The sequence below is a fragment of the Prevotella sp. P5-92 genome, assembly GCF_002251245.1.
Taxonomy (GTDB): domain Bacteria; phylum Bacteroidota; class Bacteroidia; order Bacteroidales; family Bacteroidaceae; genus Prevotella.
On the sequence record NZ_NPJG01000098.1, the window covers coordinates 57,672 to 115,342 of the forward strand.

General features: G+C 46.5%; 41 protein-coding genes and 3 tRNA genes (2 of these 44 cut by a window edge). 20 read left to right on the top strand and 24 right to left on the bottom strand.

Annotated features, from left to right (window positions below; all coding sequences use genetic code 11):
* The 4 genes in view from CIK99_RS09980 to CIK99_RS09995 are tightly spaced (at most 46 nt apart) and all read right to left on the bottom strand, a layout consistent with a single transcriptional unit that may run on beyond the window.
* Nucleotides 1–1,509, bottom strand: the 5' portion of a protein-coding gene (locus CIK99_RS09980) for a hypothetical protein (RefSeq protein ID WP_094381371.1). Its footprint begins 666 nt before the window's first position; 1,509 of the gene's 2,175 nt are visible here — the first part of the coding sequence; it begins with the start codon at nucleotides 1,507–1,509; its stop codon lies off the left edge, out of view.
* Nucleotides 1,510–1,547: 38 nt separating this feature from the next.
* Nucleotides 1,548–2,537, bottom strand: a complete 990-nt coding sequence (locus CIK99_RS09985) for a TolC family protein (protein WP_158215963.1) — start codon at nucleotides 2,535–2,537, stop codon at nucleotides 1,548–1,550.
* Between the two features lie 46 nt (nucleotides 2,538–2,583).
* Nucleotides 2,584–3,789 carry a sugar transferase gene (locus CIK99_RS09990; RefSeq protein ID WP_094381373.1) on the bottom strand — a complete coding sequence of 402 codons (1,206 nt, stop codon included), beginning with the start codon at nucleotides 3,787–3,789 and terminating at the stop codon, nucleotides 2,584–2,586.
* A gap of 11 nt (nucleotides 3,790–3,800) precedes the next feature.
* On the bottom strand, nucleotides 3,801–4,169 hold the full coding sequence (locus tag CIK99_RS09995) for a response regulator transcription factor (RefSeq protein WP_094381374.1): 369 nt from the start codon (nucleotides 4,167–4,169) through the stop codon (nucleotides 3,801–3,803).
* A 236-nt stretch (nucleotides 4,170–4,405) separates the two neighbouring features.
* Here CIK99_RS09995 and CIK99_RS10000 point away from each other — a divergent pair, with 236 nt between their 5' ends.
* Nucleotides 4,406–5,899: a xylulokinase gene (locus CIK99_RS10000; RefSeq protein WP_094381375.1), complete on the top strand. Its 1,494-nt coding sequence runs from the start codon at nucleotides 4,406–4,408 to the stop codon at nucleotides 5,897–5,899.
* 81 nt (nucleotides 5,900–5,980) lie between these two features.
* Here CIK99_RS10000 and CIK99_RS10005 read toward each other — a convergent pair whose 3' ends face one another.
* The 12 genes from CIK99_RS10005 to CIK99_RS10060 form a co-directional block, all read right to left on the bottom strand.
* Nucleotides 5,981–7,216, bottom strand: coding sequence for a M64 family metallopeptidase (locus tag CIK99_RS10005; RefSeq protein WP_094381376.1), 1,236 nt, complete (start codon nucleotides 7,214–7,216; stop codon nucleotides 5,981–5,983).
* Nucleotides 7,213–7,581, bottom strand: coding sequence for a 2-amino-4-hydroxy-6-hydroxymethyldihydropteridine diphosphokinase (gene folK / locus CIK99_RS10010; protein ID WP_094381377.1), 369 nt, complete (start codon nucleotides 7,579–7,581; stop codon nucleotides 7,213–7,215). The genes CIK99_RS10005 and folK overlap by 4 nt, the downstream gene beginning before the upstream one ends.
* Nucleotides 7,581–9,653 carry a transcription termination factor Rho gene (gene rho, locus CIK99_RS10015; RefSeq protein ID WP_094381378.1) on the bottom strand — a complete coding sequence of 691 codons (2,073 nt, stop codon included), beginning with the start codon at nucleotides 9,651–9,653 and terminating at the stop codon, nucleotides 7,581–7,583. Before rho ends, folK begins: the two co-directional genes overlap by 1 nt.
* Nucleotides 9,654–9,778: 125 nt before the next feature.
* On the bottom strand, nucleotides 9,779–11,098 hold the full coding sequence (locus CIK99_RS10020; protein ID WP_094381379.1) for a DEAD/DEAH box helicase: 1,320 nt from the start codon (nucleotides 11,096–11,098) through the stop codon (nucleotides 9,779–9,781).
* Entirely contained in the window at nucleotides 11,098–12,360 is a 1,263-nt protein-coding gene (locus tag CIK99_RS10025) for an LptF/LptG family permease (RefSeq protein WP_094381380.1), read from the bottom strand. Before CIK99_RS10025 ends, CIK99_RS10020 begins: the two co-directional genes overlap by 1 nt.
* Nucleotides 12,361–12,385: 25 nt before the next feature.
* Nucleotides 12,386–13,513: a tRNA guanosine(34) transglycosylase Tgt gene (gene tgt / locus CIK99_RS10030; protein WP_094381381.1), complete on the bottom strand. Its 1,128-nt coding sequence runs from the start codon at nucleotides 13,511–13,513 to the stop codon at nucleotides 12,386–12,388.
* A complete protein-coding gene (gene lon, locus CIK99_RS10035; RefSeq protein WP_094381382.1) occupies nucleotides 13,513–15,969 on the bottom strand; it encodes an endopeptidase La in 2,457 nt (818 codons plus the stop codon). The genes tgt and lon overlap by 1 nt, the downstream gene beginning before the upstream one ends.
* Nucleotides 15,970–16,032: 63 nt before the next feature.
* Nucleotides 16,033–16,105 (bottom strand) — tRNA-Lys (locus CIK99_RS10040).
* A gap of 21 nt (nucleotides 16,106–16,126) precedes the next feature.
* Nucleotides 16,127–16,199 (bottom strand) — tRNA-Lys (locus CIK99_RS10045).
* 38 nt (nucleotides 16,200–16,237) lie between these two features.
* Nucleotides 16,238–16,310: transfer RNA gene (locus CIK99_RS10050), tRNA-Lys, on the bottom strand.
* Between the two features lie 314 nt (nucleotides 16,311–16,624).
* The gene (locus tag CIK99_RS10055) at nucleotides 16,625–17,782 is read right to left on the bottom strand and encodes a zinc ribbon domain-containing protein (protein ID WP_094381383.1); all 1,158 of its coding nucleotides are present in this window, start codon (nucleotides 17,780–17,782) and stop codon (nucleotides 16,625–16,627) included.
* Between the two features lie 81 nt (nucleotides 17,783–17,863).
* Entirely contained in the window at nucleotides 17,864–18,556 is a 693-nt protein-coding gene (locus CIK99_RS10060; RefSeq protein ID WP_094381384.1) for a glycoside hydrolase family 25 protein, read from the bottom strand.
* A gap of 77 nt (nucleotides 18,557–18,633) precedes the next feature.
* Between CIK99_RS10060 and CIK99_RS10065 the strand changes: the two genes are divergently transcribed.
* The 6 genes from CIK99_RS10065 (at nucleotide 18,634) to pyk (ending at nucleotide 26,321) form a co-directional block, all read left to right on the top strand.
* A complete protein-coding gene (locus CIK99_RS10065) occupies nucleotides 18,634–19,827 on the top strand; it encodes a clostripain-related cysteine peptidase (protein WP_094381385.1) in 1,194 nt (397 codons plus the stop codon).
* Between the two features lie 34 nt (nucleotides 19,828–19,861).
* Entirely contained in the window at nucleotides 19,862–21,577 is a 1,716-nt protein-coding gene (locus CIK99_RS10070) for a glutamine--tRNA ligase/YqeY domain fusion protein (protein ID WP_094381386.1), read from the top strand.
* Entirely contained in the window at nucleotides 21,578–23,002 is a 1,425-nt protein-coding gene (locus CIK99_RS10075; RefSeq protein ID WP_094381387.1) for a lipopolysaccharide assembly protein LapB, read from the top strand. It begins immediately after the preceding gene.
* Between the two features lie 7 nt (nucleotides 23,003–23,009).
* Entirely contained in the window at nucleotides 23,010–23,642 is a 633-nt protein-coding gene (locus CIK99_RS10080; RefSeq protein WP_094381388.1) for a DedA family protein, read from the top strand.
* Nucleotides 23,643–23,666: 24 nt separating this feature from the next.
* A complete protein-coding gene (locus CIK99_RS10085; protein ID WP_094381389.1) occupies nucleotides 23,667–24,734 on the top strand; it encodes a mannose-1-phosphate guanylyltransferase in 1,068 nt (355 codons plus the stop codon).
* 150 nt (nucleotides 24,735–24,884) lie between these two features.
* Nucleotides 24,885–26,321 carry a pyruvate kinase gene (pyk, locus tag CIK99_RS10090; RefSeq protein ID WP_094381390.1) on the top strand — a complete coding sequence of 479 codons (1,437 nt, stop codon included), beginning with the start codon at nucleotides 24,885–24,887 and terminating at the stop codon, nucleotides 26,319–26,321.
* A gap of 355 nt (nucleotides 26,322–26,676) precedes the next feature.
* Here pyk and hisC read toward each other — a convergent pair whose 3' ends face one another.
* Genes hisC through hisG form a run of 3 tightly spaced genes read right to left on the bottom strand, consistent with a single transcriptional unit; the run spans nucleotide 26,677 to nucleotide 29,939 of the window.
* A complete protein-coding gene (hisC, locus tag CIK99_RS10095) occupies nucleotides 26,677–27,714 on the bottom strand; it encodes a histidinol-phosphate transaminase (RefSeq protein WP_094381391.1) in 1,038 nt (345 codons plus the stop codon).
* A 31-nt stretch (nucleotides 27,715–27,745) separates the two neighbouring features.
* Nucleotides 27,746–29,038, bottom strand: a complete 1,293-nt coding sequence (gene hisD, locus CIK99_RS10100) for a histidinol dehydrogenase (RefSeq protein WP_094381392.1) — start codon at nucleotides 29,036–29,038, stop codon at nucleotides 27,746–27,748.
* Between the two features lie 49 nt (nucleotides 29,039–29,087).
* Entirely contained in the window at nucleotides 29,088–29,939 is an 852-nt protein-coding gene (gene hisG / locus CIK99_RS10105) for an ATP phosphoribosyltransferase (protein WP_094381393.1), read from the bottom strand.
* Nucleotides 29,940–30,061: 122 nt separating this feature from the next.
* On the opposite strand from hisG, the gene CIK99_RS10110 reads away from it, so the two are divergent.
* Both CIK99_RS10110 and CIK99_RS10115 read left to right on the top strand, forming a co-directional pair.
* On the top strand, nucleotides 30,062–31,270 hold the full coding sequence (locus tag CIK99_RS10110; RefSeq protein WP_094381394.1) for a transglycosylase SLT domain-containing protein: 1,209 nt from the start codon (nucleotides 30,062–30,064) through the stop codon (nucleotides 31,268–31,270).
* 36 nt (nucleotides 31,271–31,306) lie between these two features.
* The gene (locus tag CIK99_RS10115; protein WP_094381395.1) at nucleotides 31,307–32,404 is read left to right on the top strand and encodes a UDP-N-acetyl glucosamine 2-epimerase; all 1,098 of its coding nucleotides are present in this window, start codon (nucleotides 31,307–31,309) and stop codon (nucleotides 32,402–32,404) included.
* Between the two features lie 78 nt (nucleotides 32,405–32,482).
* Here CIK99_RS10115 and CIK99_RS10120 read toward each other — a convergent pair whose 3' ends face one another.
* The 5 genes from CIK99_RS10120 to CIK99_RS10140 all read right to left on the bottom strand — a co-directional run bounded on the left by CIK99_RS10120 (nucleotide 32,483) and on the right by CIK99_RS10140 (nucleotide 37,538).
* Nucleotides 32,483–33,073 (bottom strand): LuxR C-terminal-related transcriptional regulator, encoded by a 591-nt coding sequence (locus CIK99_RS10120; RefSeq protein WP_094381396.1) that lies wholly within the window; start codon nucleotides 33,071–33,073, stop codon nucleotides 32,483–32,485.
* Nucleotides 33,074–33,138: 65 nt separating this feature from the next.
* Nucleotides 33,139–34,296: a sodium ion-translocating decarboxylase subunit beta gene (locus CIK99_RS10125; protein WP_094381397.1), complete on the bottom strand. Its 1,158-nt coding sequence runs from the start codon at nucleotides 34,294–34,296 to the stop codon at nucleotides 33,139–33,141.
* A gap of 15 nt (nucleotides 34,297–34,311) precedes the next feature.
* Entirely contained in the window at nucleotides 34,312–34,755 is a 444-nt protein-coding gene (locus tag CIK99_RS10130) for a biotin/lipoyl-containing protein (RefSeq protein ID WP_094381398.1), read from the bottom strand.
* A gap of 86 nt (nucleotides 34,756–34,841) precedes the next feature.
* The gene (locus CIK99_RS10135) at nucleotides 34,842–35,807 is read right to left on the bottom strand and encodes an OadG family protein (RefSeq protein WP_094381399.1); all 966 of its coding nucleotides are present in this window, start codon (nucleotides 35,805–35,807) and stop codon (nucleotides 34,842–34,844) included.
* A 45-nt stretch (nucleotides 35,808–35,852) separates the two neighbouring features.
* A complete protein-coding gene (locus CIK99_RS10140) occupies nucleotides 35,853–37,538 on the bottom strand; it encodes a putative transporter (protein WP_094381400.1) in 1,686 nt (561 codons plus the stop codon).
* A gap of 261 nt (nucleotides 37,539–37,799) precedes the next feature.
* Here CIK99_RS10140 and mutA point away from each other — a divergent pair, with 261 nt between their 5' ends.
* The 11 genes from mutA to CIK99_RS10195 form a co-directional block, all read left to right on the top strand.
* The gene (gene mutA / locus CIK99_RS10145) at nucleotides 37,800–39,653 is read left to right on the top strand and encodes a methylmalonyl-CoA mutase small subunit (RefSeq protein ID WP_094381401.1); all 1,854 of its coding nucleotides are present in this window, start codon (nucleotides 37,800–37,802) and stop codon (nucleotides 39,651–39,653) included.
* A 15-nt stretch (nucleotides 39,654–39,668) separates the two neighbouring features.
* A complete protein-coding gene (scpA, locus tag CIK99_RS10150) occupies nucleotides 39,669–41,813 on the top strand; it encodes a methylmalonyl-CoA mutase (protein ID WP_094381402.1) in 2,145 nt (714 codons plus the stop codon).
* 187 nt (nucleotides 41,814–42,000) lie between these two features.
* Nucleotides 42,001–43,230 (top strand): aminoacetone oxidase family FAD-binding enzyme, encoded by a 1,230-nt coding sequence (locus tag CIK99_RS10155; RefSeq protein ID WP_094381403.1) that lies wholly within the window; start codon nucleotides 42,001–42,003, stop codon nucleotides 43,228–43,230.
* 119 nt (nucleotides 43,231–43,349) lie between these two features.
* Nucleotides 43,350–45,914: a glycoside hydrolase family 88 protein gene (locus CIK99_RS10160; RefSeq protein WP_094381404.1), complete on the top strand. Its 2,565-nt coding sequence runs from the start codon at nucleotides 43,350–43,352 to the stop codon at nucleotides 45,912–45,914.
* Between the two features lie 22 nt (nucleotides 45,915–45,936).
* Entirely contained in the window at nucleotides 45,937–49,083 is a 3,147-nt protein-coding gene (locus CIK99_RS10165; protein WP_254047775.1) for a pectinesterase family protein, read from the top strand.
* A gap of 79 nt (nucleotides 49,084–49,162) precedes the next feature.
* The gene (locus CIK99_RS10170) at nucleotides 49,163–50,959 is read left to right on the top strand and encodes a pectate lyase (RefSeq protein ID WP_094381405.1); all 1,797 of its coding nucleotides are present in this window, start codon (nucleotides 49,163–49,165) and stop codon (nucleotides 50,957–50,959) included.
* Between the two features lie 113 nt (nucleotides 50,960–51,072).
* Nucleotides 51,073–53,643, top strand: coding sequence for an SLBB domain-containing protein (locus CIK99_RS10175; protein WP_371591018.1), 2,571 nt, complete (start codon nucleotides 51,073–51,075; stop codon nucleotides 53,641–53,643).
* Nucleotides 53,644–53,648: 5 nt separating this feature from the next.
* Nucleotides 53,649–54,707, top strand: coding sequence for a chain-length determining protein (locus CIK99_RS10180; RefSeq protein ID WP_094381407.1), 1,059 nt, complete (start codon nucleotides 53,649–53,651; stop codon nucleotides 54,705–54,707).
* Between the two features lie 133 nt (nucleotides 54,708–54,840).
* Entirely contained in the window at nucleotides 54,841–56,292 is a 1,452-nt protein-coding gene (locus CIK99_RS10185) for a hypothetical protein (protein WP_094381408.1), read from the top strand.
* A 71-nt stretch (nucleotides 56,293–56,363) separates the two neighbouring features.
* Nucleotides 56,364–57,218 (top strand): ATP-grasp fold amidoligase family protein, encoded by an 855-nt coding sequence (locus tag CIK99_RS10190; protein WP_094381439.1) that lies wholly within the window; start codon nucleotides 56,364–56,366, stop codon nucleotides 57,216–57,218.
* A gap of 14 nt (nucleotides 57,219–57,232) precedes the next feature.
* Nucleotides 57,233–57,671, top strand: the start of a protein-coding gene (locus CIK99_RS10195; protein WP_094381409.1) for an O-antigen ligase. The gene runs 737 nt beyond the window's last position; only the first 439 of its 1,176 coding nucleotides appear in the window; its start codon is at nucleotides 57,233–57,235; its stop codon lies off the right edge, out of view.

Sequence of the window (57,671 nt, forward strand, 5' to 3'; positions counted from 1 at the left end):
TAGAGTGCGGTCGAGAAGCTCGATAAGGAAGAAATAAACCGCAACCAAAACAAAAGTAAGGATGAAGGCTCCAAGCAAGATCATCATACGATTTGTGGGCAGGGCGTTGAGCGGGAACAATGGCGGATTGAGAACACGGAGCGTGGCAGTGGTCATCTGAAGGTTGCGCTGGCGCAGACGAGCCTGGTTCAATGCACCGAGCATGCTCATGTAGTTCGACTCAACAAAGCTAATATGACGGTCTTTTCTGCCCAAGGTGGCGCCAATAGGCGAGAAGAACAAGAACTGACGGTCGATGTTCTTACGCATAATGTCTTGTGCAGACATTCTCGCCTTTGTCTCCTCCAACAAGAGAACCTGGTCAAGCCACTTGTCGATAAGATCATTTGACTTCACTCCCATATCGGTTGAAGTGCTGTTCGCCTGGAAATCCTTTGTAAGGCTTCTTACCTGAGCTGTGGTATTCTCCAACTCCCTTTGTGCGTTTGCCAACTCGAGTTGAGCTTCTTCTGAATTTCCTCCTTCGCTCGACATCAGGCGCAGGTTGGAAATACGCGATTGTAGCTTTGAAATGTCCTTAACGCGATCAGTAAAGTCTTGATTTGTGCGTATATTTTTGACACGATTGCCCAACTTACTTTCAAGATAGTCAATCATAGACTTTGTAATGGTATAGTTCATGAGCAAATCATTGTCGGATACCTGCTGAGATCCTTCAAGACCAGAAAGAACTTTTGTCTGCTCACCGTAGTTGATGATGCGATTCTCGACGTTATAAGCTATGAGGTCGTCCTCGGCATCACAAAGCATGCGGTAGAGACGGCCTACCTCACGCTCGAAGAACTTGATGACATTGTTGGTCTCGCCATAACGTATCTGCTGATACTGATTGGCAAAAACGGAGTTGAGAATGTCGAGAGTGTTGTATGCTATACCAGCATCGTTGGCCGAATAACCTATGTTGATAATATCACTCTTTGAAAATTGTGTTACTTTCAGCCGGGAGGTAATGCTATTGAGTCCGAAATATGGATGATAGTTGGTGAGACTGAAAATGAAATTGTCGCGGGTAGGTTTCTCGTACGCCTTGAGGCTGGTATATGTAGCGTCCTCGCTATTACGATTGATGAGTGCCTTTACCTCTGCAGGTACACTGGCGTTCAAAGCACGGAAGTGCTCTGCTGAGATATAGTTGTTGTCCTTACGCTCATTACCATACATCATACAACGCGCAAAAAGGCGCAACGACACTTCGTGGATGGTGTTGTCGGTGGTGATTATAAGCATCAAGTTGTTGATGTTGACCTGCGAATTACCACCTGCAGTACCTGTGCCACCCTCAATGTTGTAACCTGTGATCATACCTGTGTAAATGGTGGTATTGGTATCGTACTGACGCTCCATATTGCGAGTCATGAACCATGCCACTACAAGGGATATCATAGGAAGAATGGCAAGATACCAACGGATGCGGTATAAAAACCGAACTATATATCTGAATATGTCCATAATATTTGACGTTTATGGGGTTATACTTGTTTGTTTGATTATTTTGACGACTTCTTTTGTGACTTTTGTTCGGCTTTCTTTGCCTTTTCGCGAGCGTCTGCTTCTTTCTTCACTGCCTTCTTTTCAGCCTTTTCAATGTCGTCGAGTTTCTTCTTGTCCTCCTTCATCTCTTCTTTAAGGCGTTTCTCGAACTCTTTATGTTCTTTCTCCAAATCCTTAAGAGACTTATCAACTGCCTCGTCGAGGGTGATGTCGGTGGTGGTATTAGTGATGATAGGAGTATGGGTGAGAATCTCTAAAGTTATGATGTCGGTGGTAATCTGAGTCTGGAGTGACTGATAATTGCTTACAGCGCCATTCTCTCTCTCCTTTGTCAAAGCGAAATCCTCGATAGACATCTCGCCATTTTGGAACTGCTCCTGATTGATAGAGCCTGCACCCTGATAAATGGCGGCGTTCTCGCTGGCAGATTTCAAAGCTACGAGATTGTTGGTAATCTTAACCCATAGCGTGGCAATCTGAAGCTTTAGCTGATCGAAAGCGGCATCTTTCGCAATCTGGGCAGCATCGACCTCAAGACGCTTACGCTTGACAGCAGCCTTAAGGTCGAGAATATCCTCTACAGGTATGGCAAGGTTGACACCGATGTTCCAGTAGCTCTGCTCAGAACCTTGGAACTGGTATAGGGTAGGGCTATAGGTTGATGAGTTGTTTCCCCACATATCTGCCTTTCCATAGCTGTAGCTGGCATGTCCGGTGACATAAGAGAAAATGTGACGCTTCTGCTTAGCCACTTCAGCCTGAGCTATCTGTTGCTGTTTTGCAAGAGCCAAAATGTTGGGATTGGATTTTGCATTCTCAAACAGGACGGCCAAAGGAGGCAGATGAAAATTAGTAAAGTTCAGCTGGCTTCCTTCACTTGAATCGAAGAAGCCTGCATTGATGCCACTCTTGTTATACTGAGCTGAAGCGGGTATGACCGCCGCCGAGAGGCTTAGAGCAACTATAAGATGTTTTACTCTTATCATTTTTTCAGATTTACTTATAATAATAAAATGGTATTCGGTTGATGTCTCAGACATTGTCTTTTTGAACGAATGCCGTGAGTGTACGGAAGATGATCTTCATGTCGAGAGAGAAACAATAGGTCTGACCATATCTGATGTCGAGCTGCTTACGCTCTTCAGCAGACATGTCACCACCCTTGCCACGTTCTTCTACCTGCCAAAGACCTGTCAGTCCGGCAGGAGCCATAAAGCGGTCGATGCAGTTGTCAGCGGTCAGACGCTCAGCTTCGTATAAAGGCAACGGACGATTGCCTACTATTGACATATCGCCACGAAGGATATTGAACAGCTGAGGTAACTCGTCAATGCTATACTTGCGGATGAAAGCTCCCACCTTGGTGATGCGCGGGTCGTTTTCAATCTTTACGAACGCATTCTGTATTTCTTCATTCTTCTTCTTGTTGAAATCGTCTTCAGCAACGACAAAGTCGTCGCCGACAAGCATCACCTCGTCGTCGCTGATAAGCATATCGGCACCTCCAATACCATCAAGAAGACCTTGGTCCATGACGTCGCTTGAGTCGTCAACCAAAGGCAAAGTGGGTTGTGGCTCGTCGGTGTGCTGTGCATACTGGTTCTGGGTCTTGCTTAATTCGGTCAACTGTTTGTCAGCGTCAACATACATGCTTCTGAACTTGAGGAAATCGAAGATGGTGTAATTGGTACCAACACGTTTTGACTTAAACAACACCGGACCCTTACTCTCCAGTCTTATCGCAATAGCCGTGATGATGAATACTGGTGACAAAATGATGATGCCCAACAAAGAGAACACGATATCAAACAATCGCTTCCAAAGAGGTATCTTGAAACGAAGGATCTTGAATTTCGGTGCAACATTGTCGAACAAGATGCTCTCACGATCAGAAATAAACTGTATCTTCTTGTTTATCTCCGTGACAGAGGCCTTACGGTCGAGAGTGTCGTTAATGCCACATTGCTGATAACACTTTCTCTCTTCTGAGTTAAGGCTATCGGTAAGAAGAACGATATAGATGTTTGGACACTTCTTCTTTAGATAGGTGATAGAGGTAATGTCTATGTTCTTGTCGTTACGTTCATAGAAAATGATGAAATGCTCGTTGTGTACCTTTGGCACACATAACTTCGCTGCATCCTTGTATGCAGAAGTCATACGAACCAACTGTCCAGGAACATATTTCAAACGTTCTCGGGTGTCATGATTATCACCAAGGTAAACTACACCTATCATAATAATTGAAGTTAATTAGGAAGTATCTTTTTAACACGAATCTTCAACTCCATGGGGTTGAATGGCTTAACGATGTAATCGACCGCTCCAATCTCCAACAGGCGGATGCGCTCATTAGTACTGTCCTCACTACTGAGCATGATAACCGGAATGTGGCGGAACAACTCGTTCTGTTTTATCCATTCCAAGAAGTCGTCACCGCGCATGCCAGGCATCCGGATATCAGAAATGATGAGGTCTGGAGTGTTCCCAGACTGCAACCACTTGACACCCTGCAAACCATCAGGGAGCCATTGTACATCGTAGTCACTCATAAGGTAGATCGACAACACCTTTGCTATCGTCTCCTTGTCGTCCAATATAAGAATTTTCTTTTTCATAAAAAAGCTTTTATATGTCTTAAGGTAAAAAAGGTTTATCGCTCGATTGAAGACCTGCCATACATGACAAAATCGACTCTCTACGCTTTCACAACTGCAAAGGTAAAAAAATATTTGAAATATCGCACAATATTTTCAAAAAAAAATGCGAAAACACAAAAAAAATTTTTTTTTTGCCCTTTTATGGGGGGATTTTCTTTAATAAAACGTATTATTATCGTTAAAAATATAAATGTATGGCAAATAGATATTTATTAGGATTTGACGTGGGAAGTAGCTCTGTAAAGGCTTCGCTCGTCAATGCAGACTCTGGAAAATGTGCTGCTACAGCCTTCTTTCCAGAACGTGAAGCTCCGATTACAGCAGTAAAAACAGGTTGGGCAGAGCAGGATCCTGAAATGTGGTGGGAGAACGCTAAGTTGAGCCTTAACAAGATCATGGCGGATGCCGGAGTAAAGGCTGAAGAAATCAAGGCTATCGGCATTTCTTATCAGATGCACGGCTTGGTATGTGTGGACAAAGATTTGAAGCCTCTGAGACCAGCCATCATCTGGTGTGACTCGCGCGCCGTGCCTTATGGTGATAAAGCTTTTCACAATATAGGTGCAGAAACGTGCTTACAGCACCTGCTGAACTCTCCTGGAAACTTTACTGCCGCCAAGTTGGCTTGGGTGAAGGAAAACGAACCAGAACTATATAATAAAATATATAAGGTGATGTTGCCTGGAGACTATATCGCCATGAAGTTGAGCGGTGTAGCAAATACCACTATAAGCGGACTTAGCGAAGGCATGTTCTGGGACTTCAAGGAAAACAAGGTGGCTGACTTCCTTATGGACTATTATGGATTTGACAAGTCTATACTTGCTGATATCGTTCCTACTTTCAGCATCCAAAGCGAAGTTTCTGCAGAAGCTGCCGCTGAGACAGGACTGCTGAAAGGCACTCCTATCACATATCGTGCTGGCGACCAACCCAACAATGCCGTTAGTCTGAACGTGTTTAATCCTGGTGAAATTGCTTCTACTGCCGGTACTTCTGGAGTGGTATATGGTGTCCTAGGAGATATCAATTACGACAAGAAGAGCAGGGTGAACACATTTGCCCATGTGAACCACGAAGCCGACATGACACGTCTCGGAGTATTGCTTTGCATCAATGGCACAGGTATTCTCAATGCATGGGTAAGAAGAAATATTCTTTCTTCAAGCATAGGATATGCAGAAATGAACGACTTGGCAGCCGGTGTACCTATCGGTAGTGAAGGTGTGAGCGTCATTCCTTTCGGTAATGGAGCAGAGCGTGTGCTCGAGAACAAGGAGATTGGATGCGCCATTACGGGACTGAGTTTTAACAAGCATACAAATGCCCACATCGTCAGAGCAGCTCAGGAAGGAATAGTGTTCAGCTTCTGCTATGGAATGGAAATCATGCAGCAGATGGGAATGGACATAAGAAAGATTCATGCTGGTAAGGCGAACATGTTCCTTAGTGATATATTTAGACAGACTTTGGCTGGTGTTAGCGGTGCCACAATAGAACTGTACGACACGGACGGTAGCGTAGGTGCTGCAAAGGGCGCTGGCATTGGTGCTGGCATTTACAAGGACAACAATGAAGCATTTGCTACTCTTGACAAGCTTATGGTGATTGAACCGAATGAAAGCAAACGTGCAGAGTATCTTCACGCTTACTCTGAATGGAAGAGCAGACTTAACGGACTTGTATAAACATTGATATTAGTTAAATAAAGAAGCCGCCAGAAACAAGAATGTTTTTGACGGCTTCTAATTTTTTACGGCTTATTATTTTTATTTTACGTAGAAATCTATGAGACGTTGGAGCGCCTGTTGACATACGGGACAAAAATCCTTGTGTTCATTGGTACGCATGCGGCAATCAGGTAGTCCACGCCAAACGCCTTTGGTCTGATAACCTCCACCTTCGACAAGTCCTGCTTTACCTTCGTCAATAAGGTTTTGCCATTTCAGACCGAAATTGTGCTTTGTCGTGATGTTGGGTTCCCATGGCTCTGTATCTGAGAAATACATTGGATCAGAATCCGTATATTCATACTCATCGGCAAGACCTCCAAAACTATGTCCGAATTCATGGACAACAACAGGACGGAAATGCTTGTGCTTTGTTGAGCTGAGATTATAGGAATTATATATGCCTCCTCCTCCGTATTGTGAAGTATTGACCAAAACAATAATATGTTCGTAAGGAATACCAGAGAGAGCATCATGAAGGCGTTTCAGATGAAGAGTGGTTAGATAACGTTGGCTATAAAACGTGTCGAAATGAGATCCAAGTACGGTATCTTTCCATTTGTTGTCATGGGGAATACTTGTCCCTTCCTCTTTAGATTCTGATTCCACGCATACAATATTAAAAACACCACGCATTGTCTTGAATGGCTCATGCTCGAAAAGAGCCTCTGTAGCAATTTTCGCGTCTTCGAGAAAAGAGTTCATTTGGTTTTTTGTATATCCTTCGGCCACGTATGCAATCTTAATGCAATTTGTGGTGTCGCTAGCTTGCTGGAGAGTAACGCACTTGTTGGAAGTGAGAGGAAGACAACGGATTAGGATGTCAGAAGGATCTACGACATGTGTAAGCGACGATGATACGTTCTGATGATAGTCGAAGAGGTCAACACGGACGATGGCCGTGCGTTGGGGAAATGGTACGAGGAAGACATTTTCGAATGACTTTGGCGTATTTTTTGATTCTTCTGTGGATATCCATTCTTGAAATAGAGTGGAAAAAGAGTGACGGTAGATCACTTTCCCCGTCAGCGAATCGGTGACGGTGATTTGTCCATTACCTTCTAATGGCAATTGGTTAAGACGTTTGCGTCGTCCGAACCATCCTTTGGTTTTTGACAACTGATCTACGTAGATGTTTTGCTGATTACGGTCGCCCGCGAAGATATAATCTATGCGCAGGGTGTTGTCAGTGAAATAATCATCGAAAACTTGAGCATGCAAATACGTAGAGCACATTAATGCCAAGAATGAAATAAGTAGTTGTCTTGTTCTCATAATTGTGATATTAATATGGTTATATAATCTCTTTTCCAATCAGAAACGTGAAGTAGGGTATCGTCATATTTCATTATGTCGATATCAATCTCTACGACTCTTTTGTCTGAGGACTTCTCTCTCCCCAATACCTTTTCAACTGCTTTTAGGTTTAATGACAATTGGGACAGGCTTAGTGTGGTGGTTGCAGAAACCATCATGTTCAGGAAGTTTGGAGATATTATTCCCACGGGTGACGTCTCGATGACAGGGGTGACTTTTATTACAGAAACAGACTCTTTACACAATGTAAGAGCCTGTTCCAGTTTATTTGCTGCATCAGGGACATTTGATCCCAGAGCCAATATTATGGGGTGTATTGTCATCAGTCGTTCATTGACAAAAGAAACTCCTCGTTACTGCGTGTCTTAACAAGACGGTCACGAACGGTATTCATAGCCTCGACAGGGTTCATAGAACTTAGGAAATTTCTCATTACCCACATGCGTTTAAGTGTTGTCTCGTCATGAAGAAGATCGTCGCGACGCGTGCTTGACTGAATAAGATTGACGGCAGGGAAGATTCGCTTGTTGCTGAGGGTACGGTCAAGCTGAAGTTCCATATTTCCTGTACCTTTGAATTCCTCGAAGATGACCTCGTCCATCTTAGAACCTGTATCTATAAGGGCTGTAGCAATGATCGTCAGCGAACCGCCTCTCTCTATGTTTCTGGCGGCACCGAAGAAACGCTTTGGTTTCTGAAGAGCGTTGGCGTCAACACCACCAGTGAGTACCTTACCACTTGCAGGACTGACAGTATTATAGGCTCGTGCCAAACGAGTGATAGAGTCGAGGAAAATCACAACATCGTGTCCACACTCCACCAGACGCTTTGCCTTCTCCAGCACGATACCAGCAATCTTTACATGGCGGTCAGCTGGTTCGTCAAATGTAGAAGCTATTACTTCCGCGTTTACGGTACGGCTCATGTCGGTAACTTCCTCTGGACGCTCGTCGATGAGGAGCATCATGAGATATGCTTCTGGATGGTTGGCTGCGATGGCATTGGCAATGTCTTTCATGAGAATTGTCTTACCAGTCTTTGGCTGAGCGACGATAAGTGCACGCTGTCCCTTACCGATTGGCGAGAAAAGATCCACAATACGCGTACTTGGGTTTGTGGTCATAGGATCGCCACAAATATTGAATTTCTCATCAGGGAATAACGGTGTGAGATGCTCGAACGAGACACGGTCACGTACATCCGCCGGATTACGGCCATTAATAAAGCGTACGGTACTCAATGCAAAATATTTCTCGTTTTCGTGAGGAGGACGTACATAACAGTCAACCACATCACCAGTTTTCAAGCCATATTTCTTTATCTGTTGAGGCGATACATATATATCGTCGGGAGAGGACAGATAGTTATAGTCGCTCGAACGAAGGAAACCATAACCATCGGAAATTATCTCAAGTACACCGTTGCCCTCGACGATGTCTGAAAAATCATATTCCTGAATTGAAGGTAATCCGGGAACTTGTATTGTTGTTTCCTCTTCGTTAATGTTTGAAGGTGAAATATTGGAAGGTACTGCCATCGGGCGATCGAACATGTCAAGCTGTGGAATAGCTTCATTGTCCTCGATAGGAATGTCAACAACGACAAAGAAATCGGTGCCGTCGCATGGATCACCAGTCCACATTCCGCTCTCATCTACACCCTGGGTCAATTCATACGAAGGAGTATCGTCAGTTGGGGTAGGAAATTGCATTTTCAGTCTTTCAACTTCAGCATCATCCACAAAATCTTCACTATCTTCATTATCGTAATACCCTTCAGGAACTACGAAATCGTTGTTTGTCTCTTCGGTTTTTCCTTCTTCCGGCTCATTATTCTCATTTTCAAAAGAAGGCACCTCTGCTGTTTGTTCTTCGGGATATTCTACAGTCTCTTGTTCTTCAACTATAGGTGACGGAATGTCTTGGTTTTCAACTGGTAGTGATGCATTCTCCTGCTCTTCAGCTTTTCTCATAGCCTCTATCGCCGCAAGTTCAGCCTTTGACCGGCGACCGCGATGTTTGGGAAACATCTTTTCTATCTTTTCTTCGGTCTTGCTCTTTTTCTCGCTTTTGGCATCCTTGGGCGATTCTTCAACGTTGTCGTTGTCAAACAATTGAAGTTGTGTAGCTTCAGAAGTGGTGCCACGAGTGACATCATAGTTTTCTCCGTCTTTTCCTTTTACGGTATATACCTTGTCTTTCTCTTTCTTTTGTATTCTTGTCCTTTTTCGTTTTGGAGATTCTTCCACAGCCGCAGTATTCTCGGCAGCTTTGTCGAGGATTGCGTAGATGACAGACTCTTTTTCTTGTTCTTGGGTCACTTTTATACCCAAGCTGTCAGCGATGCCCACGAGTTGGGCATTATCCATTGATTCTAATTCTTCTTTTGTGTACATATATATTAAATGTGTATATGTTTTGCTATGTAAATATGCAATTTTGGGGAATTGTTTCTATGAAAAAAGAAACTATTGTTGATTTTTCATCTGCAAAGGTAGATAAAAAAAATGAGACTCGCAAATTATTCCTTGATTTTTTCACGACTTGCATTATCTTTTTTCTTGTCAGACGTTTTGGCGCTTCTTGATTTGCCTCTTTTCCCTGCAGATGTTTTCCCTTTTGCAGGGGAACGTCTTCTGCCATGACCTTTCCCGCGTTTCCCATGACGGGGAGAGTTTGGTCTTTGTTTTGAATATTTAGGAGCGTCGCCAAGATCGCCTGGCAATGGGATTTTTTCAATGTCCTTTTCCAAAAAGTCTTCGATCTGTCCAAAGGCATACATATCCTTATCTGACACTAACGTGACAGCTTCTCCCTCACGGTCGGCACGAGCGGTTCTTCCGATACGATGGACATAGTCTTCACAGTCATGGGGCACATCATAGTTGATGACCATTTGTATGTCGTCAATATCTATTCCACGGGCGACAATATCGGTTGCTACTAGCACGTCACACTGACAAGCTTTGAACTTTAACATTACTTCATCACGTTCTTGTTGTGACAAATCACTATGCATGGCACAGCAATTTACGCCGATCTGTTTTAGCTGACGTGTAATTTCCTTGACTTTGTCTTTTTTTCCGGAAAAACAGATTACCCTTTTCAGTTTGTTCCCCTTGAAGAGATGACGTATGATGCCAAGCTTTTGAGGCTCATAGCAAATGTATGCCATCTGGTGTATCTTTTCTGCAGGCTTGCTTACAGCAATCTTTACTTCCACAGGGTCTTTCAGTATCGACTTTGCTAATGATTGAATCTTCTCGGGCATTGTCGCCGAGAAAAGAATGGTCTGCCTGTCTGAGGGTAAGAGCTTGACAATCTGCATAATATCGTCACTAAATCCCATGTCCAGCATACGGTCGGCCTCGTCCAGAACGAAGAAACTGACACGGCTAAGGTCAACATTCCCCATTCTTATGTGGCTGAGCAGTCTTCCAGGTGTAGCTATCACCACGTCTGCTCCCATGCGAAGGCTTTTCATTTCCTGGTCATAACGGGGGCCGTCATTACCTCCATAGACCGCCACACTGCTTATACCGTCAAGATAGTATCCGAATCCCTGCATGGCCTGGTCTATCTGTTGGGCTAACTCGCGTGTCGGAGACATGATGATGCAATTGATGGCATCTTTCGGGTATCCGCCATCATCAAGCATGCTTAATATGGGCAATAAATAAGCAGCAGTCTTTCCTGTTCCTGTCTGCGCTATTCCGATGACATCATGATAATCGAGTATCTGTGGAATACAGCCCTCCTGTATCGGAGTACAATCATCAAAATGCATGTCATAGAGTGCATCGAGGATATTATCGTTCAGGTATGTTTCTTCAAATTTCATTAGTTTGGAGCTTTTTTATAACAATAATATGCAATAAAGAAATACAAAATATTTGGTATCCAAGCCGCCAATATTGCCGGTGTATTGGCATTAATAGCGAAGGTGGAACTGATTGTCTGCAAAAGGATATACGAGAAACTTAACAGAAGACCGATTCCCAAGTACATTCCCATGCCTCCCTTACGTTTTCTGGCAGAAAGGCTTGCGCCGATAATGGTGAGGATAAACGATGCGAAACAAGATGCTATTCGTTTGTGATACTCTACCTCATATTGAATGACATTGCTCGAACCTCGGTCCTTTTGTTTTGAAATATATCGAAGCAACTCAGGACTTGTGAATGTCTCCTGCTGTCCCTTGCTGAACACCAAATCCATAGGTTCCATCATTATCAGCGTGTCGATTTCCTGACCCGATTTTATCTGCTCACGCATTCCCTTCAGTGTTCTAATCTTGTAATTGATAGCCCTCCATTGGTATCTGCTGTCAGAGATGGTGTCGTACTTTATGACATTGGCAGTCATGTGGCTAACCAGTTTCTTGTTCTCGAACTTATCTAAGAAAAAGCCGTAGCCAGTCTTTGAAATGTCATCATATTGCTGAATATATGCAATCACACCTTTTCCTACCTGCAGCTGGACGTTGGTAGCAGAGGTGTTTTTCTTGTTGTTTTTGTATTTTGATTCAAAATCGTGACGTACTACATTGCCTTTGGGAATGACATAAGAGCCTAATGTGAAGTTAAGGACTGAAATCAGTGCGGCCGAGACCATATAAGGTCTGAGCAATCGCTTAAAACTCATACCACTGGCCAACATCGCGATAACCTCTGAGTTTCCTGCCAGTTTTGAGGTGAAGAAGATGACGGCAATAAATACGAACAACGGACTGAACAGATTCGCGAAGTAGGGTATGAAATTCGCATAGTAATCAAACACTATTGCATTCCATGGTGCATGGTTTGTCGTGAACTTAGCAAGATTCTCCTGAAAATCGAAAACAATAGATATTGAAATGACAAGGATTATCGAATAAATATAAGTGCCGATAAACTTCGAGATAATATATCTGTCTATCCTTTTTATATACCTGAAAGGATTTAGGAAAACCAACGGATGCAGAATCTTTGAAAGAAGCCACAACAAGGGATGGAGGCATTTGCCGACAAAGCTATGCCTGCCGAAACACTTGTTTAGTCCCTTGCGCGTTTTTTGGACAAACCGGCACCAACGTCTATGTTTTTTTATTTTTCTATATTTCATGATGTTCTACAGTAATAGAATAATGTTAAACACGTCTGCCCAAATCGTCTATTATGCCTCTTTTCCACTCTGCGAAATCGCCAGCAACGATGTGATTTCGCGCGTCGCGGACCAGTCTGAGATAAAAAGTCAGGTTATGTATGCTTGCGATCTGCAGAGCTAACAGCTCTTGTGCCTTGAACAGATGGTGTAGATAAGCCTTTGTATAAATCCGGTCAACATCGCATCCGTCAGGGTCGATTGGCGAGAAATCATCCTCCCATTTCTTGTTGCGGATATTTATCGTGCCTTGATATGTGAACAACATCGCATTTCGTCCATTTCGGGTAGGCATAACGCAGTCAAACATATCCACTCCACGCTCAATGGCTTCCAAGATGTTTTGTGGCGTACCCACCCCCATCAGGTATCGTGGTTTGTCCTTGGGCAGAATCTCGTTGACCACCTCAATCATTTCATACATGACCCCTGTGGGTTCACCGACAGCAAGGCCTCCGATAGCGTTTCCATCGGCCCCCTTGTCGGTTACGTATTTTGCGGCGTCACGTCTCAGATCTTTATACGTACATCCCTGAACGATAGGGAATAGAGTCTGGTCGTATCCATAAAGGGGTGAGGTTTCGGAAAAACGCTCGATGCAGCGATCAAGCCAACGTTGCGTGAGTTGAAGACTCTTTTTTGCATACGAGTAGTCACTTTGTCCGGGTGGGCACTCGTCAAAAGCCATTATGATATCGGCACCGATGACACGCTGTATCTCCATTACATTCTCTGGAGTGAAGAAGTGCTTTGACCCGTCGATATGCGACCTGAATTCACAACCCTCCTCGCGAAGCTTTCTGATGCCTGTGAGAGAAAAGACCTGGAATCCTCCAGAGTCTGTCAGGATTGGACGTTCCCATCCATTGAAGCCGTGCAATCCTCCTGCTCGACGCAAAATGTCAAGTCCTGGGCGCAAATACAGGTGATAGGTATTCCCTAAGATTATCTGAGCTTTTACTTGCTCGCGTAATTCAGAGAAATGAACACCTTTCACGCTTCCGCATGTTCCCACGGGCATGAAAATAGGCGTTTCTATCTGTCCGTGATCCGTTGTGATCAATCCTGCTCTTGCATCCGAACAGAGATCTGTATATTGAAGTTCAAATTTCATTATTTTTCTTTATTCTCTTCGGTGTTATCTATCTCAAATACTTGGTGATTCTCAACCAGTTCATCTGTCAAGACCAGATCCCACACTTCTTTTACATTGTCAACATAGTGGAAAGTGACTCCCTTCAGATACATCTCCGGTATTTCGTCAATGTCCTTTTGATTATCTTTGCAGAGTATAATGTCTTTTATCCCGGCCCTCTTTGCCGCAAGGATTTTCTCCTTTATGCCTCCTACTGGCAATACTTTTCCACGGAGGGTTATCTCGCCAGTCATCGCTACCTTGTCACGCACCTTCCGTTGGGTAAGTGCAGAGGCTATCGAAGTGGATATGGTTATTCCTGCTGACGGACCGTCCTTGGGAGTCGCTCCTTCCGGCACGTGGATATGGATATTGTAATTGTCGAAGATACGATAGTCAATGCCAAGCATATCGACATGTGACTTTACGTACTCAAGGGCAAGAATGGCCGACTCTTTCATTACATCACCGAGGTTGCCGGTAAGTGTGAGCTTCGAGCCTTTTCCCTTGCTAAGGCTTGTCTCTATGAACAGAATGTCGCCACCCACGCTGGTCCATGCCAAGCCAGTAACCACGCCAGCATAGTCGTTACCTTGATAAATATCACGATAATATGGCGGCTTGCCTAACAATTCCTCTATCTCAAGAGGCGTAATCTTGGCAAAAGGCAAATGCCCCTCTGAAGCGTATCTGAACGCCACTTTTCTCAGTGTCTTGTCTATCTGTTTTTCAAGTTGGCGCACACCGCTCTCACGGGTATATTGCTCGATGATTTTCTCAATGGCAGATTTCGAAAACGAGATCTTTCCTTTGTTTTTCAAGCCCGTAGCTTCCATCTGCCGTGGTATGAGGTGTCGTTTGGCAATCTCGATTTTCTCCTCTGTAATATAGCCTGACACTTCGATTATTTCCATTCGGTCGAGTAGGGGACGAGGAATTGTGTTTAGGTCGTTTGCCGTGGCTATAAAGAGTACTTTCGAGAGGTCGTAATCAACATCAAGATAGTTGTCGTGGAAGGCGTTGTTTTGCTCAGGGTCGAGCACTTCAAGCAGTGCGGAAGCGGGATCTCCGTTCACCACACTTTGAGTTACCTTGTCAATCTCGTCAAGAATGAACACAGGATTTGATGTCTCTGCTTTCTGTATTCCCTTGATGATTCGTCCCGGCATGGCTCCGATATACGTCCGTCTATGGCCACGTATCTCAGCTTCGTCGTGAAGACCACCTAACGACACTCGCACATATTTCCTGCGTAAAGAGTCGGCTATACTTTTCCCCAAACTGGTCTTTCCTACACCTGGAGGTCCATAGAGGCAAATAATAGGAGATTTCAGGTCTCCCCGCAAACTCAAAACGGCAATATATTCCAATATTCTTTCCTTCACCTTCTCCATTCCATAATGAGCGCAATCCATAACTCGTTGGGCTCGTGTGAGATTATGGTCGTCTTTACTATATACTCCCCAGGGAAGTGAAGCAAAAGTCTGAAGATAAGTTAACTGTACGTTGTAATCAGGGCTTTGAGGATTAAGCTGCTCCAGTTTGTCAAGTTCTTTATGCAAGGTTGGAAGAAGAATGGTTGGAACAGTCTTGTCTCGCATCTTTTCAAGGATAGCTTCGCGTTCGGAATCTTGCTTTCCGTCAGTTATCTCCGCCTGCAGGTTCTTTATCTGCTGCTGGATGAAGTAGTTGCGTTGTTGTTCATCCAGGTCGTCGCGTGTTTTCTCGCGGATATTCTGTTTCAGTTCCTGAAGTTTCAACTCGCGATCCGTCACCTTCATCAGTCCGAAGAGACGTTCTTTGATGTCAGACTCTCTCAGCAGGTTCAGCCTGTCGATGAAATCGAAAGGCATGTTGGTGCAGAGGTAGTTGATAGTCATCACGTCGTTTTTAACGTTGTTTATTGCATATACGGCCTCGTCTGGAATGTCTTCGTTTATGTGAATGTACCTGTTGGTACGTTTACGAAGGTCTTCCATTGCCGCCATAAACTCCTTGTCGCCTACATGGTCGAGTATCTCTGGTGCAGGAGCGACATTTGCCATAAAGTAGGGAGAAGTAGAGTATATGTCGCCTACAGACAGACGGCCGAAGGCTTGGAGTATTGCACTGACGTTTCCTCCCGGCAACTCAAGAATCTTTATCACCCTTGCATATACTCCCAAGTCGAACATTTCGTTTCGGGAAGGGATTTCGATTTCCGGATTAAGCTGAGGTACGATAGCAATAAAGCCTTTGTTCTTTTCGTATTCGCGAACAAGGGTTAGGCTTGAATGACGTGCTACAAATATTGTTGTCACAATGCCGGGATAAGGCACGATATTTCGCGTGACCAATAGTGGGACTTGCGTAGGCATGTCTTCTCTTGACATCTCCACGAAATCGCCATCAACATCGGCTATCATTGAGAAAGCATTATTGTGATTGTTGTCCATTGCTGTATCTTAAAAAAAATGATGGCAAACATCTAAAGGATGCTGCCATCACACTGTTGTTTGTACGCCTGCAGGGGCTCGAACCCTGGACACCCTGATTAAGAGTCAGGTGCTCTACCAACTGAGCTACAAGCGCTCCTGATCTTATTGTTTTTCGTACGCCTGCAGGGGCTCGAACCCTGGACACCCTGATTAAGAGTCAGGTGCTCTACCAACTGAGCTACAAGCGCTAAATAGAGACGATTTGGATATTTCCATTCAAAAGATGTACGCCTGCAGGGGCTCGAACCCTGGACACCCTGATTAAGAGTCAGGTGCTCTACCAACTGAGCTACAAGCGCATCACTTTCGTGTTTTGCGGGTGCAAAGGTACTGCTTTTTTTTATAACAACCAAATTTTTTCCATTTTTTTTTGTTTTTTCTCTACTTTTTCTTTCCTTAATATATATAATAAGGTGAATAATATTATTAAATGTATGAATCTTGCCTTCTTTTGTCAAAGAATCTATGATTTAGACTTCAGAAATTGTTAAATTATGCTTGGTCGTAATCAACGTTATGATAAATATAGTTTTTATTTTTCTAACCAAGGATATATCTCCCTTGGTTAGAAATAACTCGGTAACTTGTCAACTATCAATAATCTTGTCAACTATCATTGAACTATTCTTTGCATATTCAGTTCAGTGATTTTGTCGTCTGAAGAGATTTTTGCAGAAATCTTATACGTGTTGAATGAGTTGTCAGATGGATCTGTACATTCTGTAGTTTGGTCAACGGAGAAATTGACGCTGTATGAGAACGAGCCATTGCCATCGTCTTTTTTCTCAATCTTCCAGTCGTTGTTCATTCTGTATTCAATCCTTGACACTTCAGGGTTCTGGTGCAGTTTATTCATATAGCCGATGACATCTGTCTTCGACGCGTTTGCCTTATGTAGGAAACTTGTCATGATATTGTCAACACAAGAAGTCAGTGTTGGTTCGTCTCCATTTCCTAGGGCATTGAAGAACGTAGAGAACAGATTGCTGACACGAGCCTTGTCGTCGTTGTTCACTTTTTTTGCATCCAGTTGCGTGTAAGCGTCGTTAGCCTGGTCAATATACATTCCGTCAGCGTGTTCATCAATGTATTTCTGATATGCTTCAATGGTGTTTTTCTGTGAAGCTTCAATCCAGTCGAGAGAGTCAATCATGATTTTTGCCTCAGCTACATAGATACTGTTAGGATGCAGCTGTAGGTATCTCAACAAAGCTGATTTAGAGCCACTTGCCACGGCATTAGTCCAGTCGCCATCCACCTTTTTCAGCTGTTCCAGATGGCTTATTATCGAGTCTCTGTGTTCTGATGGAGCATCGACATACATGTCGAGGTAGTTTTGTACTACAGCCGGTTCAGAACTTGTCATTGCGTTTTGATAGGCCTCTATTTCGTTCTTTATCTGCGTCGATTTATAGAAATAGAGTCCTACGAAGACAATAGCCAAGGCTATTATGAACGAAACGCCCCAGGGAGTATAAGACTTTTTACTTTTTCCCGTGCTTGCAGACTGTGGTGCTTTTGTCTTTGAATCAGAATCGCCTGTCACGTCGTCTTTTTCCGTTCCATTCCTGCTATTGCCAGAGACTGTTGTCGAGCTGTCTTGGATTAACGGACAGTGGCAGTTGGGACAAAGAGTAAGATCCTTGAAGACTATCTCTCCACATTCCGGGCACGTTGTGATGTTCCCAGCAATGCCTACTCCACAACTTGGACATGTAGCGGCCTTGTCGCTTACCTGATGGCCGCACTCAGGACATTTTATTATTGCCATATTTATTCTTTTATTTATTATTCTTTTCCTTTAGAGTCACTTGTTTCGAAGTCTGAACTTACTTATGTCGAAGTCTGAACTTTACTTATGTCTATACCTTATTTCTTTCAGCCCATGTTGTCCGACAAACCTGCTTTTATCGATGTAACCATTCACTCCGACGATACGCCCTTTGCACGTATATTGCCACATCAGGTATTCACGGTCGTCTGCGAGGACGGGCTCTTTGTCGTTGTATTGGGCAATCATCAGCGGATAGCCGTCGATTTTGCCCACGAGCCATTTGTTATAGAAATTTGTAAAAGTATATAAAAGAGGTTTCTGCTTGTAAGTTTGCTCAACTAAATCGAGAAACTTCAACAGAGAATCGCAAAACTCCTCGGTAGGGAGTCCGCTTTTTGTCTCTATGTCTATCATGGGGATGAGATCCTGCTCCCCAGGGCGACATTGCGTCATGAAGTTTTCGAGTTGCTTTTGCTGCTCGGTTTTCGGCCTATAGAAATGGTAGCTGCCCACCTTCAGTCCATATTTATGAGCCAGCGTAATGTTGTTCTCATACCTTTCGTCAATTCTGTCGCCACCTTCAGTTGCCTTGAGATAAACGTATGCCATTTTTGTGTTTTCGCCTACCGTTTCCCAAAACACCTCACCCTGGTAGTGACTAAGGTCTATTCCGTGTACATGTGTACACGTATCTTCACACTGTTCATACAAATTTTGCCCTTTTGCGGCAATTGACAGGCCTAAAAAGGCCAATAATATCAGTTTTTTCATGTTATATTTCAAATTTAGGTGCAAAGATACAAACTAATAACAAAAAAATTGTATCTTTGCACAAAAAAGTTGATTATATGAAATATTTATTAACCGTATTATGCGGATTTATGCTGTTTGCCAGCTGTAATGAAGACAATGAAGCGACTAATGACACTGAGTCGAAAGAAAACACCGTGATTGTTTATGTCACCGGTGACAACTCCTTAAATGATTTCGTTGACGAGAATGTGAACGATGCCATTTCAGCCACTGAGCATTTGGACGACAGCTGCCGCCTTGTTATGATTGTTGACAAGCGATATGCGAAACCATATATTCTCGAGGTGAAAAAGGGCGTTGTGGAAAAGAGGACGGATTACGATAAAGATTTCACTATGACGGATCCTGCGGAGATGAAAGAGGTGTTGACTTCTGTCATGAATGAACATAAGTCAAATAATTTTGGACTTCTCCTGTGGGGACATTCCACTGGTTGGTTTATCGAATCAGACAGTGTCAAGACCCGCGGCTATGGTCCTGACAGTGAAAGTGGGACTGGGCAGACCTCATCGAAATGGATCAACTTCCCTACCCTCGCCTCCGTGTTGGAATCTCTTCCCCTAAAGTTTGAATACATCATTGGCGACTGTTGCCTCCTTCAGTGCGCCGAGGTGGCGTACGAGCTCCGCAACTCAACACACTACCTGATAGGAAGTCCTGCAGAGACGACGAGTGTCGGTTTCCCTTATAAGCAGATTGTCCCTTACTTGTTTGATTTTTCAGAATCATCATACTTCAAGATAGCCGACATCGGAAACCACTATTATTATGATACTGAAGAAATAACGTTGCCCTTGTCGGTAGTCAAAACCTCAGCCATGCAGGACCTGGCTTCCGCCACCAAGGGCGTGATAGAGGCAGGGGCTCTCCCCTACCCTGTAAGCACATCTGATGCTGTTTATTATTTCAAATGGTATGATAAGAAAAACGTCAAGACCCCGATAATGTATGACATAAGAAGCATCATGAAGCGCAATGTGGCTACAAACCATTATACCCAATGGGAGAAGGCGCTTGACGCGGCCGTGATTTACAAGAAGCGCTGCAACAAGTGGATCACCTCATACCAATGGACCGACGACTTTGCGGTCACCGACGACAATTACGGCGGCATGAGTATGTATTTTCCGATGGAGAAGATGGACGGAATGCCCTATTACGACTGCAATGAAAACATAAAGAAGATGCAGTGGTATGAGGCGGCTGGAATAGACAAATATACGAAATAACGACAATAAAACAGAGACACATAACATTAAAGAAATGGAAACAAAGAAGACAACAGAAAACGAAGAGAAGAAAAATCTTAGTTTCGTAGAACAGATTGTAGAAGGCGAACTGGAAAAAGGCAAGAACGGAGGACGCATTCAGACACGTTTTCCGCCAGAGCCCAATGGATACATCCATATAGGACACGCGAAGGCGATATGCATGGATTTCGGTGTGGCTGACAGGAATAACGGCGTCTGCAACTTGAGATTTGACGACACCAATCCTTCTAAGGAGGATACAGAATACGTTGATTCAATACTTCACGACATAGAATGGCTTGGATTCAAGTGGGGAAATGTCTATTATGCTTCCGACTACTTCGAGAAGCTGTGGGACTTTGCCGTATGGCTGATAAAGAAAGGCCTGGCTTACATTGACGAGCAGACCTCGGAGCAGATAGCACAGCAGAAAGGCACGCCCACCACACCGGGCATTGCCAGCCCATACCGTGACCGTCCCGTGGAGGAGAGTCTGCGACTGTTCGAACTGATGAACACTCCCGATGCTGTTGAAGGCTCGATGGTGTTGAGGGCGAAGTTGGATATGGCAAATCCCAACATGCACTTCCGCGACCCAGTAATCTATCGTATCATCCACATACCGCATCATCGCACTGGCACGAAATGGCACGCTTATCCGATGTATGACTTCGCTCACGGACAGAGCGACTACTTCGAGGGTGTGACTCACTCCATCTGCACCCTTGAGTTTGTGCCTCACCGTCCGTTATACGACAAGTTTATCGACCTCCTCAAGGAGATGAACGGCGAGACGGATAACATAGCCGACAACCGTCCACGACAGATAGAGTTCAATCGCCTGAACCTTACATACACGGTGATGAGCAAGCGCAAGCTGCATACGCTTGTAGATGAGAAGCTCGTGAGCGGATGGGATGACCCTCGCATGCCTACCATATGCGGAATGCGTCGCCGCGGCTATTCGGCACAGAGCATCCGTAACTTCATCGACTCTATCGGATACACAAAGTTTGACGCTCTTAACGACTACGCCCTCCTTGAGGCAGCCGTGCGCGACGACCTCAACAAGAAGGCTTGCCGTGTGTCAGCCGTGCTGAATCCCGTGAAGCTCATTATCACCAACTATCCAGAAGGCAAGACAGAAGAGCTTGAGGCCATAAACAACCCCGAAAACGAGGCCGACGGCACACACACCATCACGTTCAGCCGTGAACTTTGGATAGAGCGTGAGGACTTCATGGAGGACGCTCCGAAGAAGTTCTTCCGCCTGTCGCCCGACAAGGAAGTAAGACTAAAGAATGCGTATATAATAAAATGTAAGGGATGCAAGAAGGACGAGGAAGGCAATGTCGTCGAGATCTATGCTGAGTACGACCCGACGAGCAAGAGCGGCATGGAAGGAGCCAACCGTAAGGTGAAGGGCACCCTCCACTGGTTGAGCGTAGGCCACTGCAAGAAAGCTGAGGTAAGGCTTTACGACCGCCTGTTTGAGGTAGAGAACCCTTCTGCCGACGACAGAGACTTCCGTGAGCTGCTCAATCCAAACTCTCTGACTGTTCTGGACAACTGCTACGTGGAAGGCTACCTTGCCGAGAAGAAAGTCGGCGACTTCCTACAGTTCCAGAGAATAGGATATTTTACGATCGACCCCGATTCTACCCCAGAGCATCTCGTGTTCAACCGCACGGTCGGATTAAAAGACACGTGGGCAAAGATGAATAAATAAATGCAGATAGACGAAGAATACTTTAACAACGAAGAATTCAAACAGAAACTGAGATTATTCGAGGATTCTGTCAAGTCGGGTCATCCAATATACCTAGATGACGACGACTTGACGGACATCATCGACTATTACAATCTCATGAACGAGGGAGGCAAGGCCATGCAGACAGCTGACTTTGCCCTCTCCCTCTATCCCAGTGCCCCAGGCCCTATAACATACAAAATAAGGAGATGTATTGACGCCAACGACATAAGTAGAGCAGAGGAGTTGCTTGAAAAAGTCACCGACAAGGAGATTGACTACAAATTTCTCAAGGCAGAAATACTCCTTTCCCAGGAACAGCCTGGCCTCGCATGCCATCTGTTGGACGAGGCCATTGAAGCCGCGGAAGAAGACGACAGAGACAATTGCGTCATCGACGCCATCTACCTTTTTATGGATTATGCCTACTATGAACTAGCGAGCAAATGGCTGAAAAGAATTAACAATACGAGAACTGAAGAATATGCAGACCTCGAAATCAAGGTGCTTGGACTGTTAGGCGAGATTGACAAGGTGATCGAGATTCTCAACCGTCTCTTAGACAAGAATCCGTTCCAGCACAAATACTGGAACATGATTTCCTTTGCTCAGCTGACTAACGGCAACTACAACGAAGCACTCGACAGCAGCGACTATTCATTGGCCATCACCCCCGGCAACCCGGGAGGCCTGATGTGCAAAGCCCAGGCGTTGATGAAGAGATTCTATTTCGACAAAGCGGTAAAGTATCTTTACGAATATCTGAAGACGTATGAGAACGACGTCAACTGCTTAATGCAAATCGGCTATTGCCTCATGAACATGTCGAAAAACGACAAAGCCCTTGACATTTATCTAAAGGCAGAGACAAAGTCAAGCTGCGATTCGGAATTCATCGGTTCTATATACGAGAATGTTGCATTGGCGTACAGCCATACGGGTAATTTTGAAAAGGCAATGGAGTATATCGACAAGATCGAGGCAAATTGCGAAGACGCTGAGAGCAAGCACATAAAACTTCTCAGAGGCTATGCTATGCTTGAGGCTGGCAGATACAAGGAGGGGCTGTTCTTGTTGGCCGACTTGCTTGTCAAGGCCGACTACGACCCAGCCGACACGCTGAAGGTGAGCGTGGTGCTATTTGAGAATCACTGCGAGAAAGCAGCCTATACGCTCATGCGCGACAACTTCCCGTTAGATGACGACACCATGGTCTTTGGTTTTGCCTACTATGCTTTGTACTGTTTAGAGGTGGGTGAGGAAGAAGAATATCTGAAATATCTGAAGATAGCCGTCGAACGCAATTCCGACGAGGCCTTTATGACCCTACACCACCTCTTCCCCGAGGGAATGACCCCGGAGGAGTATTATGATTATGCTATAAAAAAGACAAACAACAATTAAATCCCACATGAATTTATCATCGTTATTAGGAAATCTAAACTACGGCACGATATTGCTTCTTATGCTTATCGAAAGCACTGTCATCCCGTTCCCATCGGAAGTCGTCGTCGCACCGGCAGCCTACCACGCAGCCGCAGGCTACCAGAACGTCTTCCTCGTCGTGCTCTTCGCCACCATAGGAGCCGACCTTGGAGCTGCCATAAACTATGCGGCAGCCTACTATCTCGGCAGGCCCATCATCTATAGTTTCGTAAGAAGCAAATGGGGAAAACTATGTCTAATCAACGAGGAGAAAGTGCAGAAGAGCGAGAAATATTTTGACGACCATGGCGTTGTGGCCACACTCACCGGTCGGCTCCTGCCAGTCATTAGGCAGCTCATATCTGTTCCCGCCGGATTAGCAAAGATGAACTTCTGGAAGTTTCTCCTTTACACCACCATCGGCGCGGGAATATGGAACGCAGTGCTTGCCGTCTTGGGATGGTATCTACATTCCATCGTACCCGAAAGCCAGCTTGAAGACAAAATAAACGAGTATTCGGAATACATCAAGATCGTCATCCTCGTCGTCTTCGTGATAATCGTGGGATATTTCGCGATAAGGGCTGTATTGAAAAAAGAAAGAAAGCAAACATCATGAACCATTAAAACAAATAATGTGAGTATGGCAAAGAATAAGAACCATTTAGTTATTATGGCCGGTGGCATAGGAAGCCGATTCTGGCCCATGAGTACCAACGAGATGCCCAAGCAGTTTATCGATGTCTTAGGTACCGGAAAGTCGTTGCTGCAGATGACCGTCGAACGCTTCGCGGGCATTTGCGACATTGAAAACACATGGATTGTCACCAACAAAAATTATACCGACATCGTAAGGGAGCAGCTCCCCGAACTGCCTTCCAATCATATCCTATGTGAACCCTGCAGACGTAATACAGCTCCTTGCATCGCTTACGTCAGCTGGAGAATAAAGTCTGTCGATCCGAAAGCCAACATTGTGGTCTCGCCAAGCGACCATATAGTGACAAATAACGTGGAGTTCCAACGCGTCATCAAGTCGTGTCTGAATTTCACCGCCGAGACCGACTCTATAGTCACCCTCGGCATGAAACCCACACGCCCCGAGACGGGATACGGATACATACAGGCCGACCTCAGCGTCAGCTCGATGCGCAACAAGGAGATATTCAGAGTGGACTCCTTCCGTGAGAAACCCGATCTCGAGACGGCGAAGATGTACATTACCAAAAACAACTATTTCTGGAACTCTGGCATCTTCCTCTGGAACGTCAGCACCATCGTCAATGCCTTTAGGGTCTATCAGCCCGTCATGTCCAGAGTGTTTGAGTCTCTGCTCAACGTTTACGGAACCGACAGGGAACAAGAGGAAATCGACCGCCTGTTTCCCACCTGCCAAAGCATCTCTGTAGATTATGCCATTATGGAAAAGGCGGAAGAGATCTTCGTTTGCCCAGCAGACTTCGGCTGGAGCGACCTCGGCACATGGGGCTCGCTGCTCACCCTGACCAAGAAAGACTTCTACGGCAACGGATGTATTGGCAACAACGTCAAGATGTTTGAGTCAAACAACTGTATGGTCCATACCTTACAGGAAAAGACTGTCGTCATCCAAGGTCTTGACGGCTATATAGTGGCAGAAAACGACGACACGCTCCTCATCTGCAAGCTGTCTGAAGAACAAAGGATAAAGCAGTTTGTCGGCGAGAATTAGCCCTCAAAAAAAGATGGCAAATGCTCTGTGGCGAGTGTTTGGCATCTTTTTTTTCATCTTGTCTGCATATTTCTTGGTTATTATGATTTTTTTCATTACCTTTGCAGACGTATTTAGGTAATTTATTCATTAACTAGACGACGAATAGCAATGAAACAGACTAAGATTGTAGCATCCATCAGCGACCGCAGGTGTAGTGTGGATTTTATTCGCCAGCTCTTTGATGCTGGAATGAATGTAGTAAGAATGAATACGGCACATGCCTCAGCTGAGGGAATGTGGACCATTGTAAACAACGTGCGCGAGGTGTCGCACCACATAGGTATTCTCATCGACACCAAGGGTCCTGAGATCCGCACTACTGGATGCGAATCCCCCATACATTATAATACCGGTGATGTGGTTAAGATATTCGGCCGTCCAGAGATGGACACCGAGCATGACATCATCAATCTCTCTTACCGCAATTTCGCTCAAGACATCCATATAGGCGACGACATCCTATTCGACGACGGTGCCCTCGCCATGAAAGTTCTTGACATCAACGGGCCGGCAGTTATTGCCCAAGTGCAGAACGAAGGCAACCTCGGTTCTCACAAGAGCGTCAACGTTCCAGGCATACATATCGACCTCCCCGCCTTGACCGAGAAAGACATCCAGAACATCAACCTTGCCGTTGACATGGACATCGACTTCATCGCCCACTCGTTCGTGCGCAATGCCTCTGACGTCAAAGCAGTGCAGGACATCCTCGACGAGCGTGGAAGCGACATAAAGATCATTTCAAAGATAGAGAACCAGGAAGGCGTTGACAATATTGACGAGATTATCGAGGCGTCGTACGGCATCATGATTGCGCGCGGCGATCTTGGCATCGAGGTACCCATAGAGCGTATCCCAGGCATACAGCGGAGTATCATTCGCAAATGTGTGAGAGCGAAGAAACCAGTCATCGTGGCCACACAGATGCTTCACACCATGATCCACAACCCACGCCCCACACGAGCTGAAGTGACCGACATCGCTAATGCCATCTACTATCGCACTGACGCGCTGATGCTCAGCGGCGAGACGGCTACAGGCGACTATCCCGTTGAGGCCGTGCGCACTATGGCGCAAATAGCCGAACAGGCCGAAAAAGACAAGGTGTGTGAAAACGACATCGTCATTCCTATATCGCCCAAGTGTAGCGTAAGGGAATTCCTTTCGCGTAGCGCAATAGAAGCTACAGAGACCATGAACGTGAAGGGTATCATCACAGACAGTTCCACTGGTCAGACGGCACGCAACTTAGCTGCCTTCCGTGGACCAAACCCCGTGCTTGCCATTTGCTACAACGAGAAACTGCAGAGATGGCTCAACCTCTCGTATGGTGTCATCCCCGTATACCAAAAGGAACACATTTCTTCTCAAGAACTGTTTCTCGCCGCCGTGCGTATGCTCCGTCAGAAGGGCTACCTCGAACTCGATGACCGCCTGGCTTATCTTAGTGGCAGCTTTGGCAAAGGCGGAGGCACCACCTTCCTTGAGATCAATACCGCGCGTGAGGTGTTTGACAATGAATACAAGTTCCATTTGCCCGAATAACAGGGCAAATGGAACTTGTATTCATTGTCAAACGTGAAATATTTTACATAACACTTGTTTGGAAAAGTAAACCAATCAGTCTTTGACCCGGTCTTCCTTCCCCTAGCCTTTTCAAAGCACAACACGTGTATCCTTCTCATTGGCTCTCGTTTCAAGAAACATGACTCGTGCCGACGCGACAAAATTCGGGACAAATCATGTACAAAACTCAGGACAACTATTGCACGTCTCGGAGAAATCTCGAACCTTTGCAGCGTCGAAAAAACAATCCGTGCAGTGCCCATCAGATTAAAAATATCGCGCCCGTCAAAGAAAAAAATCTCGCTCGTGAGAGCGAAAGAAGAGTCAGTAAGACTTACATTGTACGCAATGCAGCGAGGAGTTCTTGGTTTTCTGTCTTTGTACCGATGGTGATGCGCAGACAGTCTTGACAAAGGTGAACCTTGTTGCGATTTCTTACAATAATGCCTTTCGACACGAGATAGTCGTATGTCTTCTGAGCGTCGTCAACCTCCACGAGTATGAAGTTTGCGTCGGTGGGATAGACCTTACGGCACAGGGGTAATAACTTTATGGCATCGATAACTCGCGAGCGTTCAAGCAATATGGTGCGCACCCACTTGTCAATCTCGTATGGATCCTTGAGGATGTCGAGGGCCTCACGCTGAGCCAAGACATTGATGTTGTATGGATATTTCACCTTGTTCATCAAGTCGATGATCTCCTTTGACGCGAACGCCATACCCATCCTTATGCCGGCGCAGGCCCAAGCCTTGCTCATAGTGTTCAGGACTACGATATTCGAATATTTTGCCAGCTCATGACGGAATAACGGTTGGCTGCTGAAGTCGCTATACGCCTCGTCAACTACCACAATACCCTCAAAGTGGGTGAGGATTTTCACCATCTCTTCGTGGTCGAGGGCATTTGCGGTGGGATTGTTGGGCGAACAGAGCCAGATGACCTTAGTGTTTCTGTCGCATGCAGAGAGCAGACGGTCGGCGTTCAGACTGAATCCGTCGGTGTCGAGAGAGACGCTACGGTATTCCACATCGTTGATGTCGGCACATACCTTATACATGCCATAAGTAGGGTCGATGGCAACCACATTGTCTATTCTTGGCTCCGTGAAGCATCTGTACATCAGGTCGATGGCCTCGTCGCTGCCATTGCCAAGGAAGATGCACTCCTCGGGCACGCGTTTCACCTTTGCCAACAGCTTCTTCACCTCCAGCTGCAGCGGATCTGGGTAGCGGTTGTATGGAGCATTATATGGGTTTTCATTGGCATCAAGGAAGACACTGGCGTTTCTGCCATTATACTCGTTGCGTGCACAACTATATGGTGCAAGATTCCAAATATTGGCTCTTGTCAACTCTTTTAGTTCTTTCATAATTGAATCATTTTGATTGTTCACAAGCATATCAGCACTTGCCGGATATTTCCTTCAGTCTCACAGTCATGGCATTCTTGTGGGCATCGAGCGACTCGGCGGCAGCCATGGCCTCCACGGCACGCCCGATCCTGCTGATTCCCTCTTCGCTGATGTGCTGGAATGTGATCTTACGGCTATAGCTGTCGAGGTTTACGCCGCTATAGGCTGTTGCATAGCCGTGTGTTGGCAGTGTGTGGTTGGTGCCGCTGGCATAGTCGCCGGCACTCTCGCAAGCATACCGTCCGAGGAACACGCTTCCCGCATTGACTACACGTGTGGCAAGGGTCTCGAAATTGTCGGTCTGGATGACGAGATGCTCAGGAGCATAGATGTTTGAAAGCTCAATGGCTTCATCGTCGTCTCTCACTACGACGATCTTACTGTTGTCTAATGACTTGAGAGCCATGTCCTTTCTCGGAAGGAGTTCAAGCTGACGCTCCATTGCCTCTTCCACTGATTTCGCCATCGGCTCCGACGTGGTGATCAGCAATACCTGTGAGTCGGTGCCATGCTCAGCCTGCGACAAGAGGTCGGCAGCCACAAACTCGGCATTGGCATTGGCATCGGCGATGACACACAGCTCCGATGGACCTGCAGGCATGTCGATAGCCACATCGTGAAGGCTCACCAGCTGTTTTGCAGCCATCACATACTGGTTGCCCGGACCAAAGATCTTATACACCTTAGGCACCGATTCAGTTCCGTATGCCATGGCTCCAATGGCCTGAACGCCACCAGCCTTGAAGATACGGCTCACGCCAGCCACCCTCGCCGCAACGAGAATGGCGGGATTCACCTTCCCCTCGCACGACGGCGGTGTGCAGAGCACAATCTCGCCGCAACCGGCTATCTTCGCCGGGGTAGCCAACATCAGCACCGTGCTGAACAGTGGTGCCGTGCCGCCAGGAATGTAAAGTCCCACGCGTTCGATGGCTACGCTTTTCTGCCAGCACTCCACGCCAGGTTGGGTCTCTACACGCACCTCAGAGAATCGCTGAGCCTCGTGGAAAGCCTTTATATTATGGTGAGCCAGGATGATGGCCTCCCTAAGGGTGGCGTCAACAAGAGTCTCTGCCTCGTCCATCTCCTCTTGGGTAACGGCCAGCTGCTCCAGCACTGCCTTGTCAAACTTCAACTCGTATTCCTTCACGGCCTCGTCGCCACGTGCTTTCACATCGTCGAGCACAGCCTGCACGGTTGATGTGAGCGTCGAGACATCAAGGTGAGGGCGTTCGACTATCGAAGCCCACACCGATTTATCTGGATATAAAAACGTTTTCATGTCTTAAAGTATCATCTTTTCAATACTTAATGTATCATCCTTTCAATACTTAGAGTATCATCTTTTCGATAGGAGTGACCAAGATCCCCTGTGCTCCCATCTCCTTGAGCCGGCCGATGATTTCCCAAAAACGCTTCTGGTCGAGCACCGTGTGAACCGAGCACCACTCCTCGTCAGCAAGCGGAATGATGGTTGGGCTCTTCAGTCCCGGCAACACGTCGATTATCTCCTGCAGGCGAGCCTTGGGGACATTCATTCGTACATACTTCTTGTCCTCGGCGCTGCGGACGGCCTCGAAACGGAAAAGCATCTTCTGAAGCGTCCTGCGCTTGTCAGCGTCCATATTCTTGTTGCCAATCAGCAAGGCCTCGCTCTGCATCACCACCTCCACCTCGCGGAGGTTGTTGCTTACAAGGGTCGAGCCGCTGCTGACTATGTCGAAGATAGCGTCAGCAAGGCCGATGCCCGGAGAGATTTCCACACTGCCCGTGATGACGTGAATCTCAGTCTTTATGCCGTGATTTTCCATAAAATGTCGAAGTATGCCAGGATATGAAGTAGCAATCTTCTTTCCGTTGAACCACTCAAGCCCCGGATAATCAATATCCTTGGGGATGGCCAACGACAGGCGACAAGCACTGAATCCCAAACGAGAGATGATCTCAGCGTCTTCGCCACGTTCAACAAATTCGTTCTCGCCGACAACACCTATGTCGGCGACACCTGTAGCCACACTCTGTGGGATGTCGTCGTCACGAAGATAAAGCACTTCGAGTGGGAAGTTTGACGACTGCACCAGCAACGTGCGCTTGCTTGAACTGATCTTGATGTCTGCCTCTGAGAGCAGATTCATGGTGTCTTCAAAAAGACGACCTTTTGACTGTACTGCTATACGTAACATACTTAAATTATATTTATATTTTGAAAATCACGATGCAAAATTACTAATTAATGATAGATTGTGCAAGAATTTTGTTACTTTTGCAACCAAAAAATACGATTTTGTTGATAAAAATAAGAAAAATGAGGCGAAAAGTACATCTTTTGACATTCGCTTGCATCGTTTTATGCTCAGCTGCCTCTCTTTGCTCGTGCGGAAAAAGCAAAGAGGGAAAGGTGGTCACGCCCTGGGGTGAAGTGACCGACACCATCCCCTCAGGCGACAGTTTCGACCTCGACCAGATAGTGGCCAACGGCGAGATTATCGTCGCCACCATCAGCGGACCCACCACATACTACGACCATCGAGGAAAGCAGTTAGGACTACACTATATGATGGCCCAGCGGTATGCAGAAAAGATTGGCGTGGGCATAAGGGTGGAACTGTGCAGGGACACGATGGAGATGATAAGAAGACTTGTATCTGGCGACGCCGACATCGTGGCATTCCCATTGAAGAAAAAGGAAGTCGAGCTTACAAAAGACTCGATAGACATGATGGTCTTTTGCGGAGCCGGAAACGACTCCATAGGACAATGGGCAGTGAACGGCGAAAAGGTGAAGTTGGCGCAGTCGCTAAAAGAGTGGTACAACCCGATGATAATGGCTGAGGTGAAGAAGGAAGAAGACTTCCTGCTGAGCACGCGTAGCGTGGTAAGACACGTCTATGCGCCGATGCTCAACCGCAAGGGAGGAATAATATCGCGTTACGACGGACTCTTCATGACTTACTGCCAACCTATACGCTGGGACTGGAAACTCATGGCCGCCCAATGCTATCAGGAGTCAACTTTCGACCCTAAGGCACGCTCGTGGGCAGGGGCTCAGGGACTGATGCAGATAATGCCTGCCACAGCCGACCATCTCGGCTTGCCGCGCGATAAGATACACGACCCGGAAAGCAATATCGCGGCAGCCGCCAAATATCTCGGACAGCTTGAAGGCAAGTTCTCAGACATCAGAGACCGCTACGAACGGCAGAACTTTGTAATGGCAAGCTACAACGGCGGTTATCATCACATCAGAGACGCGATGGCGTTGACAGAGAAATATGGCGGCAACAAACACTCGTGGAACGACGTGAGCCAATATGTTCTGAAACTCAGCAACCCTCAGTTTTACCAAGACCCCGTAGTGCGTCACGGCTATATGAGAGGAACTGAAACGGAAGACTACGTGAGGAAGATTCGCCAGCGTTGGCAATCGTATAAAGGAGTGAAGAGCCCACGTACCGGATACTCAAACATGGCACCGCAAAAAGCGAAGAAACACAAAAGCAAATATGATGTGTGATTAAGCCATTTGAATAAACAATAATACAACATAGCTATGACAAACATTACAATGGTGGCAGGAGCCAGGCCAAACTTCGTAAAACTGGCTCCTCTCGTTTGGGCTTGTGAAAAAGCGCGAAACGAAGGCAAGGCGATAGGTTACGACCTCATCTATACAGGCACACCTATCGACTCTACACTCGAGCCTATGCTCTTCAGCGACCTTGGATTACGCATGCCTAACATCTATCTAGGCGTTGACTGCGAGAAACTCAACGAACTGACGGGGCGAGTGATGGGCGAATTTGACAAATACTTGGACGAGCACAAGACTGACATCGTCATTGTCGTCGATGACTTGGCTTCTACCATGGCCGTTGCCATCGTATGCAAAAAAAGAGGCGTGCGACTGGCTCATCTCGTCGCCGGAACACGCTCGTTTGATTTCAATATGCCGAAAGAGGTGAACCGTCTGGTCATCGACGGACTCAGCGACTTGCTATTTACCGCTGGAACCATGGCTAACAGCATACTTAGCAAGGAAGGCGCTGAACTGCAGAATACGTATATGGTGGGAAACATCATCATCGACACCTTACGCCACAACTACTCACGATTCTCACGTCCCACACTTCTTGACGACAAGAAGATAAAGGATGGCGACTATTATGTGCTGACCGTAAACCGCAAGGCTCTCCTTTCCGACGAGGCGTATCTGTTGTCGATGCTTACCACGCTGAACAACAGTGTCAACGGGAAATACATCATCGCCCCACTTCGGGGAGTGGCAAAAGAGAAAATCTCAAATATGTGTCAGAGGATGACAAACATACTCGTCGTGGACAGTATGCGCTATCTTGAATTCGGCTATCTCACCTCTCATGCGAAGGGCATTATCACCGACTCGGGAAACATTGCGGAAGAGGCCACCTTCAACAATATCCCATGCATCACGCTGAACGACTACACCGAACACATTGAAACCATCACCAAAGGCACAAATCTGCTTGTTGGATATGATGTTGAGAAAATGGAAATGGCATTGGGCGACATAGAGGCTAACAGATGGAAATCGTCTTCCCTACCCGACCGTTGGGACGGACGCACTGCCGAGAGAATACTGCAGATAATTGAATCAAGTTTGGGGAGGTAATTGGGGAAGTATTAAAAAATGGGAAGTTTAAGAAGTTAAGAAAGCTTCTTCCTTAACTTCTTAAACTTCCTTAACTTCTTAAATCTTATTGATATCGACAAATCCATGCGTCACAGCATAGATGGTGAGAGCCGACACACTTCGCAGATTGAGCTTCGTCATGATGTTTTTGCGGTGAGTAATAACTGTTGAGAGGCCTATGGAGAGCGTGTCGGCTATCTCTTTGTTTATATTGCCCTGGGCAATAAGTGCCAACACCTCCGTCTCCCTGTCAGTCAAGGCAGGATGTTCCGCCATTTTCATGATATTGCTCGGAATATTCCGTCCCCCTTGGTGAGCATGGGTGGCAAGTTGGAGTATCTGTTTTAGCAACTGCTTCTCCGGCACGTTTAACAGCAAGCTATGAAAGCCATTGATCTGAGACGACGCCTCGTTGCTCAACGTCAGGATGATGGTCTTATGACGACGGTCAACAAAAAACTGGCGATGTTCCAGTACAATATGCATTGACACAAAATAGTGAAAATATCCATCCGCGTCATTTGCTTCCAGTTCGGCAAACGACCCGAAAGTGGCAACCTGCATCACGGGCATCATACCCTGAAGGATATTCTTCAAGCCAATGGCGGCAAGAGTATTGGAATCTACAATGGCAATTTGAGGTTTCATTGCGTATTTAAAAAACGAGATGAGAGAGGCTGTTTACACTCCTCTCTCATCTACATATTGATGGTTTATGACAAGAATCCGAGCAAGGCACCGGCTGCAACGGCAGAACCTATGACGCCAGCAACGTTTGGTCCCATAGCGTGCATGAGAAGGAAGTTGTGGCGGTCGTATTCAAGTCCGAGATTATTACTGATACGAGCACTCATTGGTACTGCCGACACTCCGGCGTTACCGATAAGCGGGTTGATCTTCTTGTCTTTTGGCAAGAACAGGTTCATGATCTTCACGAAGCAGACACCGCTGGCTGTAGCTACCATGAATGCACATGCACCAACGACAAAGATGAACAGAGTGTTCAGTGTCAGAAACTCGCTTGCCTGGGTAGAACAACCCACGGTAAGACCGAGAAGCATGACTACAATGTCGTTAAGCGACGAACCAGCTGTCTTTGCCAGACGAGTGGTCTTTCCCGACTCTTTCAGTAGGTTGCCAAAGAAGAGCATTCCGAGCAGTGGAAGACCCGAAGGAACGATGAAGGTGGTCAGCAGCAGTCCGATGATCGGGAAGAGGATGCGCTCAGTCTGGCTAACCTGACGACCTGGTTTCATCTTGATGACACGCTCCTTCTTGGTAGTTAGCAGACGCATCAATGGCGGCTGGATCAGAGGTACAAGAGCCATGTATGAATAAGCGCATACAGCAATGGCACCCATGAGGTTTGGACAAAGCTTCGAAGAAAGGAAGATGGCCGTAGGGCCGTCGGCTCCACCGATAATGGCGATACCTGCAGCTTGGTTTGGCTCAAAACCGAGGGCCAATGCCACCATATATGCGCCGAAGATACCGAACTGGGCTGAAGCGCCGATGAGTACTAACTTCGGATTGGCGATGAGAGCCGAGAAGTCTGTCATTGCACCAATACCAAGGAACACCAATGGCGGATACCAGCCCTGACGTACTCCTTGATAGAAGATGTTCAGCACAGAATTGTCTTCATACAAACCGATTTCAAGACCAGCATCGGCACGGAAAGGTATGTTTCCGAGGATGATACCCAAGCCGATAGGAATGAGCAACAGTGGCTCAAAGTCTTTCTTGATTGCGAGATAGATGAGCACAGCACCTACCACAATCATAATGAGGTTTCCTGCCGTTGCGTTGGCAAAGCCTGTATAGGTAAGAAACTCATTAAAGTTTTCAACTATAAAATCTGTAAATCCCATACGTCAGAACCTTTTTTAACCGATAGTAACCAATGAGGCGCCTTCCATTACAGAGTCGCCGGGATTAACCAAAATGGCGGTGATTGTTCCTGCACACTCAGCCTCGATATTGTTCTGCATCTTCATGGCTTCGAGCACAACAACGGTGTCGCCTACGTTCACCTTGTCGCCTACCTTCACGTTCACCGTGGTGATGGTGCCTGGAAGCGGAGCCTTGACAGCTGTGCCTGCGCCTGCGGACGCTGCAGGGGCTGCAGGACGTGCCGCCGGTGCTGCTGCCGGAGCCAGAGCTGGAGCGGCAACCTTCGGACGTGATATTGCCTTTGCAGGATTGATGGGTTGCTTGAGTTCTACCTCAAATGGGATACCATTGACTGATACCTTGGCGATGTTGCCTTCCATCTCCTCGATTTCTACTTCATAGTCAACACCTTGTACTTTATATTCAAACTTGTTCATATTGTCTTTAATACTTTATTTTTTTTTAATCTTTAAATTTGACTTTGTCGATTTCCACATTTCAATACTTCAATTTTTCCATCGTTTTATTCATGGAACTGTGTCATCTGTGGCAATTCCATGTTCCAGTCTGTTTTCTTTGGCTTGATGGTAATGATACCGCTCTCAACATCGTGCACATTGTCTTGATACTGCTTGAGAGCCATGGAGATGACGGCAATGTAAACCTCCTTATCGATACCCTTGCTCTTCAAGCCGTCCTGGAGGATGACATTTGTCTTGTGACCTATTTCCTTTGTCATCTCTACTGTCTTTACTCCAGCCTTGACGGGCTGTATCTTAGCCACTGTAGAGCGATGCTTCATGAAGAGGCCGAAGAGTGTAAAGAACACGAACAACAAGGCAAGGCAGAAGAATACGATTCCCATGGCCATCACAGTAATACCGAAGCCATGTGGGTCCTCGCGCTTGAGCTTAGCTGTCTTTGTCTCAACGATGTCTGTCATGTTTGAAATGCCAGGAGTCACATGGCCGAGCTGCTTGACAACCCAATTCTCCGAGCCATCTTTCTGGCGCGCGAATGAGATGTTTGGCTCAAGAGCCGGAATGGTGACCGAGTCGATGAGCTGCGTTGCATTTCCGCTGTAGAGACCAAGCCATGTAGGTTTTCCGGGTTCGATCTTCAAGTCGAGATGGAGCGAACCTTTTGACGGTTGGCTGTTACAAAAGAGAACCAAATGCTGACGTCCGCCGAGAGATGTACGGGGGTCGCCATTTGGTATGACACTCATGCGCTTCATGCGCTCTGGCACACTCATCTGGGGATTGAGGACAGAGCGGTCGGTGGTGATAAACATGCCACGGATGTTGTATGTCGTGAACGACACATTGGCAATCTCTACCCACGCCTCACGTTGACCGTATTCATCCTGCAGATTCTCAGTGTTGTCCGTTAGTACCTCATTGATCTTTATGCTCTTTTCTACCTGAGCATGCATCAGCGAGCTTCCTGCCAGCAACAGTGTACCTAACAGTAATTTGAATTTGTTCATTTGTGTACGTTTATTATTATTGTTATTTATTGTTTTTATTTCTTCTTATGCCCCGCAGCACAACAATATTATTACTTGTGCCGTGAATATGCGAAGGAACATGCTCAGAGGATAAACCGTGGAATAGCCAATGGCGGGAGCCTCAGTGGAGCACGACTGGTTGGCATAGGCTAATGCAGGAGGATCGGTATATGTTCCTGCCAACATGCCCATAATGGTAAAATAGTTGAACTTGAATCTCAGGCGAGCTATCGTTCCTATTATTAAAATAGGTATAATAGTAATGAGGAAACCAGTATATACATATTTCAGTCCGTCGCCTTGGATCACCGTCTCGAGGAATCCGGCGCCTGCCTTTATTCCCACACTGGCCAGGAACAACACTAATCCTATCTCACGCAGCATCATGTTGGCACTCGTCGTGGTGTAAGTGACAAGATGCACCTTGTAGCCATAACGGCCAATGAGAATGGCGATGATCAGCGGGCCGCCAGCAATACCGAGTTTCATTGGAACAGGCATTCCGGGGAATGCAACGGGGATGCTTCCGAAAATGATACCGATGACGATGCCGAGGAAGATGGTTGCGATATTCGGAGCCTCAAGACGCTTGATAGAGTTGCCGAGCACATCAGCCACACGGTTTACCAGATCCTCAGGTCCTACCACCATCACGCGGTCGCCAACCTGCAGAGGCAGACGTGGAGTGGCAAAGAGTTCCATGCCTTGACGGGTGACACGGGTCACATTCACGCCGTAAGCCGAAGAGAAATGCATCTGACCTAAGGTCTTTCCATTGATCGACGACTTTGTGACGAGGATGCGCTTAGACACCATAGGCTGGTCGGTCTCTTCCCACTGTACCTGTATCTCAGGACCGATGAAAGCGATAATGGCTTCGGCATCTGCCTTGGCACATACTATAAACAACTGGTCGCCCAGTTCCAGCACTGTGTCGCGGTTAGGGATGGTCACATGACCGTCGTGCAACAGGCGCGAGCATACGAAATCGCGGTTCAGGAAGTCGTGAATCTGCATTATTGTCCTTCCTGCAAGATAGGAATTAGTCACCTGAAGATGCATCTGGTGAGGCTTTACATGAGCGTCCTCAGCATTTGACGCCTTCAGCTCCTCTTCCTCCTTCTCAAGGCTTATGCGGCAGATGAAGCGTATCGCTATCGTGGCACCAATGATACCAACTACACCTAACGGATAGGCACACGCATATCCCGATGCTATCTGAGGTATGTTGTCCGTGAACACACTTGTCAGGGCTTCGTTGGCGGCTCCAAGTCCAGGCGTGTTGGTCACAGCGCCATAGAGCGTGCCGACCATCATCGGCAGGTTGTGAGGATTCGAGGTGTCGAAGAAGATGAAATAGCACGCGAACATCACGGCGATATTCAGCAAGATAGCACTTGCCGCGAGGATATTCAACGTGACACCACCCTTACGGAAACTCTCGAAAAAACCTGGTCCTACCTGAAGACCGATCATAAAGACGAACAGGATAAGTCCGAAATCCTGAACAAACGTAATGATGTTGACAGGTGCCGTCATACCGAAATGTCCGGCGACGATACCTGCAAAAAGGACGAATGTTACGCCCAAAGCGATACCACCAAACTTTATCTTGCCCAATAGCACGCCTACGGCTATCACCATAGCGTAAAGGATGGCAATATGGGCAATAGAATCTGTCGTGGTGAAGAGATTAATTAACCATTCCATAAAATACTATTGTTTTTTTTTGCGCTGCAAAATTAGCCAAAATATTACTCATTTTATAATTTTTGTGCAACAATTTTTAAAAGAATGCCCAACTTTTTGAATATTTCACAATTTTATGCAAATTTCTTTGAGTTTTTATATAAATACAAAAATTATTCGCTATCTTTGCACCGCAATTCGACGCCATGAAATAACAGGCAGGGGCGAATTGTGTCTAAATAGACGACATTAAACTTATATAATAATTAAAAACAACCGACTATGTCAGACATTAAGGAAAAACTCTTCACCGAGTTTACAGCACCTACAAAACAGGAATGGCTTGATAAGATTCAGGTCGATCTGAAGGGTGCGGACTTCAACAAAAAGTTGGTATGGAGAACCAATGAGGGCTTTGATATGCAGCCCTTCTACCGCAGAGAGGACATTGAGGGTCTTGCCACCCCGAACGCTCTGCCAGGCGAGTTCCCATACGTACGTGGTAACAAGAAAGACAACAATATCTGGCGCGTGCGTCAGAACATCGTTGTCGAGGATGCAAAGGCTGCCAACGCCAAAGCACTCGATATCCTTAACAAAGGTATCGACTCATTGGGATTCAAGATTAAGGGTAAGGACGTGAGCGCAGAACTCATCGACACCCTGCTTGAGGGCATCTGCCTTGAATGTATCGATATCAACTTCTCTACTTGCCAGTGCCACGCCATCGAGCTGGCTCAGATCCTGGTGGCATATTTTGAGAAGAAGGGATATGACAAGGAGAAGATCAACGGCTCTATCGCTTTCGACCCAATCGAGAAAATACTCATGAAGGGTAAGGATGCTACTGAAATGGTAGCAAAGGCCAAAGATCTCGTAGAACTGCTGAAAGACTATCGTTTCTTCCGCTGTGTGGCTGTCAACTCTGAGGCACTCAACAACTCTGGAGCTTACATCGTTCAGGAACTGGGATACGCTCTGGCTTGGGGTAACGAATATCTCCAGCAGATGGTTGAGGCAGGCGTTGAGCCTACTCTCGCCGCAAGCAAGATTAAGTTCAATATGGGTATCTCCGAAAACTATTTCATGGAGATCGCCAAGTTCCGTGCCGCACGTATGCTTTGGGCAGAGATAGTCAAGCAGTATGAGCCAAAATGCGACTGCGCTTGCATGATGCAGGTAAATGCTACCACATCTTCTTATAATATGACTGTTTTCGACAGCTACGTAAACCTGCTACGCACACAGACCGAGACAATGTCTGCCGCACTGGCTGGAGTTTATTCTATCGTGGTTCGTCCGTTCGACGATGCTTACCAGACTCCGACTGATTTCTCTGAGCGTATTGCACGCAACCAGCAGCTCCTACTTAAGGAAGAGAGCCACTTCGACAAGGTAGTTGATCCGTCTGCAGGTTCATACTTCATAGAAGAGCTTACCAACTCGCTCGCTGAAGCAGCATGGAAGATATTCTTGAAGGTTGAGGACGAAGGCGGCTTCCTCGCTGCAGCTAAGGCAGGAACGGTGCAAGACGACATCAACGCAACTAACGTGAAACGTCATGGTGACGCCGCCAAGCGTAAGGAATTCCTCCTTGGCACCAACCAGTTCCCTAACTTTACAGAACTCTCTGACGGAAAGCGCGCGAAGAAGTGCTGCTGCTCTTGCTCGACAGAGGAAGAGACACCGCTGAAGAAGATCTCTTCAACCCGTCTGGCTGCCGATTTCGAAGACCTGCGCATCGCTGTTGAGGAGAGTGGAAAGACTCCAAAGGCATTCATGCTCACTATAGGTAATCTTGCCATGCGTCAGGCTCGTGCGCAGTTCAGCTGCAACTTCCTCGCATGCGCTGGTTACAAGGTGATTGACAATCTTGGCTTCAATAGCGTGGAAGAAGGCGTTGACGCAGCACTGGCTGCTGGTGCAGACATCATCGTACTCTGCTCAAGCGACGACGAATATGCAGAATACGCTGTTCCTGCTTTCAAGTATCTTGACGGCCGTGCCATGTTTATCGTAGCAGGAGCTCCTGCTTGTATGGAAGACCTCAAGGCTGAAGGTATCGAGAACTTCATACATGTACGTTGCAATGTACTCGAGACCCTTAAGGAATATAACCAGAAGTTGGGAATCTAAAAATTTTGAATAGTCATGAGAAAGAATTTTAAAGATATCAATATTTACGCCGGCATCAAAAATGAAAATGGTGCCGAGTGGCAGAAGACTAACGGTATCGCTCCCAACTGGAAGACTCCTGAGCATATCGAAGTAAAGCCCGTTTATACCAAGGAAGACCTCGAAGGCATGGAACACCTCGACTTTACAGCAGGTATTCCTCCTTATCTCCGTGGTCCATACTCAATGATGTACCCATTCCGCCCGTGGACCATCCGCCAGTATGCTGGATTCTCTACCGCCGAGGAGTCTAACGCATTCTATCGCCGTAACCTCGCTTCAGGACAGAAAGGTCTGTCGGTAGCGTTCGACCTTCCTACTCACCGCGGCTACGATCCTGACAACGAGCGCGTGGTAGGCGACGTGGGCAAGGCTGGCGTATCTATCTGCAACGAGGAGAATATGAAGGTGCTCTTCGACGGTATTCCACTCAACAAGATGTCTGTCTCGATGACAATGAATGGCGCCGTGCTTCCTATCCTCGCCTTCTACATCGTGGCTGGTCTCGAACAGGGCGCAAAGCTCGAGGAGATGGCAGGTACTATCCAGAACGACATCCTCAAGGAGTTCATGGTGCGTAACACCTATATCTATCCTCCAGCATTCTCAATGAAGATTATCGCCGACATCTTCGAATATACTTCGCAGAACATGCCTAAGTTCAACTCTATCTCTATCTCCGGCTATCACATGCAGGAGGCTGGTGCTACGGCAGACATAGAGTTGGCTTACACTCTTGCCGACGGTATGGAGTACCTCCGCGCAGGTGTGAACGCAGGTATCGACGTGGATGCCTTCGCTCCCCGTCTGTCATTCTTCTGGGCTATCGGCGTAAACCACTTCATGGAGATTGCCAAGATGCGTGCAGGTCGTCTGCTTTGGGCAAAGATTGTGAAGAGCTTCGGCGCAAAGAACCCGAAGTCACTCGCATTGCGTACCCACTCTCAGACTTCAGGATGGTCGCTCACTGAGCAGGATCCATTCAACAATGTAGGCCGTACTTGTATCGAGGCCATGGCTGCCGTATTGGGTCACACACAGTCGCTCCACACCAATGCCCTCGACGAGGCTATCGCTCTCCCGACAGACTTCTCTGCTCGTATTGCACGTAACACTCAGATCTACATCCAGAACGAGACAAAGGTCTGCAAGCATATCGACCCATGGGCAGGTTCTTACTACGTTGAGACCCTCACCAACGAACTTGTACACAAGGCATGGGAGCACATCCAGGAAATAGAAAAGCTCGGCGGTATGGCCAAGGCTATTGAAACTGGAGTTCCAAAGATGCGCATCGAGGAAGCTGCAGCCCGTACACAGGCTCGTATCGACTCTGGCATACAAACCATCGTCGGCACTAACAAGTATCGTCTTGACCATGAGGATCCTATCGATATCCTTGAGGTTGACAACACCGCTGTGCGCAAGCAGCAGGAAGAGAGCCTCGCCAAGGTTCGTGCAGCCCGCGATGAAGAGGCTTGCCAGGCAGCTCTTAAGAAACTCACAGAGATAGTACGTACGGGAGAAGGCAACCTCCTCGCACAGGCTGTAGAATGTGCGAAGTTGCGTTGTACCCTCGGAGAAATCAGTGACGCCTGCGAAGAAGTAGTAGGTCGTTACAAGGCAGTAATCAGAACAATTTCAGGCGTGTATTCATCAGAAAGCAAAAACGACAAGGACTTTGACGTGGCTTGTCAGCTCACAGAGGAGTTCGCTCAGAAGGAAGGCCGCCGTCCACGTATCTTCATCGCCAAGATGGGACAGGATGGTCACGACCGCGGAGCAAAGGTAGTGGCAACAGGTTATGCTGACTGCGGATTCGATGTTGATATGGGACCATTGTTCCAGACTCCAGCCGAGGCCGCTCGTGAGGCAGTTGAAAACGATGTGCATGTTGTGGGTGTCAGCTCACTGGCTGCAGGTCACAAGACTCTCGTTCCTCAACTTATCGACGAGTTGAAGAAACTGGGTCGTGAGGACATCATGGTCATAGCGGGCGGTGTCATCCCAGCCCAGGACTACGACTTCCTCTATCAGGCTGGCGTGGCCGCCATCTTCGGACCTGGTACATCGGTAGCTAAAGCTGCTGTTGAAATGATGAACATTCTCCTTGGTAAATAAAATGATCGCAAGACTCAAATAGAACTTGCCGCAGGCATCATCAAACGGGTGTCTGCGGCATTTCTGATTTCCAGCATTGTTCGTCACACTTTCCAGTTCTTCTCACCTATTTATATTTCCCTCCTATTTATTATTTTCCGCCTTATTATATTTTCCACCTATTTAATATTTTTTCCTATTTATTATTATGGACATCGCAATTGTTGGAGCTGGAGCTGCAGGGTGCTTTGCAGCAGTAGAAATAAAACGACGTATGCCTCATTCGCGGGTAACCGTTTATGAAAGAGGCAAACGCCCTTTGGCAAAGGTCGCCATCACGGGAGGCGGACGGTGTAACCTTACAAATAGCTTCGAAGGCATTCCCAGCGTTGAGACTGCTTATCCAAGGGGTGCCAGGCTTATGAAACGACTTCTGAAGGAGTTCAGCCACAAAGATGCATTCGAGTGGTTTGAAAATGCCGGAGTAAAACTCACCATACAGGAAGACAACTGTGTGTTTCCTGTGTCACAAGACGCAATGGAAATTGTAAACACACTGCTGTCGTTGATGCATAAGCATGGAGTCGTGATTCGTACGCAGCAGAAGGTGACAAAGATTGCAACAGGAAGAAATGAAGGCTATGACGTATTCACTATCGACAAGGAGGGAAAGACAAATACGGAATCTTATAATGTTGTTGTAGTGACCACTGGAGGAAGTCCGAAAATCAGCGGACTTGACATGATTCAAGATCTCGGATTTGACATTGTGACACCTGTACCGTCGCTCTTTAGCCTATGCCTGAAAAACAATCCTATAACAGAACTCACAGGCACGGTTGTAGAGAATGTCACATCATCGATTGTCGGGACAAAAATTAAGGCTGAAGGACCATTGCTCATCACTCATTGGGGACTGAGCGGACCGTCAATATTGAAATTGTCTTCCTATGGTGCACGATATTTACAAGAATGCGACTACAAGACAAACATTGCTATAAATTGGTTTCACAAAGACAACGAGGCCTCTGTCTGCGAACAACTTACTTCTCTTGCCCTCAATAATCAACACAAGCAATTGCAGAATGTATATCCACAAAGATTCAACAGTCGTTTGTGGTCTTATCTGCTTCATTGTAGCGGACTAAATCCTATGCTACGCTGGGCGGAGCTGGGTAGGAAAGGCCAGAACAAACTTGTAGCCACTCTCACTAACCAACAGTTCGTCATCGATGGGAAAAACCGCTTCAAAGAAGAATTTGTCACTTGCGGAGGTGTTGCATTGGGAAACATCAATCCATCGACACTCGAAAGCAAAAAATATCCTGGATTATACTTTGCCGGTGAGGTATTGGATGTAGATGCAATAACAGGCGGTTTTAATCTTCAGGCTGCATGGACAATGGCATTTGTAGTGGCAAAATCATGTATAAAATAAGGAAAAATGGGCAAAATTACACTTTTATTTCAATAAAATGAAAAAAAGGTTTGGATATTGTCGTTTTTTTATTATCTTTGCAACCATAACTGAAAACAAATATAAAAAACAAACAATTTATGAAGTATATCAACTTAATGGTAGCGCTCCTGCTATTGCCGCTCTCAGTAGTGGCGGATGCATGGGAGACGCAGTACAAACAAATCGAAAAGAGTATCAGACAACCCGAATTCAAAGACAAGTGCTACGACATCACAAAGTATGGTGCAAGCACAAAGGCTAAAGCGTCTGACAATCAGAAAGCCATCAACAAGGCTATCGCCGCTTGCTCAAAGGGCGGCGGAGGGCAGGTCGTCGTTCCTGAAGGTACGTTTCACACAGGCGCGATCACCCTTCTTAGCAAAGTTAACCTTCATGTTAAGGAAGGTGCAGTGCTTCAGTTCGTATTCCAACCCGAATTATATCCTATCGTTCCTACACGATGGGAAGGAATAGACTGCTGGAACCTACAGCCATGTATTTACGCTTACAAACAGACCGATATCGCCATTACTGGCAAAGGCACTATTGACGGCGGCGGTGAAAACACCACCTGGTGGAAGTGGTGCGGAAAAGACCGTTACGGATGGAAACCTGGTGAGATAGGTCAGAACTGCGGCAGTCGTGCACGTCTGCTACAACTGGCTGAGGATGGCGTGGATATGAACGAACGAAAGTTTGGTCCTGAAGATGGATTACGCCCTCAGCTCATCAATATCAACCAATGCGATGGTGTGCTCATTGAAGATGTCACATTGTTGCGTTCTCCTTTCTGGGTGATACACCCTCTGCTGTCAAAGAATATCACTGTACGTGGCGTTCACATCAACAACGATGGCCCGAATGGGGATGGTTGCGACCCAGAATCCTGCGACGGCGTTCTTATAGAGAACTGTTATTTCAACACTGGCGATGATTGTATTGCCATAAAGAGTGGACGCAACAACGATGGGCGCCTTTGGGGACGCTCAAGCGAAAACATCATCATACGTAATTGCGAGATGCAGAACGGTCATGGTGGCGTAGTGTTAGGAAGTGAGATCTCTGGCGGTTGCCGTAACGTGTTTGCCGAGAACTGCAAGATGGACAGTCCAGACCTAGATCGCGTAATCCGCATTAAGACAAATACTTGCCGAGGAGGTATTATAGAAAATCTTTACGCCCGAAATATTGAAGTGGGCCAGTGTGGAGAATCTGTGCTGAAGATCAATCTCGACTATGAGCCAAAGGAGAAGTGCTGTAGAGGATATGCGCCTACAGTACGTAATATCAACATCGAGAACATTACTTGCCAAAAAAGCAAGTACGGAGTTCAGATCATCGCTCTCGACTCCGTATGCAATGTGTATGACATAAACGTCAAGGACTGCCATTTCAATGGGGTCAAAGATGGAAACTTCGAAAGTGGACAAACTCGAAATGTACAATTCGAAAATCTTTTCATCAACGGCAGCCTTGTGTTAAAAAAAAAACCTTATGACAACTATGGTCAGTGGCTCACATATTCAGAGATGAAACGTGTGCCTCAGTCTTACATGCTCGATTTCGCCAAAAAGCCAAGATGGAGTTATGTTATGGGTATAGAGTTGGAAGCAATGCTCGACACATATATTAAATATGGTGGTGATGACATAAAAAAATACTGCCAACTCTATACCGACACGATGATAAACGAGAAAGGTGAAATAAGAACATATAAGCTCGAAGACTACAATCTCGACCAAATACGTACCGGACATTTCGTGGCTCGTATGTATCAGTTGTTTCCCGAAGAGAAAAACCTCATGGCGATGAAGACTCTGATGAAGCAGCTCGACAAGCAGCCTCGTACCAAAGAAGGCGTGTATTGGCACAAAGCCATTTATGCTTATCAAGTATGGCTTGACGGAATATTTATGGGACTGCCCTATCGTGCCCTGACTGCCAACATGTTGCTCAAGCCAAAGAAAGCACTGAAGATATACGACGATGCCGTCAATCAGATTAGCAAGACTTATGAGCGCACATTCGATCCAGCAACGGGACTTAACCGCCATGCATGGGATGAGACACACGAGATGTTTTGGGCTGACAAGAATACTGGATTGTCGCAACACTGCTGGGGAAGGGCGCAAGGATGGTACACAATGGCTCTCATTGAACTACTCGACGCTATGCCAGAAGACTACAATCGCCGCGGCGAGGTAATCGAACTGCTGAAAAAAGACCTCGACGCTGTGATAAAATGGCAAGACAAGAAGACTGGACTGTGGTATCAGGTGATGGATTCTCCAGAACGCGAGGGAAACTATCTTGAATCAACTTGTTCTTCAATGTTTGCGTACGCCTTGTTGAAGGCTTACAATAAAGGATATTTAGGCGAAAAATATCTTAATGCAGGAAAGAAAGCATATGAGGGTATTATCAAGAACTTCATCCGTGTCAATGCCGACAAGACCATCTCACTCACACAATGCTGCTCAGTGGCTGGACTCGGTCCTGGCATGAGCGAGGCTGTGAAGAAAGCCGCACCAAACGTAAAGGAGAACAAACGTCGCGACGGATCTTACGACTATTATCTTAGCGAACCTATCAGAGACAACGATGCTAAAGGAGTAGGACCGTTCATTTGGGCTTCACTTGAGTATGAACGTTTAAATTATTAATTTACCTAACATATTTAAAATTGTGAACCAACTAAAACAAATTGGAGTACTTTGCATGTTGCTTGTATTCTCACTTGCCGCAAAAGCAGGTGATGTGTCTGCCGTATGGGACTTTAAGAACGACCTGCCGGCTGGTATCAATAATGCCACCAATATCCAAGGTACAACAGGAGAAGTGGCTTCTACCGTAGAGGGAATCGCTTTGTTTGTCGATGCCACTAACGGAAAACTCAAAGGACGCGGAACTGATGCACAGTTCAATAGCGGCACTCTCATCCGTGTGCCTGTAAAGTCAACAAGTGACATCGTCACCGTGGTGAGCTATCCCGGCTATCACTATTATACAGTAGGCGGAATAGCTGCTGACGCTGATGAGGTCAACCACAAGGCAACAACTGCCGAAGTGTCACAGGGCTACGTGGAAATTGCTGGCACTGGAAGTAGCTACCTATATTCAATACAGGTGCTGCAGGTGTCGCCACTTCAGGAAAAATGTATCTATTCCACCAACTTCACCGAATGGAAAGACTATGAGAAAAAGGCTGAAGCCAGCGAGACAAAGGTGACATGGCAGACAAAGTACAGCCATGAAGAACTTACTTTCTCTATTTACAACACTCAGATAAGTTCCTCAAACTTCAATACCGGTAAGTTCCCAAACTGGAATGGAGGTATGCTGATGGCAGCAAAGAGTGCAGATCCTTATATCATCACATCTACACTTGCCTCAATATCAAAAGTTCATTTCTTTCATGGTGCCACTGGAAGCAACCGCGGATGGAAACTTGAAGCAAAGGGCGACGGCGATGAAGACTGGGTAGTATTATCTGACGCTGTTGCTACCACACAGCAAGGTTCCGACGTTGATGTAGAAGTCAACCGTACAAACGTGCAGTTACGCTGGACTAATCTCAACGCCTCGCAGAATGCCTACATGATGGAGATTGATATCTACGGAATGGTTGACATGTCGCTCACTCCTTCTCTCGGCAATATCACCGTAAACGGCGCCGTATATGCAGCCGCAGATATCTTCGACGAACAGCCAGACGGAATTTTTGCCGCTACGGTTGAGATTTCAAAGCTTCAGAAAATGATTTCCGAGAGCAATCCTCTCACAGACGTTACAGCAAGTAATGGCAATATTAAGTCAACAGATTATTCTTCAGACAACAAAGGCAACGCTGTTGTCACTATTGTTGTTGAAGCTAACGGCGCTGAAGCTACTTATGTGCTGACAGTTGTCTATAAACCTGATTTTACGCTTACTTACTATGGTGTATCAGGCTCAGTAATTGGAACACAGACCGTAGAAAAGGATGCCGACATCGGCAACTTCTCATGCGATTACAATGAGGAGATCCCGACAAGCTATGCCTTCCGCGGCTGGTATGCAAAACCTGACGGTGGCCGCCGCTTTGCCACAACAGATGTAGTGACCGCTGATTTTGCTCTATATGCTCTTGTCACACCAAAAGAGACAATGAGTCCTGACGCCCGATACAGCTATAACCTTGCTGACCAGTATTTTTATGCTGACGATCATGAAGCGTTCATGCCGGAAGGAAACGGCAAGTTCCACGACGGTACTCACGGATGGGTGTTCGGTGAAGGCGACAAGCTGCACCTTCTTGTTGGCGGTCATGCTTACATCAACCTTGGCTTATGTAGATATTCTGCAGGCGACATCACTATTTCCGATGCCGCAGGAAATGTACTCAAAACCATGGCAGCACAAGTGGAGTCTGACGGACAAAGTGGCTCATACGAATATACAGGAGACGCCACTACTCTCACCCTCACATTCAGCGCAACAGCGTATATTCACAACGTTTTGATCATCAATGATGCCAACTCCAACATCAAGAAGGACGACAATGGTTACTTCACGGTCAAGGCTGGAGATGCTGACAATCTGTTGGCAGTAATAGAGATAGCCAATGCACAGGCCTCAGCTGATAGCCGTACAAAGATCTTCGTTCCTGCAGGAACTTACGACCTGGGCAAGACTTGTCTCACACGAATCTCTGGCAACAACATTTCTCTCATCGGTGAGGGAATGGACAAGACAATCATCGTCAACGCTCCCGAAGTTGCCAATGAAGGCATCGGAACTACAGCTACCATACTTATCACTGGCCAGAATGCATATCTGCAAGACCTTACTCTCCAGAATGCCCTCGATTACTATTCTGCAGCCAGCGCAGGCCGTGCGGTATGTCTTCAGGACAAAGGTGCAAGAACAATCTGTAAAAACGTTAAGATGCTGTCTTATCAAGACACATATTACAGCAATGCCAACAAACAGTTCTACTGGGAGACATCAGAGATCCATGGAACCGTTGACTACATCTGTGGCAATGGCGATGTGTTCTTCAATAAGTGTATTCTCGTTTGCGAAAGCCGCAAGAAAGACGGAAAGAACGGTGAAGCAACAATCACCGCTCCATATACAGATGCAAGCAATACCTTTGGTTATATATTCGATGGATGTACTATCGAGAACAAGGCATCGAAATTCAACTTTGGACGTGCATGGGGCGGCGTGCCTCGCTTGGCATTCCTTAACACCACACTCAACCAGCCATCGGAAATTGCCGCTACACGATTCACGGCAAGCGGCATGAATGTTGTTGCTGACAAGTTTGTTGAGTATAACTCCGTAAATGCTGAAGGCACTGTCGTATCGCCTGCTACAAATATTGTCAAGTTTGTAAAAGACAGCAAGAGCAACGAGATGGAAACCATCATCACCTCTGAGCAAGCTGCTTCATATAGTCTTGACAAGGTGTTCACCGACTGGACTCCAGCTGCTCTTGCCTCACAAGTTGAGATAAACTCACCTTCTATAGCAGACGGTAAGCTCTCATGGAAAGCTGTAGAGGGTGCTTCGGCTTATGCGATCGTTGCTGATGATAAGGTTAAGGCTATCGTTGATGCCAACACTACATCTTATGTCGTTGACAACCCAGAAGCCGAATACGCAGTACGTGCAGCCAACGAGATGGGTGGTTTTGGCACTCCAGCAGTAGCAAGCCCTGGCGCCGGTATCAACTCTCTCAATGCCGACAGCAACACTTCTGCCGAAATACACACACTGGCAGGCGTTCGCGTAAGCAAGGCCTCAAAGGGTGTTTATATCATATGCAACAAGAAAATAGTTAAATAAAATCATTCAAACGCTTATCACCGTGGAATAGCCGTCAACGACAAGATGGCTGTTCCACGGTTTATCAAAACAAAATGACATGAAAAAGACTCTACTATCACTATCATTATTCTTGGGGACTCTTTCCCCCACCCTCGCACAGTCTCCGGCATTCCCGGGAGCTGAAGGACACGGACGTTATGTTACCGGAGGACGTGGCGGAAAGATTATTCACGTTACAAACCTTAATGATTCTGGCGAAGGCTCACTACGTTGGGCTCTGTCCCAGTCGGGCGCTAAGACCATCGTCTTCGACGTTAGTGGTTATATCGACTTGAAGTCGCAGCTTAATGTTAGCTCCAACACTACTATTGCCGGACAGACAGCCCCCGGCGACGGTATCACTCTTCGCTACTATACCCTCTACTTCGGCAAATGCGATAATGTCATTGTTCGATTCATCCGTTGCCGTCGTTCACAAGTGAAAGATGTCAACGACGGAGCCGATACCACATGGGGACGTAAACACAAAAATATCATCATCGACCACTGCTCATTCTCTTGGAGCATCGACGAGGTCGCTTCGTTCTACGACAACCGCAACTTCACCATGCAGTGGTGTAACATCACTGAGGGTCTGGCAAATACCGGACACAACAAAGGCGCCCATAGCTATGGAGGCATCTGGGGAGGCAAGGACGCATCCTTCCACCACAACTTCATCGCCCACGTTCAGAATCGTGCACCCCGATTCAATGGTGCACGATACAACTGGGACGGATATGACAAAACACTCTATGAGAACTCTATTCAGGCAGAGCGAGTTGACTTCCGCAACTGTGTGATGTACAACTGGGGTGATGGCAACGGATGCTACGGTGGTCCTGGCGGTGGATATATCAATATGATAAACAATTACTATAAGGCAGGTCCTGGAACAAAAAACAAGACTCGAGTCACCCAGGTGTCGGTGTCTGACGCTTCAAATGGCGGCGACAATCCCTTCCCCGGCTATGCCTCACGATACTATATCAATGGTAATTACGTGACAGCAGCTTCTTCTCCTGAGAATTACGATTGGCAGGGAGTTATCTATGACTCCGGTCTATATACTATAAATAGTGAAAAATATATTGCCGATCCTAATCATTACTACGGAGAAAACCAAACATATTTGAAGAATACAAACGGAGTCGACTGCATACGCCTGAAACTTGACGAACCGATTGACGCGGGCGAGGTGACAACCCACAAGGCACAGACTGCTTTCAAGAAGGTGTTAAAATACGGAGGCGCTTCCCTCGTTCGCGACGAATGCGACAACAGATATGTGGAGGAAGCCACTAACGGAACCATCACCTATAAAGGGGCTGTAGCAAAACGCGCTGGAATCCTGGATGTCATCAATGACCCATCTGGAACAGAAGACCCAACCACGGCAAGCTTCCCAATCCTTCGTGAGGAAGAACGCACCACAGGGTTTGATACTGATGGTGACGGAATGCCCGACGACTGGGAGGTGGCCAATGGTCTCGATCCAAACAATGCGGAAGATGCCCAGCTCACTACCATCGACTCACAGAAGGAATGGTACACCAACGTTGAGGTCTATCTAAATAGTCTCGTGCAGACAATTATGATAGAGGGTAATAAAAACGCTGAGTCGCCAGTAAAAGAATACTATCCCGCATACCACAATGCTGACGGCACTATCGTTGAGGCTATTAACAGCAACGATACAGGTATCTCCGGTAATGTCACCGATGACACTACGGTGGTCTCTACCACTACGTATGATGCAGCAGGTGTGGAACGCAAGAATGACGCAAAAGGTGTCACTATTCATGTTAAAACGCTTAATAACGGGGAAAAAATATCATTAAAAGGTATTAAATAAAGCCTGAAAGAATATTTTTCCCAGATTTATTTTCTTCTTTGAGAATTTTTGCATAACTTTGTACAATAATTGTCGCAAAAGGCAGTTTATACATATATATAAAACATAACGTTATGCAAAAAAACAGATTAAAAAGACTTATATTAACAATAACGATGATTGCGGCGATGGCAGGAAATGCCATCGCACAATCATCTATGACCGACGAACAAATCATCTCGTTCGTCATTAGCGAACAACAGAAAGGCACCTCCCAGGCACAGATCGTGACAAAACTCATGCAACGTGGAGTGACTATCGAACAGATCAGGAAGGTAAGGGATAAGGTTGAAAGACAAAAAGGCGCACAAGGGCTCGGCGCGAAGGACATTACAGGTAATACTGACCGCATGCGTGCTAATGACGTTCAGACCAAGCCCGTCAATCCACAACAAGTGTCTAAATACCAAATTGCTGGTGAACGACAGTTGCAACACACCTATGACAGCAATGATGCCGAATACATGATGATGCAGGGCGAACTCAATTCTTTTATGCCCGACTCCACTTCTTTGGCTGAGCAAGAGATGTACGAGCGCATCATGCAAAAAAACAAGAAGAAAGTCTTCGGACGCGACATCTTCAACAATCCGCAACTCAATTTTGAGCCAAACATGAATATAGCCACGCCGCAGAACTATCGTCTCGGCCCTGGCGACAAAGTCTTTGTTGACATATATGGCGCTTCACAGAAGTCTGTAGAAAGCACCATAACTCCTGATGGGACCATTGTCATCGAGGGGTATGGTCCAATAGAGCTCGCCGGTCTCTCTGTAGATCAGGCAAACCGCAAGCTCAAGACGACACTCGGAGCACGATATAAAAGCTCAAGCATAAAACTCACCGTTGGACAGACAAAGACCATTTCTGTGAATGTGATGGGTGAAGTGGCCACACCAGGCACCTATACCCTATCAGCTTTTGCCACGGTATTTCATGCCTTGTACATGGCAGGTGGAACCAGTGATATTGGTACATTGAGAAACATCAAGGTGTTTCGCGACAACAGGCAAGTCACCACTGTCGATATCTATGACTATATACTCAACGGCAAGATGACAGGTAACATCCGTTTGACAGAAGGCGACGTCATCGTTGTAGGCCCCTACGAGTGTCTTGTACAAATTACTGGAAAGGTCAAACGCCCTATGTACTACGAGATGAAGCAAAGCGAGAGCCTCGCCTCGCTAATGAAATATGCAGGAGGATTCACTGGCGACGCTTATCGCAAGTCTATCCGCGTGGTAAGAAAGTCTGGCAGTCTCTACTCCGTATATAATGTCGGTGAGTTTGACACCAGTTCGTTCCGTATGGCAGATGAAGACAGCGTGAGCATTGACTCCGTCATCCCCCGTTTCTCCAATATGGTAGAGATCCGTGGAGCCGTATTTCGTCCAGGCATGTATCAGGTGGGCGGTGAGGTAAACTCAGTACGTTCGCTCATAGAGCATGCCGAAGGAGTGACCGAAGATGCTTTCACTGCCCATGCCGTGATGCACAGGATGAAATCCGACCGCACCCTCCAGGTGATACAGGTAGATGTTGACGGCATCATGAGCGGACGTGTGGCAGATATTCCCATTTGTAACGAAGACGTACTATACATCCCAAGCAAGAGAGAACTCCAGGAAGACATGACACTTACCATACATGGTGAAGTGATGTATCCTGGTATATACAAGTATGCCGACAATTCCACCCTTGAAGATCTTGTGCTTCAAGCAGGCGGTCTAAAAGAGACGGCTTCCATCATGAAGGTAGATGTGGCACGTCGTATTGTCAACCCGAGTCAGACGGAATCCTCTGACACCATTGCCCACACGTTTACATTTGCCCTTAAGGACGGGTTCGTCATTGATGGCGAGCCAGGATTCTTGCTCAAGCCGTACGATGAGATATACGTACGTAGATCGCCAGGCTTCTACAAGCAGCAAAATGTTATGTTGGAAGGTGAAGTGATGTTTGCCGGCACCTATACCCTTTCGAAGAAAAACGAACGCATAAGTGAGGTGGTTAAGAAAGCCGGTGGACTCAGCAACATGGCATATCCACAAGGAGCACGTCTAGAACGACGTCTTACAAACATCGAACGCAAGCGAGTGCAAGAAATAATGAAGATTCAGCGCGAGCAACGAGAAGATGAGTTAAGGGCACAAGCCATTAAGTCTGGCAAGTCATTATCCGACCTAAAGCAGTTGGCCGCCAACGACGAGAATGCCATACCCGAATTCTATCCAGTAGGCATTGAGCTTGACAAGGCGTTAGCTAATCCTGGATCTGATGCCGATATCGTACTTCGTGAAGGCGACAAGTTGACGGTGCCTGTATATAACGGAACGGTGAAGATAAACGGTGAGGTGATGTACCCCAATACCGTAGCATACAAAGAAGGGAAAGGGGTAAACTACTATATCGACCTTGCCGGAGGCTGCAGTTCCAAGGCAAAGAAGAGCCGCACCTATATCATCTATATGAACGGCGACGTAGCTAAGGCAGGTCGCGGAGTAAAGGTAAAGCCAGGTTGTGAGATAGTAGTGCCTCAGAAGTCGATGTCAAAGATGTCCGCAGCCGAGTCCATATCGCTCATCTCCGGCACCGCCTCCATAGCCGCCATGATAGCCACCATAGCAAATATACTTAAGTAATAATTATGGAAGAGAAGAAAGAAATGGAAGTGATAGACCTGCGGGTCGTCTTCAAAAAGATATGGTCAAGGCGGAAATTGTTCTACAAGGTTCTGCCGATAACATTCGTGGTGTCGTGTGCATACATATTGTGCATACCAAGATACTATACGTCGAGTCTTAGCCTCGCACCAGAGATAGCAGGAAGTTCAGGGCTCGGTGGAACCTTAGGTTCGTTGGCCTCGTCATTTGGTGTTGATTTGGGAACAATGGAGACCACCGATGCCATCAATCCAATGCTTTATCCCGACTTGATGGATGACAACGGATTTGTTGTTGGTCTTTTTGATATAAGAGTTAAGAGTCAGGATGGAGAAATTGACTGTGCCTATTATGATTATCTTGCAAAGCATCAGAAAAAGGCTTTTTGGTCATATGGTATAAGTTGGGTAAAAAATCTTTTTAAATCAAAAGAGAAAAAAAAGAACAGTGGACAAATTAATCCATACAATCTTACTAAGAGACAGGATGATATTTGCGGTGTTATCAGAAAGAACATAAATATTAATGTCGATAAAAAGACAGCAGTAATCTCTATAAGTGTACAAGCCCAAGATGCTTTAATTAGCAAGACAATGGCTGATTCTGTAAAGGAAAGACTTCAAACATTCATCACCAACTACCGTACCAATAAGTCGCGCATCGATGAGCATCATTATAAAAAACTCGTAGATGAGGCAAAGACAGATTACGAAAAAGCCCGCCGTATATATGGAAGTTATGCCGATGCCAACACAGACGTGATGCTTGAAAGTTTCAGGGCAAAGCAGAATGACCTTGAAAACGACATGCAGTTAAAATACAATACATATACCACGCTTATGGCTCAGTACCAAGCCGCCAAGGCAAAAGTTCAGGAGCGCACACCGGCTTTCACTCTGGTAAAGGGAGCTGCCGTGCCAATCAAGCCAACAGGTCCGAAGAGGATGCTATTTGTTGTCGGTATGTTGTTTTTGGCTTCATTAGTTACATCCTTTTTTATTTTAAAGAATGATCTAAAGCAGTTCATATTATCCTCAAAATAATAACCCAATGGATAGTTGGGAAAGCATTTGCCCGAAAATTGACAACGTATTGTTCAATATTATCATGGATAAAAACAAAAGAATAGTTTATAATACTTTAGCCCAACATATTAGAGCTATCTTAAGCATCGGCATGTCTCTTTTCTCGACAAGATACATCCTCATGGCTTTGGGCAACTCTGATTTTGGCATTTTCTCGCTCATCGGCAGCACGGTGGCCATGCTGGGATTCATCACCAACGCATTGGTGGTAACCACCCAACGGCACCTGTCGTTCAGCCATGGCGCAGGACAAGAGGCTGAAACCAAAGCCATATTCTCCAACAGCATGTTTGTGCATCTGATGATGGGAATTGTATTGGTTATCGCACTCATGGCCCTGGAGCCAATCCTGTTCAACGGCATACTGGAGATAGAGGCCAACCGCGTGGCCTCAGCACAGCATGTGTATTTCGTTGTCATTCTCATGCTCTTCCTCTCTCTGGTAACAGCCCCCTTCAGGGCACTTTTCATAGCAAGGGAAAACATCATATACATTTCCATCATCGATACCCTTGACGGCGTATTGCGACTTACATTGGCCATTCTGCTGTTATATGTCAATACCGACAAACTCATCACCTACACTTGGATGATGCTGTCTATCTCGGTGTTCAACCTGCTGGCTTTCTCGCTCTATGCCAAAAGACATTTTCCCGAAACATGCCTGCTGCCCCAACGCAAGGACATCAGCAAGCAAACCATCATAAAGATCCTCGACTTTGCCGGATGGACATGCTACAGCACAGGTTGCATCATCGGGCGCACACAGGGCATGGCCATTGTGCTGAACAGTTTTTTCGGCACCATCATCAATGCGGCATACGGCATTGCCTCGCAAGTGCTCAACTCCATCCAGTTTGTATCACAGGCCATTCTCAATGCCATGAGTCCGCAAATCATCAAGGCTGAAGGCAAGAACGAGCACAGCCACATGCTGTCACTTGCCCAACAGTCATGCAAATACTCGTTTCTGCTGCTGGCACTTATCGTCATCCCGGTATCTTTCGAAATCTCGTCTATCCTGACCTTGTGGCTTGGCAAGACCCCATCGGCAACAGCAGAAATATGCCGTTTCGTGCTCATCACATCACTCATCGACCAAACCACCATCGGTCTGGGCATTGCCAACCAGGCCACGGGCAACATACGCAATTACTCGCTGACCATCAACACCATCAAGGTGATGACATTGCCCATTGCCTATCTGGCCTTGTATGAGGGATATGGACTATCGGCCGCCATGTGGTGCTATGTTATCGTTGAGGGAGTGTGTGCCCTCACCCGCCTACCCTTCCTGAAATATTCAGCAGGATTGTCCATCAGGAAATTTGCCCGACAAGTGTTTGCCAAACTCATTCCCTCCACCATGTGCATTCTGGCCACCAGCTATCTCTGCACGCATTTCATCCATTCCTTGTCGGGGTTCAGGTTCTTGCTCACCGTTATGCTGTCGGCACTGGCTGGCCTCGTGTGTATATGGGCCACAGCCATGGACAAGCAGGAAAGAGAAACCGCCCTTAGAATCATCAAGAACAAAAGTTGAAAGAAATGAACAGTACGATCAAAAACATATTAGGAAACGCTTATCCCGTCATACAGAAAAATATCTTTAGGATGATTGGGACCATTTCGCCGAAGACCCTTGCTTCTATCCAATACCAAAGAGGATTCGGCAGGAAAATTGACTGGAATGACCCCAAAGACATCAACGAAAAAATCAACTGGCTCAAATTCAACACCGACACCACGGCATGGACCACCTTGGCCGACAAATTCCGTGTCAGAGAGCATGTGGAACGCATGGGGCTGGGCAATATGCTGGTCAAACTGTATGGGCATTGGGATGATGCCGAAGACATCAATTGGGATGCCCTTCCCCGGCAGTTTATCATGAAGACCAACAACGGTAGCGGCGAAGTGTTCATCTGTAAGGACAAAGCCGAAATCGACACTGCTGCATGGACAGCAGCCTTCAAGACACAGCTTGCGGTGAAGTTTGGTCGCAGCATGGGTGAACCGCATTACAACCGCATCAAGCCATGCATCATCGCCGAAGAACTGCTCGACTGCCGGAAACAACCCATCCCCTCATCGTCACTCATCGACTATAAGATATGGTCTTTCGACGGAAAGCCAGCCTACATCTGGGCGTGCTACAATAGGACACATGCTTCGGTGCAGGTGGCCCTGTACGACCTCGATTGGAAATTCCATCCAGAATACAGCATATCCACCCCACACTACATATTGGCCGACAAACCCATGCCCAGGCCAAAATCATTAGACCAGATGCTACATGCCGCAGCTGTGCTGTCGAAAGGATTTCCCGAACTGCGGGTAGATTTATACGAGGTGGATGACAAGCCCTACTTCGGCGAACTCACCTTCTCCTCGGCAGCTGGATTCAACGATTTCTATACCCCGGAATTTCTTAGGATTCTTGGCGACTTGACTATACTCAACAAGTAAGGAGGCAACAAAGCATGATAGAGAAGTTAAAGAAACTGCCACTCTTGCAAATGAATATGCTGACATTCCTGGTACTAAATGTCAGCATAAGCTTCACTACATTCCATTTTCTGCAACTGCTTTCCTATCTTGTGCTCGGTGTATGTATGCTGAGTTTTGCCATACTCTCCGTCATGACGCTCAGAAAACCCATCATCAATTATCTTGACGCCTGCACCATCATCTATCTGATACTGCTCATCGGGTTCACCGTGATGAACGGTACAGACGTCAAACTGGCCATCTACCGTTCCATAGAAGTGGGATTGCTCATCATGATACTCAACTATTGGGAAAAGCCTGAGGTGATGGTCAAGACCTTTGCCTTTGTGCTTTCCTGTTGCGTGTATGCCAACCTGCTGATCATGATTATCTTCCCCGACTGGATGTTTGCAGCCAAAGACGCCTTTGACA

Bases quoted from the DNA above. Each gene is read 5' to 3' on its own strand.
- CIK99_RS09985 (WP_158215963.1), bottom strand. From the start codon at position 2,537: ATGATAAGAGTAAAACATCTTATAGTTGCTCTAAGCCTCTCGGCGGCG.
- CIK99_RS09990 (WP_094381373.1), bottom strand. From the start codon at position 3,789: ATGATAGGTGTAGTTTACCTTGGTGATAATCATGACACCCGAGAACGT.
- CIK99_RS09995 (WP_094381374.1), bottom strand. From the start codon at position 4,169: ATGAAAAAGAAAATTCTTATATTGGACGACAAGGAGACGATAGCAAAG.
- CIK99_RS10000 (WP_094381375.1), top strand. From the start codon at position 4,406: ATGGCAAATAGATATTTATTAGGATTTGACGTGGGAAGTAGCTCTGTA.
- CIK99_RS10005 (WP_094381376.1), bottom strand. From the start codon at position 7,216: ATGAGAACAAGACAACTACTTATTTCATTCTTGGCATTAATGTGCTCT.
- folK (WP_094381377.1), bottom strand. From the start codon at position 7,581: ATGACAATACACCCCATAATATTGGCTCTGGGATCAAATGTCCCTGAT.
- rho (WP_094381378.1), bottom strand. From the start codon at position 9,653: ATGTACACAAAAGAAGAATTAGAATCAATGGATAATGCCCAACTCGTG.
- CIK99_RS10020 (WP_094381379.1), bottom strand. From the start codon at position 11,098: ATGAAATTTGAAGAAACATACCTGAACGATAATATCCTCGATGCACTC.
- CIK99_RS10025 (WP_094381380.1), bottom strand. From the start codon at position 12,360: ATGAAATATAGAAAAATAAAAAAACATAGACGTTGGTGCCGGTTTGTC.
- tgt (WP_094381381.1), bottom strand. From the start codon at position 13,513: ATGAAATTTGAACTTCAATATACAGATCTCTGTTCGGATGCAAGAGCA.
- lon (WP_094381382.1), bottom strand. From the start codon at position 15,969: ATGGACAACAATCACAATAATGCTTTCTCAATGATAGCCGATGTTGAT.
- CIK99_RS10055 (WP_094381383.1), bottom strand. From the start codon at position 17,782: ATGGCAATAATAAAATGTCCTGAGTGCGGCCATCAGGTAAGCGACAAG.
- CIK99_RS10060 (WP_094381384.1), bottom strand. From the start codon at position 18,556: ATGAAAAAACTGATATTATTGGCCTTTTTAGGCCTGTCAATTGCCGCA.
- CIK99_RS10065 (WP_094381385.1), top strand. From the start codon at position 18,634: ATGAAATATTTATTAACCGTATTATGCGGATTTATGCTGTTTGCCAGC.
- CIK99_RS10070 (WP_094381386.1), top strand. From the start codon at position 19,862: ATGGAAACAAAGAAGACAACAGAAAACGAAGAGAAGAAAAATCTTAGT.
- CIK99_RS10075 (WP_094381387.1), top strand. From the start codon at position 21,578: ATGCAGATAGACGAAGAATACTTTAACAACGAAGAATTCAAACAGAAA.
- CIK99_RS10080 (WP_094381388.1), top strand. From the start codon at position 23,010: ATGAATTTATCATCGTTATTAGGAAATCTAAACTACGGCACGATATTG.
- CIK99_RS10085 (WP_094381389.1), top strand. From the start codon at position 23,667: ATGGCAAAGAATAAGAACCATTTAGTTATTATGGCCGGTGGCATAGGA.
- pyk (WP_094381390.1), top strand. From the start codon at position 24,885: ATGAAACAGACTAAGATTGTAGCATCCATCAGCGACCGCAGGTGTAGT.
- hisC (WP_094381391.1), bottom strand. From the start codon at position 27,714: ATGAAAGAACTAAAAGAGTTGACAAGAGCCAATATTTGGAATCTTGCA.
- hisD (WP_094381392.1), bottom strand. From the start codon at position 29,038: ATGAAAACGTTTTTATATCCAGATAAATCGGTGTGGGCTTCGATAGTC.
- hisG (WP_094381393.1), bottom strand. From the start codon at position 29,939: ATGTTACGTATAGCAGTACAGTCAAAAGGTCGTCTTTTTGAAGACACC.
- CIK99_RS10110 (WP_094381394.1), top strand. From the start codon at position 30,062: ATGAGGCGAAAAGTACATCTTTTGACATTCGCTTGCATCGTTTTATGC.
- CIK99_RS10115 (WP_094381395.1), top strand. From the start codon at position 31,307: ATGACAAACATTACAATGGTGGCAGGAGCCAGGCCAAACTTCGTAAAA.
- CIK99_RS10120 (WP_094381396.1), bottom strand. From the start codon at position 33,073: ATGAAACCTCAAATTGCCATTGTAGATTCCAATACTCTTGCCGCCATT.
- CIK99_RS10125 (WP_094381397.1), bottom strand. From the start codon at position 34,296: ATGGGATTTACAGATTTTATAGTTGAAAACTTTAATGAGTTTCTTACC.
- CIK99_RS10130 (WP_094381398.1), bottom strand. From the start codon at position 34,755: ATGAACAAGTTTGAATATAAAGTACAAGGTGTTGACTATGAAGTAGAA.
- CIK99_RS10135 (WP_094381399.1), bottom strand. From the start codon at position 35,807: ATGAACAAATTCAAATTACTGTTAGGTACACTGTTGCTGGCAGGAAGC.
- CIK99_RS10140 (WP_094381400.1), bottom strand. From the start codon at position 37,538: ATGGAATGGTTAATTAATCTCTTCACCACGACAGATTCTATTGCCCAT.
- mutA (WP_094381401.1), top strand. From the start codon at position 37,800: ATGTCAGACATTAAGGAAAAACTCTTCACCGAGTTTACAGCACCTACA.
- scpA (WP_094381402.1), top strand. From the start codon at position 39,669: ATGAGAAAGAATTTTAAAGATATCAATATTTACGCCGGCATCAAAAAT.
- CIK99_RS10155 (WP_094381403.1), top strand. From the start codon at position 42,001: ATGGACATCGCAATTGTTGGAGCTGGAGCTGCAGGGTGCTTTGCAGCA.
- CIK99_RS10160 (WP_094381404.1), top strand. From the start codon at position 43,350: ATGAAGTATATCAACTTAATGGTAGCGCTCCTGCTATTGCCGCTCTCA.
- CIK99_RS10170 (WP_094381405.1), top strand. From the start codon at position 49,163: ATGAAAAAGACTCTACTATCACTATCATTATTCTTGGGGACTCTTTCC.
- CIK99_RS10175 (WP_371591018.1), top strand. From the start codon at position 51,073: ATGCAAAAAAACAGATTAAAAAGACTTATATTAACAATAACGATGATT.
- CIK99_RS10180 (WP_094381407.1), top strand. From the start codon at position 53,649: ATGGAAGAGAAGAAAGAAATGGAAGTGATAGACCTGCGGGTCGTCTTC.
- CIK99_RS10185 (WP_094381408.1), top strand. From the start codon at position 54,841: ATGTCTCTTTTCTCGACAAGATACATCCTCATGGCTTTGGGCAACTCT.
- CIK99_RS10190 (WP_094381439.1), top strand. From the start codon at position 56,364: ATGATTGGGACCATTTCGCCGAAGACCCTTGCTTCTATCCAATACCAA.